This is a genomic window from Halanaerobium saccharolyticum (assembly GCF_004362045.1).
GTDB classification, from domain to species: Bacteria; Bacillota; Halanaerobiia; order Halanaerobiales; family Halanaerobiaceae; genus Halanaerobium; species Halanaerobium saccharolyticum_C.
This window is the reverse complement of record NZ_SNWX01000010.1, coordinates 1-57,671: the sequence shown is the minus strand read 5'-3', so window position 1 is coordinate 57,671 and position 57,671 is coordinate 1. Positions and strand designations below refer to the sequence as shown.

The window sequence follows — 57,671 nt, the reverse complement described above, 5'->3', positions numbered from 1 at the left end:
AAAAGAAGGCTAAATTTTTTATTCAATTTCTTCTACGGCAGCTGCATCCGTACCGGCAAAGATCAGGGCCCATTTTTTTAGATCTTTTCTATCTTTAAACTCTACTGCTCTGCTGTAACGCGCCAGCTGTTCCGAAGCCTCGTTTAATTTTTGCTCAACTAAAGCTTCTCCTTTTTCTTTATAATCCGCAGCTTTAATATATTTAAGCTCGATTAGAGCATCATAATTACCTTTTCCCTTATTTCTTCTCAGCAAAGCTAAATCCAGATATCCTTCTGCTACCTCATACTCACTTTTGACTATCGAAAGTTGGGTTAGATTTAGATAGGAAAAAATTAAAATCTTAATATATTTTTCATCAAATTTAATATAATCTCGATTGGAGAGAGCAGCCAGAGTGGCTTCGACTTTCTCAATAAACGGATTGATATCTCCATTTTTTAGAATTTCTACAACTGACGCCTCAATTTCGAGGGAATCAAATGAAGTTTCTTCGCTAATTATGGAATTAAAATAATCAAAATAGATTTCCTTAACCGCATAATTGGGAACTCTAAAATAGATAAAGCCATCCTCTTCCCGGTCAATGGTTAAAAATCCCAGGTAAAACAATAAAGATAAAAAATCCTTTTTGGTAAATCTCCGCTGCAGATTAAATTCTACTGTTACCTTACCCCTCTGATCATTCCCGGCCAGAATATCTTCTAAGATTTCATAATTTTGTTTTCTATCTTTGAGACTGAAAAGATTCTGCAGTTTTGAGTAATCACTGGATATATTGCTGTCAATCAGCTCTGAAGGCTCAGTATTGTCAATTAAATATTCACTGACATAATATAATAGCATATCTGTATTAAAAACTCGTTCATTAGCTCGAGGTGTAAATAAATAGCCATCATAATATTCTTTTAACCTCTGCAGCATTGAATCAAGATCATAATCAGGTAGAGATTTTTCGATTAAATAGCGAGCTTCTTTTTCAGTAAAGCCCATCATTGTATTTAAATTACTGTCCATAGTCTTATTTTTAGCTATGTTAAAACCACTGGTCATACTGTCTAAGGTAATCGGGCTGACACCCGTAACGAAAAGGCGATCAATTATTGAACCTGTTTTCTTTTTTATAACTTCAAAAAATTTACGCAAAAATCCCTGTTTGCTAACTGTATCTTCAAATTTATCTATTGAGGTAAAACTTAAAATTTCATTGGCAAAGTGATCGTACTCATCTATTAAAAGATATATTTTATTATCAATTTCATATTGTACTGCTTCTAAAAAACTTGATAGAGTAGCTATTGCACTCCCCGGTGCTTCTCGATAATCAACTTCAATTTGATATTTATTAATAAAAGTATTGATAGCTTCCAAAATTAAATGGTTAAAATTATCATATATCTTTTCTGGCTCTGAAGTTTCAACACCAGAAAAATCAAATTTAAGTATATAATAGTTGTTGGCAAGCTCGGTCTTATTCTGGCCAATATATAAATCTCCAAAAAGCTGATCAAAGTTTTCTTTTTCCTGAATATCATAATAGTTCTCTAAGGTTGATAGGAAAAGTGTCTTACCAAATCTCCTCGGTCTTAAAAAGAATATATATGGTTCACCATAACTTTCCAGGGTTTCAATATGTTTTGTTTTATCAATATAGATATAGTTTTCTTTTTGTAGACGCGAAAAACTACTGACGCCATATGGAATTCTGGCCATTGTAAGCAGCCTCCTTTTTCTTTAATGCTTAACTATATTATATATTATCAATAACTTAAATGAAAGTTTAAAAAATAATCATTAATCATCATTTTAAAATAAAGAAGGCTGCTTAACTTCCAGAACCAGCGTCTCAATCTGATAAAAATAAAATAACGAATCAGGTCAGCCAGCTCATCTTTAACCTTTATTTCTCGATTTTTATAACATCTCTTTCAAGATAGCTTTTAATACTTATTTCAACGGTTTCCCGGGTGGAATACTGAGGCTGATAGTTGATCAGTTTTTTAGCATTTTCAATTGAGAAAAACCCACTTCTGGCAAGATGATAATAACTCTGTTCAGTCTGTTCTTGATCATCTATATAATCACACCATTTTTTCCAGTCTAAAAATTCAATATCTGGATCCTGATCAAAGAATTCATACATTGCCTTTGCATAACCATATAAAGTAAAGGAATCCTCAGCAACTGCATGGAAACTTTCACCTAATGCCTGATTTCGGTGCTCAATAGCTTTAAAAAACATCTGGGCAACATCAGCAGCATGGACATGATGCAGGGTTTCCATGCCAAAGTTGGGCAGGTATATCTTTTCTCCCTGTCCGATCTTTTCAAATACTTCAGGATCTATATTGCCAAAAGGACTGATAATTAACCAGCCTGGCCCTGAAATTTGTCCGGGCATAATAATTGTTGCTGGGAAATCATTTCTACGATACTCTTCTTTTAAATACTGTTCACTCTGAAATTTATTTAATCCATAATCATCCAGGGCTTCTTTTTTGATTGTATTTGGATCAGCTGCTAATAACTCAGTTCTGCCATGGGCCCAGATAGAAGAACAAAATAAATAATGTGATAACTTTGTATCCTTTAAAACATCTACCATTTTTTTAGTATCTTTGAGCTTAAAATTAATTAAGTCAACAACAATATCGGCATTCATCGCTGCAATCTTTTCTGCAAAGTCAGCTTTTTGATCCCGATCCATCTTTACCTGTTCAACCTTATTCCAGGCTTTATCATTAACATAAGGCTGACTCTGACCACGAGAAACATTTACAACTTGGTGTCCGGCTTTAACTAACTCTGGCACCAAATAGGAACCAATATGACCACTTCCACCAATAATTACAGTTTTCATAAGTTTTACCCCTTCCTCTATTTTTAAGCTGTTAATTCATAATTAAAGATAAAAATTAATTCCCCTGCTTTTTGAGAAGTTTCTGCAGAATTGCTGAGGAATGGACTCATTTTATCTAGTTAAATCGATCATTTTTTTGACAAAATCAGTTTAAATATGATATCTTTACTTTAATCTCTATCGATTTATTCGGTTTTGCCTAAAAGATGACTGAAAAAATTAAAAGAAAGTATTTTGCGGGAGGTTATTAAATTTGGAGAATTTAGAAGATAAATTTTTGAAACTAAAAAAAATACTAAGAGAACTGGAATCAGCTGCTGTTGCCTTCTCTGGAGGAGTAGATAGCACTTTTTTATTAAAGACAGCTGTAGAAGTCCTGGGAAAGGAAAATGTACTTGCTGTAACATCCTGTGCAGAAACCTATCCGTCGGAAGAGGAAAAAGAAGCAAAAAAACTTGCTCTTAAGATCGGAGCTGAACATCATTTAATTCACACCACAGAATTGGATAATGAAAACTTTGTAAAAAATGATCAAAAAAGGTGTTATTACTGCAAAAAAGAGCTTTTTTCAGAAGTTATAAAAGTGGCTGAACAAAAAGGATATAATTATGTTTTGGACGGCTCAAATTATGATGATCATCTTCATGATTATCGACCGGGTATGCAGGCGGCCAGAGAAATGGAAGTAAAAAGTCCTCTCAAAGAAGCAGAAATGACAAAAGATGACATCAGGGCTTTATCTAAAGAATACAATTTACCAACCTGGAATAAGCCGGCTTTTGCCTGTCTTTCCTCTCGTTTTCCCTATGGTGATCAAATTACTGTGGAAAAACTCGAAATGGTAGATCAGGCAGAAAGATTTATGCGTAATCAGGAAATTAGTCAATTTAGAGTCAGGCATCATGATCAAAACACTGCAAGAATTGAGGTACTGCCCGAGGACCTTCCCTTAATGTTAAAAAAGAAAGATAAAATAGTTAATAAATTAAAAGATATTGGTTATACATATATAACTCTTGATTTAGAGGGCTATCGCAGTGGAAGCATGAATGAAGTTTTAGATAAATAATTTTCACCATTTGCAAAGTGTTTCTTCACAAAAAAATTCCCCTCTTAATAATTTTTTAATAAGACTAAAATTATTTTGAGGGGCATAATGACTTTTAATTACATTAATTAACTTTTAGGACCAGGTGTTAACTAACAGTGAGCCATAGGCTACAGCAGTTCCCACTACTGCACCAGCTCCGGCTGCTTTTTTAACTACTTTCTTCATAAATATCATCCTTTCTTATTGTCTTATAAAGTTATTAGATGTATTTGTAGCTACATTATATAGGATTAAATTAATAAAGAAAGTAAACAAACTACAATCCTAAGCTAAATCTTTGAACTAATTTTATAAACAGCACTTTTTATATTTCTTACCACTTCCACAGGGACAGCTATCATTCCTGCAGACATCCCATTTTTCTCTGTAAAGCTTCTGCATTTCTTTTCGCATTAAAATTGGAGACTTCCTCTGCTGGACCATCTGAGCTAACTTTCTCATAAAGGGCTCAATATAATCAAAAAACAGCTTATATCCCTCACAGAGATAATTCAGTTTGTACTCATCTCCTGTATTTATAATTCTGTTTTTAGGGCAGCCGCCATGACAGAAAAATAAATATCTACATTCTAAACATTTTGGGTTTAACTGCTCTCGCTTTGCTCTACCAAATTTCTGCTGCTGTTTAGAGTCCATCATCTCTAAAATATCAATTTCATTAACATTACCCAGTCTGTGCTCCGATTCAACATAATGATCACAGGAATACAAATCTCCATTATACTCCATTACTGAAGCCTTACCACATTCCTTACTGAACACACAGAGATTTGCTCCAAACCCTGCCCAGGCTGATAAAGCTTCTTCAAAAATCTGGACATAAATATCTCCCAGATCATTGAGCCACTGGTTAAATACCCCAATTAAAAATTTGCCGTACTCTTTTGAATCCACCGATCGAGATATTATATCTCCTTCATTATCCTGCTCAACAATAGGGATAAACTGCATAAAATCAGCTTCAATTCTTTTGAAAAATTGATAAACCTCTTCCGGTTTTTTAGCATTAGCTTCATTTACTACTGCCAGAATATTATATTCCACCTTATATTTTTTTAGTTTTTCCAGCCCAGCCATAACTTTTTGATGAGTTGTTTCTCCATTTTTATCTTTTCTATATTTATTATGCAGCTCTGCTGGCCCATCTAGACTTACTCCTACCAAAAAATTATTCTTTTTTAAAAATTTTGCCCACTGATCATCAATTAAAACTGCATTGGTCTGGATTGAATTTTCTATCTTCCAGCCCTCAGGCGCATGCTTTTTCTGTAGTTTTACTGCTTTTTTGAAGAAATCGAGTCCTCTCAAGGTAGGCTCTCCTCCCTGCCAGCCAAAATTCACCATTGGACCCGGCTGAGATTCTATATATTGTTTAATATATTTCTCTAATATTTCTTCGGTCATCTGAAAGTTATTCTCTTCTGGATATAGTTCTGTTTTATTTAGATAATAGCAGTAATCACAGTCTAAATTGCAGATTGGTCCAGCTGGAAATGCCATGACATTAAAATATTTATTCATATCTTTTAAACTCCTAACAAAATATAATCATTTAATTTTTGCTCCATCTACTTCTTCCTTACTCTAAGCTACAGAAATATCTGGATAAAATCAAATTTTAGTTATCAGCAAATCTGCCATCATCTTTAACAGAAGAAAGTTTATTGATATTTGCTTCCATCCAGCCGATTTTAACCTCATCTCTTCTATCAAATTCCGGTACATAGGGCTTAATATCCAGCAGAGGGGTTTTATCCAGTATATCAACATCTTTAATATATAAAATATTAGCTTCGATTTTTTCCAGTTGAACAATCGAAAGACCAATTGAATTGGGGCGGCTGGGAGCTCTAATTGAAAAAATCCCATGCTCTTTATTCTCCATAAATGGTTTGACTGTCAAAGAAGCTTTTCCAGCCTGATGACAGTGATATAATAATATTAAATGAGAAAAACCTGCCAGATCCTTTAGTCCTTCCTGATATTCAGGTAGTAATTCGATTCTTCCTGCAGCAGCTCCTGCAGCCGTTGGTTGGATAGGAGTTCCCTCAGGAGCCATAAATGGTGACCTTATTTCTCCTATTGATTCGTATGTTATCTTCATTTCCTTTCCTCCCATTTTTGCTTGATTAATTTTTGATTTAGAGCTTACTTATTTAAATTTTAACATACTTAAATTAAAAGGCAAAAAAATATGGGCAGAGAGTATAGAATATTTTATACTCCCTGCACCATATAATTTCAATAATTAATTTTAATTACTTTCTATATCACTATCTTTTCTTTTTGCCTTATACATTGCTGCATCCGCGTTTTTAATAAGTTTTTCTAACTCCTGACTGTCATCAGGATAAAAACTGACACCTGCACTTACACTAATCGCAATCTCTTTCTCATCAATAATAAGTGGGTTTTTAAGTTCTTTAATTAATCTTTTTGCTACTTTGATGATTTTGGTTTTAGAATCTAAATCGGAGAGGGCAACCACAAATTCATCTCCACCCATTCTGGCCGTAATATCTGTTTCTTTCAAATTATTTTCCATGCGGGAGGCAATATTTTCTAAAACCCTGTCTCCTATGTCATGTCCATAATTATCATTAATTTCCTTAAATCTATCAATATCTATAAAAACAAGGCCAATATTCTTACCGGAAAAATCAGCTTTTTCTTTTAATTTCTGAAACTTTTCTACAAAATACTTTCTATTTGCCAGACCGGTTAATTTATCATGATAGGCCTGGTGTTCAAACTTTCTTAATAAATAAACCACTACTGCAATAAAGCTGGCAAACAGAGCTGCCAGTAAAACAATATTAACGGCAAATAAGCGGCGGTGACTGCTAATCTCATTCTGCATTATCTGCTTATTATAAACAATTCCAACTACATAGGAGTTCCATCCCTGTTCCCCTTCTCCTTCACTTACTAAAGCAGGAAAAAATCGATAGTGATACTTCACACCATCTATCTTGGCTGCAGCCTCCTGTCTGGAATTACTGATAACCGTCTGCCGGGCAAGTTCTTCTTCGAATTCTGGTACATCCGGATTTATATACGGCTTTTTGCTATTTCTAATCTTGGCAACCTCATAATTTAAAGGCTCCACACTGTAAAAAGAAATATCTTCTACCATCTCATATTCCGAAGTTAAAGCAGTTGCATCTTTAAACAGATTTAAACTCTGAAAAGATGGATATTGATCTTCAATACTGACACTTAATTCAAATAAATATTGGTGATCAGGGCTGGGCATATAACTGTATTTTTTTATTTCTCCGGCCTGAGTTGACAGATCAATTCGATCAACTTCAAATTCATTTCCCTGCATTCGATTTCTTAAAACAGAAGCAAAACTGCTAAATTTAGAAAAATCAAGTCCCAGATCTTCTTTGTATGTAGTTTTGATTATTTTTAAACTCTGATCTATTATATAAATGTCATAACTAGGAAACTGCTGCTTAAGTTCTAATAAATCCCATTCCATCACATCTGGATTTTCTCTGTACTTTGCAACCATCTGCTCTGAATATTCTCTCATCTCCTGATTTAACTGCTGCTCTACAATTTTGTAGGCATTATCAATATAATTTACAGTCTGCAGAATATTTTTCTCTACTAACTGCTGGCGACTGTTATATTTGTCTTCCACCACTTCTTTGACATTTGTATATTGTCCTGAAAAAATATAAATCATTATCAAAGCCAATAAAATAATTATTATGTATTTAAATTTATTAAATAGTTTTTCCATCCGACTGCCCCTTCCTAAAAACCATACTGATCCGGACTTTCTCCCCTAATATCAATAATTTCAGGCTCTTTAATTTCTTCCTCATCTATATATGCTTCAGTTTTAATTTTAAATCTCCATTCGGTTCCATAATCAAAAATATAAAGAAACTCCTGACCTACTTCCATTCCCAGTTCAAAAAGTCTTTTCTCTGCAGCATTAAAGCCCATTCCTTCTTCTGGTCGACCATAACCGGATCCATCCCAGGGCTTATTTGACAGGAAAAAGGAATAAAGATGATCATCATCAAAATCAAAAGCATCCTGAATCATTAAATGTAGATCGGCAAGTGTGGCTGAAGCTGCAATTTTTACTTTACGCCAGATTTTACCCAGTTTAATTTTGAAAATATAATTACCAGTTAATTTTTTAACTACAACTCTTGGGATTGTACCATTAATCTCTGGAAAAATATCAACAAAGTCAAACCAGAAAGGATCTTGAAAAGCCATTCTGGCTCCATAAATACCAAAATCATGGCCAAGTTTTCTTAATAACGGTAGATTACAATCATTAAAAGGCCATTTGTTAAGCAGAACCGGGGCAATTAACTCTCCAATCTCTGTTAATTTTAATTTTAAAAAATCTACCTTCCACAGTCCCAAATAATTTAGATATTTTAAAAATGCACCCAGATGATATTTAAGCTGATCATTGAATATAAGCTGTTTCCGATCCATTAGTTTATCTAAATAATTTTCTAAGTTAAACTCAATATTTGTATTTGTTTTAGGTGATTGCATCTTTTCCAAGTCACAGTCCAGCCAGAATGTTTCTAGTAAAAATAAATATTTTTCTGACTCAGACAATTTTTTATAAGACTCAAAGTTTTTATCTTTTATTAAATATTTTGTGCTTCGGCTGTAATCGATTTTTAAAATTTTACCTGCAATCGCTATATTATAAAATAAATGTAAAAGTAGATATTTATACTGCGGTGTTCTATTATGACAACTATCAAGTCGATCTGTCTTCATAAACTCATTTAATTCAACCAGCTTACCACCATTAATAAACTCCTGAGTTTTGCTAATCCGTACTTTATCCTCTAGAATCCTGTCCAAAAATATATCAAAATCTCTTAAAATGTTTGTGGTCAATTTAATTTTATTTATGATGATTTTACCCACTTTCTGTAAAAAATGCTTATTAAAATAATAATGACTATTTACTATATTATACCATAATAATAGAAAAAAGACAGCTCTAGAATACAGAACTGCCTTTGATATTTAGTTACATTTAGGTACCTATATATTCTACTTATGTCGTTTCTTTAGTTCTTCTCTTATCTGGTCGGGATTAATTCCTCTTTCGGCCAGTAAAACCAGCATATGATAAACCAGATCTGCTGTTTCGTAAACTAATTCTTCGTCTGGCTCATTTTTGGAGGCAATTATTACTTCCGCTGATTCTTCGCCAACCTTTTTTAAAATTTTATCTATACCCTCTTCAAACAGATAGGTGGTATAGGAGCCTTCGGGCATTTCTTCTTTCCGACTCAAAATTAAATCATAAAGAAAATCCACAACTTTTTCTGTTTCAAATTCAGCTTCTATATTCTGGGCCTGCTGCTCCATTTTCATCATCTTTTTGGCTTTTAAATCTGTATCCTCTGCAATTTTACGAAAAAAGCAGGAGTTTTCACCTGTATGACAGGCTGGTCCTGCGGGGTCAACCGTAAATAATATTGTATCCTGATCACAGTCATAATAAATTTCTTTAATCTCCTGGGTATTACCAGAAGTTTCTCCCTTATGCCATAATTCCTGGCGGGAGCGGCTGTAAAAGACTGTTTCTCCCTTTTCTAAACTCAATTTGAGTGATTCCTCATTAACATAGGCCACCATTAGTACATCTTTAGTCTGATAATCCTGAACAATAGCAGGCATTAATCCCTGCTTATTATATTTAAAATTAATCTCATCTAATTTATCTATTACTTCTAACACTCAACCACCTGTCCTCTCTGGTCTACAATTCTTAAAACCTATTAAAATTTATTTTATTAATATAAGCTTTTGAAAAATCCAAAACTCTATTTTCTTTCTTCGATTCGGACTGGAATCTTCTCTGCTTCCAGTTCAGTTTTTACATCTCTAATTGCAATTTCTCCAAAGTGAAAAATTGAGGCCGCCAGTGCAGCATCGGCTCCGGTTTCTTTAAAAACATCCACAAAGTGCTGGATACTGCCGGCACCACCGGAGGCAATAACCGGTATATTAACTGCGGCTGTCACAGCTTTTAGCATCTCCAGATCAAAGCCATCTTTGGTACCATCAGAATTGATGCTGGTCAAAAGAATCTCTCCTGCTCCCAGTTCTTCCAGTTCTTTGACCCATTCAATCAGGTCAATTCCAGTCTCTTTACTGCCTCCATGAATGAAAATCTCCCAGCCTGCTCCTGATTCTCTTTTTGCTGCATCAACAGCTCCGACAATACACTGGGAACCAAACTTAAGCGCTCCTTTACGTACCAGCTCCGGATTTTTGACCGCAGCAGAGTTTACAGAAACCTTATCTGCTCCTGCTCTTAAAATAAACTGCATATCCTCTACTGTCCTGATTCCACCACCAACTGTCAGTGGTATAAAAACCTGAGCAGCCACTTTTTCTACAAGCTCAGCTAAAGTTTTACGTTTTTCTTTGGTGGCAGTTATATCTAAAAAGACAAGTTCATCTGCTCCCAGATCATTATATTCTTTAGCTGATTCCACCGGGTCACCAGCATCTCTTAATTCAACAAAATTTACACCTTTAACTACTCTGCCATCTTTGATATCCAGGCAGGGAATAATTCTTTTTTTAAGCATTATTTTCACCCAGCTTTATTAGTGCTTTTTCTAAATCTACTTTACCCTGATAAATTGCCTGACCGGTAATTGCTCCGTAAAAATCTTCTGCTGCCAGATCATATAAATCCTGATTGGAGCTGATTCCACCAGAAGCAATAATATTTAGATTGGTCTCTTCTTTTAATTTTTTTAATCCTGAAAAATCAGGCCCACTGAGCATTCCATCCCGTCCAATATCTGTATATAAAATATATTTAACCCCCAGAGCTTCCATTTCTTTAGCAAAATCAAACATATTTCTTTCGCTTGCTTCCAGCCAGCCCGAAGTCGCAACTTTACCATCGCGAGCATCAATACTGACTAAAATGCTTTCGGCTCCGAATTCTGCGAGTATTTCGGATAGAGTTTCCGGATCTTTAACTGCCAGAGTTCCGATAATTGCCCGTTTAACTCCCAGATCCAGCAGACGTTTTACATCCTCTTTTTTGCGGATTCCGCCTCCGGTCTGGATTTTAAGCTCAGTCTCGGCTGCAATTTTTTTGATTACATTAAAATTTTTGTTTTCACCTGCAGAAGCACCATCTAAATCAACTAAGTGCAGCCATTCTGCTCCTTTAGCAGCAAAACTTTCTGCAATCTCTAAAGGATTCTGGCTGTAAACAGTCTTGCGCTCAAAATCTCCCTGCTTCAGCCGGACCACCTCACCTGCTTTTAAATCAATTGCCGGTAATACTATCATCTATAACAGCTCCCTAAAATTCTCTAAAAGTTTAATCCCATTATCTCCACTTTTTTCGGGGTGAAACTGAAATCCAATTACATTATCCTGCCTGACAACTGCTGGTACTGTAGACCCATAGCCAACTGTGGCCAGAACCTGGTCTGTAACCTCTGTCAGCTGATAGGAATGGACAAAGTAAAAATGAGGATTTTCCGGCAGCCCTTTAAATAAAGGGTCATTTTTAATTATCTGCAGCTGGTTCCAGCCCATATGAGGAATCTTGTATTCGGTTTCCATTTTAGTAATATTTCCCTTGAGCAGTCCAAGTCCTGCAGTTTTTTGATCCTCAAATCCCCATTCAAATAAAAGCTGCATTCCCAGACAGACTCCTAAAAAAGGTTTGCCTGCAGCTACAAATTTTTCAATAAACTCTATAAAATTATCTTCCTGCAGTCTTTTCATTGCTCCCGGAAAAGCACCTACTCCCGGTAAGACCAGACCTGAGTATTTATCTATATCTTCTTGCTCACCCTCTTCTAAAATAACTGTCTCTTCCCCTACAAACTCCAGTGCCTTTTGAATACTGTTTAAATTTCCGGCTCCATAATCTATTATTGCAATCACTTACAGCACACCCTTTGTGGAAGGAATTTCATCTGACTCAATTTTTACTGCTTCTTTCAGCGCCCGGGCCAGAGCTTTAAAGACTGCCTCAATCTGGTGGTGACAATTATCACCATGTAGTATTTCTAAATGAAGGGTAATCCCGGCATTAAAGGCAAAAGCTCGCATAAATTCAACTACCATTTCCGCAGGAAAATCTCCAACCATTTCTCTTGTAAATGGTAAGTCAGTATAGAGATAGGAACGACCACTGATGTCAACAACTGCTCTGACTAAAGTTTCATCCAGAGGAACTAAGGCACTGCTAAAGCGGCTGATTCCCTTTTTGTCTCCTAGCGCTCTGGCAAAAGCTTTACCCAGTGCAATTCCGGTATCTTCTACTGTATGGTGCTGATCAATGTGGAGATCCCCCTTAACAGAAAGCTCAAGATCAATGCTCCCGTGGCGTGCAATTTGATCCAGCATATGATTAAAAAACCCAATCCCTGTTGTAATCTCGCTTCTGCCTTTTCCATCCAGATTTACACTGGCAATAATTTCAGTCTCCTTGGTTTTTCGCTGCTCTACTGCTACCCGATCTTTACTCATTATAAATCACTCCTAATTTTGCTCTTTAAATTCTGCAAAAGCCCTTAACACAGCCTCATTTTCTTCTCTACTGCCGATAGTAATTCTAATCGCCGGCGGCTGACCACTAAAAGATCTGATCTTAATTCCCTGCTGATTTAAAATATTTTTAAACTCCACAGTTTTTTTGCCTTCTATGTAAAGAAAATTGGCCATCGAAGGATAAAGCTGCCACTTCTGATACTGATTCAGTTTCTGATAAAGCTTCTGACGTTCTTTTTTAATAAATTCGATTCTTTCTTTTATAATATCATCATTATCCAGAATTAAACAAGCCAGGATGTCTGTCAGAGAGTTTAAATTATATGGTTTTAAGACTTTTTTCAGTTCTTCTACTAAAACTTTATTTCCATACAGATAACCAAAACGAATTCCTGCCAGGCCGAAAGCCTTGGAGAAAGTCCGGGTGACTGCAAGATTAGGATAGTCACTGACATCTGGCATTAGATCAATCTCATTAAAATCTGCATAAGCCTCATCAACCAGTACCGGGCCAGTAAAATATTCAGCCACTTTTAAGATCATTTCTCTCTCCAGCACCTCACCGGTTGGGTTGTTGGGGGAACAGAAAAAGATAAGCTTGGGATTTAATTCGTCAATTTTATTCTTGATATTCTGATAATCAAAGTCTTCAGCCAGCGGCAGCTCTTCGTAACGACCACCGCTTAGCTCAGTAAAATATTTATACATCGAAAAAGTAGGCGCCTGGGAGAGTACAATCTCTCCCGGTTCGACAAAACATCTAATTAAAATATCCAGTATTTCATCTGAGCCGTTGCCGACCAATACTTCTTCAGTACTAACCTCTTTATCCAGCTCTCTGGTTAAATAATCAGCCAGAGTTTGATGTAGGCGTTCCGAATAAATTTCCGGATAGCGATTGATATCATGCTGATCAAATTCCTTTTTAAACTTATCCTTAATCTCCTGCGGCAGATCAAAAGGTGATTCATTTCCGGAAAGGTTAATTTTCACCTCAAAGTCATCTTCTTCGCCGTGATAGGGAGAAATCGCTCTAACTTCAGGCCGCAGCTGTTCTTTTAAGATTTGCTCTTTGTTATTTAAATTATTACTGCTCATTTTTTCCTCCTTCAGCTTAAAATGCTAAATCTAAATTTAGATTTAAACTAATTTATTTTTCTTTTCTAATTCTAACTGAGTTAGCATGGGCGTCAAGCCCCTCACCTTCTGCCAGACAGATCACATCATCACTTGCTTCTTTAAGTGCCTCTTTACTGTAGTGGATAAAACCGGAATACTTAACAAAATCTCGTACAGATAAGGGAGAAAAGAATCTAGAAGTTGAATTTGTAGGCAGCACATGGTTTGGGCCTGCATAATAATCTCCAATTGGCTCCGGAGTATATTCTCCTAAAAAGATGGAACCTGCATTTTCTACTGCCGGCAGCAGTTCAAATGGGTTTTTGACTGCCAGCTCCAGGTGTTCGGGGGCAACCAGATTGATCATTTCCACTGCTGCTTCCTGGTCTTCAACTTCAATCATCAAGCCAAAATTCTCCAGTGATTCTTTAATAATTTCTTTTTTACTCATCTTTTGGATCTGTTTTTCTAATTCTTTTTCCACTTTTTCAATCAGCTCCGGTGCATCTGTAACCAGAATCGAAGAGGCCAGAGGATCATGTTCAGCCTGGCTCATCAGATCAGCTGCTATATAAGCTGGATTGGATTCTTTTTCTGCCATAATCATAATTTCGCTGGGACCGGCAATCATATCAATTTTTACCTGTCCAAAGACCAGCTCTTTAGCCATTGAAACATAAATATTCCCCGGGCCAACAATAATATCAACTCCAGGTACAGTTTCAGTTCCATAAGCTGCTGCAGCTACTGCCTGAGCTCCACCAATCTTAAAGATGCGATCAACACCCGCAATTTCAGCTGCTGCCAGGATAACGGGGCTTACCTTGCCCTCATTATCAGGTGGAGTCAGCATTATGATTTCTTCAACCCCCGCCACTTTTGCCGGGATAACTGTCATTAAAACTGAAGAAGGGTAGGCTGCTCTACCTCCAGGTACATAAACTCCAGCTCTTTTTAGCGGCCTGCAGACCTGACCGGTAATAATTCCCGGTTTTTTCTGCTTCTGCCAGGATCTATCCTTTTGCTCGGCATGAAAATCTTCTATATTGGCAGCTGCATTTTTTAGAGCCTGAATAAAATTAGCATCTACTTCTTTAAGTGCAGCTTCAATTTCTTCTTCTCTTACTTCCAGCTCTGAAGCTTCAAATTCAACCCCATCAAAACGGGCAGTGTATTCTAAAACTGCGGGGTCACCATTTTTTTGAACATTTTTTAAAATCCCGGCCGCTATTTCTCGATACTGAGCCAGATTATCACCGGAACGGCTGTCCAGCAGCTCCTTAACCTGATCCACATTTTTTCGCCCGTCTTTAATCCTTTTTATATTAAGCATTACTATCATCTCCATTTACTACTTGATCTAAAGCTTCAATAATAGAAGCAATCTCCTTCTGTCTGGTTTTCATACTTACCTTGTTGACCACCAGGCGAGCAGATAAGTCTCTAATACTCTCATAGACTACCAGACCATTTTCCTTTAAAGTTCTGCCGGTTTCTACAATATCCAGGATTGTATCAGCCAGTCCAGTCAGCGGTGCCAGCTCAATTGAACCATTAAGTTTAATAATCTCAACCGGTTCCCCTTTACTGCGGAAATAGCGGCGGGTAAAATCAGGATATTTAGTTGCTACCTTACGCTCCAGTAAAGTATCTTTACGATCTGGCAGCCCGGCCAGAGCGAACTCACAGACGCCATAATCTAAATCCAGAACCTCATAGAGATCACGATTTTCTTCTAATAAGGTATCTTTGCCCACAATACCCAGATCAGCTGTACCATATTCCACATAAATCGGTACATCTGCCGGTTTAACTAAAATAATTTCAAATTTTTCGCTTTCTATTTCGAAAATCAATTTGCGTGATTTGAGCATATTTTCAGGTAAATCATATCCAGCCTCCCGGAAGAGCTTGACTGCTTCTTTGGCCAGCCTTCCTTTAGCCATGGCAATACAGAGATTATCCATTATTCCCACTCCTCTATTTTGTTTAAAATCAGGTATTCTAATGCTTCTTTCTGGTTTCTTTCAATTTTTGCACTGGCTCCACCATACTGTTTTAACTCCAGATTATCAGCTTCCAGATTAATCACAAAATCCACCTGCTGAAAATCTAAATATTTACTGTCAGCTCCATTATATACTTCGGTAACAAAACCAGCATTCCTCAAATCTTCTGCCAGCTCAGAGGCAAGTTTAAAGTCTTTATCCTGCTGATAGGAAATTAAAAATCTTTTTTCCAGATCTTCACTGAAATTTTCTGTTCGATTTAAATAATCAAGCAGATTTTCTATTTCCAGAGCAAAGCCTACGGCAGGCTCTTCGACACCAAATTTTTCTGTCAGGTTATCATAGCGGCCCCCACTTGCCAGCAGGTTGCTGTAGCCTTTAGCATAGCCTTTAAATATCAGGCCCGTATAATAGCCGTGGCGGGAAATCAGCATTGGATCAAAGGTAATATATTTAAGAGCCTCAAATTCTTCCAGTTTATTAAATAATTTTTCTAAAGTTTTTAAGGCATCTTTAGTCTCCGTTGATAAAGGCATTTTTTCTAATTCTTTAACTACCTTTTTGGGAGCACCAAAAAGAGAAGGCAGTCTCAGCAGAACTTCTGCTGCATCTTCGGTCACTTCAATATCTTTTATATAATTTTTGATTCCAACCTTATTTTTAGCTGCCAGCAGCTGGCGCAGTTCTTTTTTTTCAGTTTCAGCAATTTTCAAGTCTGCAAAGATTTCGTTGATTAAATCAGCATGACCGATATCCACCAGCGGTTCTTCCACTCCAACTTTCTGCATTGTTTTGATTAAAAGCAGAATCATTTCCAGATCAGATTCTAAACTGTCTGAGCCGATCAGCTCAACCCCAGCTTGAGTTTTTTCTTTAAGACTTAAACTCTGAGAATTCTTTGATTGAAAAGCTGAACTTAAATAGGAAAATTTAAGTGGTCGCGGACTATCCTGAAAACGGCTGGCTGCCAGCCTTGCAATCGGCATTGTCAGATCCGGTCTTAAAACTAAAATTTGTCCCCTGTCATCAACTACTTTAAACATCTCACTTTTATCAACCAGTCCTTCTATACCTGCATACAATTCTAAAGACTCAAGAGTTGGTGTGATAACTTCCCGATAGGCATTGGCCTCAAAAACCTCTCTTATTGTCTGATAGATAGCTCTTCTTTTCCTCAGTTCAGCCGGTAAAATATCTCTAACACCTTCTACAAATGCATTCATCTATTTTGCCTCCCCCTTATTATTTTAGTCCTTTATCATGTTAAAGTATTAAAGTGTTGTATCTATTATAGTTATATAATCCAAGGCTGTCAAGTTATTTTGGAAATTTCTTATACTATCTTAATTTTAACACTATTTGCAGTGAAATTAAAATTAGAAAAGGCCTATCAGAAAAAAGCTTCTGACAGACCTCTAAATGTAAATTCTATTTACTTCTATTTTTAATAATCTCCACTAAATTCTGAGCCTTCGAGTATCTGAACTCCAGAACTGGCGCCAATTCTAGTTGCTCCTGCCTCAATCATCGCCTGAGCCTCTTCTAAACTGTGAATACCTCCGGAAGCCTTTACTCCCATTTTATCTCCAACCGTTTTTCGCATTAAAACAATATCTTCTACAGCTGCTCCCCCACTGCCAAAACCGGTCGAGGTTTTTACAAAATCAGCACCTGCTTCTTTAGCAATTTCACAGGCTTTAACTTTCTGCTCATCTGTTAAATAACAGGTTTCAATTATAACTTTAACCAGCTTACCCTGAGCAGCTTCTACAACTGCTTCAATGTCTTTTTTTACAGTTTTGTAATCGCCTTCTTTTAGAGCACCTACCTTCATAACCATATCCAGTTCGTCAGCACCATCTCTGACAGCTGCTTTAGCTTCTGCAGCCTTTGTCTCGCTTAAATTAACTCCCAGAGGAAAGCCAATTACCGTACAGACCTTAACCTCTGAGCCAGCTAATTCCTCTTTAACCAGGGCAACCTGATCCGGATTCGTGCAGACTGAGGCAAAATTATAATCTCTGGCTTCAGCACACTTTTTCTTGACCCCAGCCTTAGTCACATCTGCTCCTAAAAGAGTATGATCAATAGTTTTTGCAATATCTTTTTTATTCATTAATTAAAACCTCCTGCTTTTTATATTTAAATTTTTTCAAGGCTAAACTAAAAATAATTTATGTTTTTTTGTTCTTCCAATCTATCTGTTGCCGGCGGCGGAGTAATTGAGAGTTCAGTTATTTCTTTTCTCCATTCCTCAGTCATCTCGATATCCAGTGCTCCCAGAGAACCCTTAAGTTGTTCTATATTGCGAGCTCCGATAATTGGAGCGGTAATCGCAGGATTGGACTCTACCCAGGCAACTGCTAATGATGCCGGATCAACTCCTCTTTCTCGAGCATGATTGCTAAAATCCTCTGCTATTTGATAATACTGTTTTAAACCATAACGGGCTGCATAATCTTCTCTTTCTACCAGTCTGCCTTTATCCGGGCGTTTATTTTTTCCATACTTACCGGTTAAAAGGCCACCACCAAGGGGACTGTAAGAAATAACACCCATGTTTTCTGCTTCAGCCATCGGTAAAATTTCTACTTCTGCCTGTCTTTTAACCAGATTATACATCGGCTGGATCATCTCAAAGCGAGCCAGACTCTCCTGACGAGAAATACCGAGCGCCTTTTCTATCTGCCAGGCTGCCCAGTTGCTGACTGCCGGATACAGAATCTTACCTTCTTTGACCAGATCATCCATCGCTCTTAAGGTCTGCAGCATATCTGTTTTCGAATCAAAACTGTGAACAAAATAGAAATCAATCCAGTCAGTCTTTAACCTTCTTAAACTCTGCTCTACTCCCAGTTTAATATGGCGGCGAGAAAGCCCTTTTGCATTAACATCTTTAGCTGTTTTACCATAAACCTTGGAAGTAATAACCAGCTGGTCCCGACATTTATGTTCCTGCATAAACTTACCCAGCAGTTCCTCAGAGCGGCCTTCATTATATACATCAGCAGAATCAAAAAAGTTAATACCCCGATCCCGTGCTGCCTTAAACATCTGACGCGACATATTTTCGTCAGCAATTCCACCAAAGGACATCGTTCCAAAACAGAGTGGAGAAACCTGGACCCCAGTTTTACCAATAGTTCTATATTCCATTATTTATCCCTCCCGAATTGTGTGCTTTCTATTATTATTATATTTAATCTGAAAGATGATTACAAATAATTCTTAAAACTTAATTTTAATAATCAAAAAAGCAGCTGCATTAAGCAACCGCCTTTAATAATAGAAGTTATTATTGTTTTGAATAATTTTCCAACTATGTTGTTTTTTATTTTATAAAAGCAAATTCTAAATTTATCAAATTAAAGATTCAAACTAGCAGTAAATTCTTCTAAAGAATCATAATTTCTTATGGCTTGCTTAATCTCTTCTAATTTATTATAATCATTTATCTCCTTTATATCCTCTATAATATCCTTGCTTCTCAGCCCAAATTTCAACTCAAGTGCAAACTCAATCATCTCATGCATAATTTCTACTTTGCCTTCTTCTCTACCTTCTTCTTTTCCATCATGATAAATTTTTTCTGCTATAGTCATAATTACAGCACTCCCTTCAGCTGAAATGTTTTTTGATTTTTGCTCCAACTCATTTAAAGAAATTTCCTCTCCTATATTTAAAATATACTTCACAACAGTTTCAATATATTCAGGTCCAGTTGTTTTTTCTCTTAGTTCAATTAATAACGGCAGAACTTCGCGCAGCCCATTATCAAAATTATCATCAAAAATATGCGATATTAATTTCAAAAATAATCTTAACTTAATCTGACCCCTTATCTCTGCATCAGAGTATTTGGAAAAATCGTAAAGTAAGTACTTATGATCAGGTATATAAAAAGAGAATCATGTGGCTTTTTTATAACCTCCAACATATTTCCTCCATCTCTCTATTTATATTTTACCATAACTTAACGCTCAAATTCAATGATAATATAAATATTATACCATTAATGGTAAAATATTTATATTATTAATTTTTTTATTTTTTAAAATCTAAAAGCTCCAACTACTTTTACTGAGTAATTGGAGCTTTTAGATGTTTCATTTTTTTATTAATCTTTATTTAATAGTATTTTCCAGCCTTTCAACCGCCCTATCAAGATCAATCTGTTCTAATTCAGCTGCATTTTGATAAACTGCTTTAGCATTTCTTAAAGCTTCATTTAATTCGTTCCATTCCTGCTCTGTATAATTCTTTTCATTTTCTGCCTGAGCGAGATTAATTAAGATAGAAAGCTGATTTGGATCAGCCAGATTAACAGGGCCTGTTTCGTTAACTACCAGAGTTATTTTAAATACTCTGTCCAATTTACCAGCTGCTGCAGCTCTTAGCTTGAGCTGCTCACCATACTTATCAGTTTTCTCAACAGGAGTTCCTGCAAACACTCCCTTCTCAAATGTAAGTCCAGCCGGGAGATTACCACTAATCAATTCTAAATCAGCAGGCTCTTTAGTTTTTATTTTAGCAGAATACTTCCTACCAACCTGTCCCAGTGGTAAAGTCTTAGTTTCTACTGTAACATAGTCTGCTGTTGTATTGCTGTTTTCTACTGATTGAGGTTTTTCCAGTGCATCGACACGATATTTTTCTACCCGGTGATCATCAATCACTCCATCCCAGTTCAGTCCAAAGGCAAAGTCATAATAGTTGCCTTCCGAATCCTGATAAACTTCCATGTCTCGCGGCACATCTTCAGCCTGGTTTTCAACTGCTGCCATATCTTCTGGCATCTGCAGTGGTAATAAACCGGATGGTTCCTCTCTACCGCTGAGAATATCTAATATAGCATTATCACTGGCAGCAAAGCGGAGTAAAATAGCATCAGCCAGTGGATCTATTTCTTTAAATACCATTGGATTATCCAGATTAATTACAGTAATTACAGGTTTATCTCCCATAGCTTTTTTGGTATCTAAAAGCTGTTGGTACTGGCCAAAGTTAGTAGCTGTCATTTTTCTATTTTTATAACTTCTATTTAAATATTTACTGCTTGCTGTTCCCTCAATTTCTGTTATATTCCTATAATCTCCGGCTATTGAAACATCTCTGGCTTCTACAGCTGTATATTCACTGTACTGTAAAGTTAAAGGATAATATCCAGATTGATAAGGATATTCTTCAAAATCATAAGGAGCTTTCTCACCAGGTGACCAGCCGCCGCCAAACATTGCCCAGCCAATTGGTGGTTCAATTGGACTCTGGGGACTATTCATTGTTACTACAGCAAGATCAGCTTCCTCAGAAGAGTCAACTACAGTAAAATCATTTTCTGCTCCTTTAAAAATATATTCCCCTTCATGTTGCGGAATATATATTGCTGTGTCTTCTGCTAAAGGTAGTAAATCATTTTTATTTTTGAGCATTATAATTGATTTAAGTTGAGCTTCATAGCCTTTTTCTACAAATTCCTCATTACCCACTAAATCTGAAGATTCTTTTTCATCAAGATATGGATTTTCAAACAAACCTGTTCTAAAGATATTTTTTAAGAGTCTAACTGCTGCAAATTCCATATGATCTCTAAATTCCTCTTCGGTTCCTTCTTCTTCAGCTAATTCTACTGCTTCTAAAATATAGCGGGAAGTGTTTCGACCACCAAACTGATTGACTCCTGCTTCTATCAACAATTTTGATCTGGCGGCAGTGTCCAGTGGTTCTATCGCAGGTCCCCAACCCCGGCCACCATCAACACCCCAGTCAGTACAGATTACTCCATCAAAATTATACTTATCCCTTAATAAATCACTAATTATATATTCAGAATAAGCGTTGGATAAGTCCTTACCGGATGGATCGACATTATAAGAAATGGTGTAATAAGGCATTACTGCAGTGGCCATTGTAGTATCACCATTTTCTCCGACTAATCCTCCATCAACAAAAGGAATGGTATGGGCATCAAAATTATTGCCCGGGAAAACAGAATACTTACCAAAATCACTGTGAGCATCACGTCCACCTTCACCAGCTCCTCCACCAGGCCAGTGTTTCATCATTGCATTTACACTGTCATATCCCCAGCCTGTTAATTCGCCATCAGCAAATGTACCCTGAAAACCACTTACATAAGCTTCAGTCATATCTGCAGCGAGTTTTGGATCTTCACCAAAGGTTCCATTTGTACGATTCCAGCGGGGTTCTGTTGCTATATCAATCTGAGGTGATAAAGCAGTTGAAATACCGAGTGCCCTATACTCTTTTGATGCTATCTGAGCAAATTCTTTGACTAATTCTGGATCAAAGGTTGCTGCCAGACCTAAAGAGTTGGGCCAGAGAGAAATTGTTCCTGTATTATCAGAATAATATTCAACTCCAACAGCAGCACTGTGACGAGGATCAGAACTATTATTTGCCGGAATTCCAAGTCCCAATTTTTCGGAGATAGCCTGAATATTATTATTCCAGGGAGCTGCAATTTCTGCTGGCACTTCCCCTGCCATCAAAACATGTCGTAAATCATCATTGGCCAGAAAAGCCACTTGAGCCTGGCTAGGAGCAGAGTTTTCCCAGCTAGTTTGATGGCTGCTGTATAACATCAATCCTGCAATTTCCTGATAACTCATTTGCGAAGCTAAATCAGCTGTCCTTTCATCAACATCCAACCGCCAGTCCTCATACGGATCAAGTTTTCCATTTTTATTTAGGTCCTTATAAACCGGATAGTCTAAAACACCATCTTCTAATTCTTCTACTTCTACAATAGAATTATCATCCATGCTTCTAATCTCTATTCCAGAGGAATCAGAATACCCTAATTCAACAGTCTTGTCTGCTGAAGTACTTTCTATTATATTTACATGGTCTTCTGCAATCCACTGGGCATAAAGATTTAAATCACTATTGATTTCTTGAGTCGGATCAAAAGCATTATACTGTGCTTCTGATTCGGAAGTATACCAGCCGGCAAAAATATAGCCCTCTCTTTCTGGAGGATCTGGTAATTCTATTGTTTGATTTCGCTGAACAGTTTTACTATCTATTTCCAGACCAGATGTGTAAAAGGTTATTTTGTATTCAGAGTCTTGAGCCAGTGAGTTATTCATCCAGACAAAAACCAGGACAGCTAAAATAAGGAATATCAAAATAAATTTACTATTTGTTCTCATAACGACACTCTCCTCTGTTTAAGATTCAGGATTTTACTCTTCTAATTCCTGGTTAGACAGCCAGTTTTGAAGATAGGTATTTTTTCCATTGATTTCATTACTCAGATCATTATTATAAACATAAATCCAGGACCAATGACCATTATATTCATATGGTTTACCATTCTCAGTTACATATTTTCCTGAAGTATCTATTACTCTCTTGGGATAAGATAAATGAACATTTTGAGCCCCTTCTTTTATTAATCTGTCATAGAGTGGAATAGTGAAACTGGGAGCAGGAAGGACACTATCAGTTGCAGCTGAAACAAACCAAATATTTTGATCTACTAATTTATTAATATCTTCATCAGTTAAGTATTCATAAGTCATTCCATGACATACGGGATATAGAGCTGCAAAATAATCTGGATAATCAATACCAAGTCTTACTGTCATAAAACCACCATTGGAACAACCACCAACATAGATTCTATCTCTGTCAATCCCCATATTTGATTTTACATAGTTATCAATTAGGTTCATCAGCGCTTTAGTATACTTAGAGGTATATGGCCTACCATTTTCACCTGAGTCTGGAGGCAGATGTTCAAAATCTCCTTCATTAGCTCCTGGATGCATCCATCTGGTTGGTGTTTGTGGAACAAGTACATAAGCACCATCATAAATATCCTGTATTTCTTCGGAAGCAAAATTAACAGATTTATTTGCTGCTAGAGGAATCGTTGGGTCAGTTCCTCCTTCACCTCCACCATGAAGCCAGACTATCAAGGACTTTTTAGTAATATCTTTAACTTCAGGTTCATAAGCTGCATAGGTTAAATCAATCTCACCATTAATTGAATCATTATAAAATGAAGAGCCTGTAACAAATTTTTCTATCTGAGGTCTGAAAATCTTATTTAACTCTGTAATCTCAATTCCACTTAAAGTTCCGGTTTCAGTTTCAATATCTTTTAGCTGAGAAATTGTGTATTTAACATCAATCCAATTATTCCCACCCTGATCAGAAACATAATTAAGAGCGGAATCCAGACTTAATCCTGGTCCAACTTCTAATTCTAAAGTTAGGAATTCTCCTGAATCCAACTTTTCTCCTTTTGAGTCTGAAACATAAGCCGCTTCAATTTTTCGCTGTCCCTCTTCTAAAAATGAATCTTCCAATCTGGGATCAGATCTCCTCACATAAACCTCAAAAGTATTCCAATCAACCATTTCATTATTTATTGTTTCTCCAAGATTAATTATTACTTTAGTTGTACTTGTTCCCCAGTCAAATACCTTATCGACTCGATTGTAATAATTGTGACTTTCCGCCTGAACAGCTGCCATCCCCCAAAAAATTAGAACAAGTACAATAAAAAAACTAATTAATTTTTTCATTTAATATTCCTCCTTTGAGTTTTAATTATAATCCACGACAACAGCAGACATAACCCCCCTTTTTAAAATTTAATGTTTTTAAAAACGTTAAATAAAATTCTAAATATCCAAAATATATTATTAATATTAATTATTATTATCCATATTAGGAATATTTTCCTTTTCTTAACTAACATTATATAGCAAATATTTTGAATAATCAAAATAAAATATATCCTAAGCGAATTAAATTCACCAATCCGCTTAGATATATTATGCTTTCAATAGATATTTTTTTCATTTACATAAAGCAAGCTTCTGAGATCATCTTACTGTAATAATTACTCTTTGATAATCTTTTAACTTGATTTCTCCATCGTCAATTACTTCTCCAATAATATGAATAGTGTCACCAGATTCTGCACCTTTTGGAACAGTAAAACTAACTGTCTTTGTTTCTTCATTTTGTAATTCTATATTATCAATAATTTCATCTTCTTTTACCTCTCTTGTTATACTGAATAATAGTCCGGAATTGCGATTATATACCTTTTTGTTTTTTTCTGTTTTAGCTTCCCGATAGCTATCAGCTTCCGCATAATGCCACCAATTAAAACTAAGGTGATCATCATCAGGGTCTTCGGCAACAGCGTGTAAGGTGATTGTTTCGCCAGGGTCAGCTTTCAAATCAATTCCTTCTTTGACACTGATTTCTGGATGATGATTGGCTTTCTCATAACTATCAGTCACAGACCAGTCAGCTCTGGCTGCAAAGTCACGCTGTAGATCATCAAACCAACGCATTAAAGTATATTCTGCTTCATACCTTTTACTGTGTGGATTATAATCTAAAACATCATTTTTCCACAAGTTTTCATTTACCACAGAAAATCTACCTCCCCAGCCACCATAGGTGGGATCTTCCATACTTCTCAAACCATTTTTAACTAAATATAAAAATGAAGGTGAGTCTCCTTCGGAAATAAAATCATAGCGATTATACTGAGGATTTTTTTCAAGATATTTGTCAGTACCACGCTGTTCTTCAAATAATTCTCCTTCAATATAATTACCATCTCCCATTAAAGCATATTCTTCCATAAGTGGACCATGATTATTTTTAATATTTTTATATAACCAGTCTCCCTGCAAAAATCTATTCACCTCGGGACTGTGGAGTTTCCAGGCATAAGCAAAATGCCAAAAATTGCTTCTATCATTAATTATCTGAATTTCAGGCCATTTTTTAGCTATGTAATTCTTATAACTATCATCCTGATCAAGAATAATATATATTACAAGTTTCTGATTAATTGTCTTTTGTATTTCTTTCCAACGCTCCGTATTTTTATATTCTTCTTCAATTGACTTTAAAGCTCTTGCAGTAGTGTTAGTTCCTCCCCAGGTCTGTACGTATAATTTTCTGGGGTCATTATCCAGGAATAATTTTTTTAGAAATCTAGATCCTTCAGTCTTTTTTTCCATTGCTCCAACATTAGTTATATTACCAATCTTTGTTTTGTTTCGTAAATAATCTGGAGCTGGATAACCATCAGCATGAATCTTTAAATTACTGTATACTTGCTCGTATTTATCAATAAAGTCATAAATCCACTCTGTTCCAGTCCATCTATAGGGCTCAATTCCCTTTTTTTCATTTCCTGCAAAATGATAAGTGGAGCTTGTAAGAACTATTCCTTCTAAATCAACCTCATTAGAATATAACATAAACCTAATCATTGAATTCATATCATCTACTTCACCATCAGTTGTAATTACTGTTCTGGCTTTATCTAATTCGTTCTCTTTTGCAAATACAGAAGATTGCAAGATAAATAATACTATTATCAAAATTAAAAATAATCTTAAAATACTTTTCCTCATTATTTGTCTCCTTTATAAATTTTATAAAAAGGCTTCTTCTTTCCTGTTAAAAACAGTATTTAAAGAAGCCTCAATTTCTACACTTTTCCTTAATGTTCTTTATTTATATTTTCTTCTACAAAAGAAACCAGACCTTTTAAGGCTTCTTCTTCATCTTCGCCCTTAGTCTTGATAGTAATTTTACTATCCTGGGAAATCCCCAGACTCATTAAACCCATAATACTTTTAGCGTTTACAGTTTTCTCACCAAAAATAATTTCTACATCAGATTCATATTTCCCAGCCGCATTGACAAAGGTTGATGCAGGTCTGGCATGCAGACCTGTTTCATTTGTGATTAGAAGATCCTTTTTCATTATTTACTTTCCACCTCTAATTCTTCTCCATTTGATTTAATAACATTCTGATACCAGTAAAAACTCTGCTTTGGTTTTCTCTCTAGGGTACCTGAACCATCATCATGCTTATCTACATAAATAAAACCGTAACGTTTTCTCATCTCACCTGTTGATGCACTGACCAGGTCAATACAACCCCAGGGAGTGTAAGCCTGTAAGTCGACACCATCTTTAACTGCTTCTTTCATCTGTTCAATATGGCGGCGCAGATAATCAATTCTGTAATCATCATTGATACTGCCGTCTTCTTCTACCTCATCTTTGGCTCCCAGACCATTTTCGACTACCATAAGTGGTATTTGATAACGGTCATATAAGTAGTTTAAGGTATATCTTAAACCTTTGGGGTCAATCTGCCAGCCCCATTCACTGGATTCAAGATAGGGGTTTTCCACTCCTCCAATAATATTTCCGTCACTCTGATCAATATCTGGATCAGCAGAAACACAGTTGGACATATAATAACTGAAAGTATAATAATCTACAGTTCCTTCTTTTAAAATTTCAAGATCTCCAGCTTCCATCTCAATTTCTATATCATTCTCATTAAAATAACGATCTATATAGAAGGGATATTCTCCCTTAACCTGCACATCTCCACAGAAATAATTAACTATCTGATCCTGCTTTTGAGTTGCAATAATATCATCCGGGTTACAGGTTCTGGGATAAAAAGTGGCCTGGATGTTCATGCTGCCCACTTGATAGTCAGGGTCAATCTCATGGGCTGCTTTAACTGCTAAAGCACTGGCCACAAACTGATGGTGTAGTCCCTGAAATCTCAGCTGAGGATCATCTACCTGATCAGTAAAATCAGTTGTTTCTTCATTTAAAATTCCCAGTGATAAAAATCCTCCCATGGGCAGAGTTCCTGAATTAATTTCATTAAAAGTCAACCAGTATTTAACCTTACCCTTATATCTTTTAAACAGTGTTTTTGCATATTTTACAAATAAATCAATTACCTCTCTGGAGGCCCAGCCATTATATTTTTCAGTTAGAGCAAAAGGCATCTCATAGTGAGAAATTGTAATTAAAGGTTCAATATCATGTTTTAAACATTCATCAATTACCTGATCATAAAACTCTAATCCAGCTTCATTTGGTTCTGCTTCCATACCTGTAGGGAAAATTCTGGTCCAGGCAATGGAAAATCGGAAGACTTCAAATCCCATCTCTGCCATTAAAGCAATATCCTCTTTATAATGATGATAAAAATCTATCGCTTCATGGGAGGGATAAAATGTATCTTCTTCGATTTCTCTGGTAATCCTTTTTGATTGAGTGTGAGAGCCACCGGTGCAGACATCAGAAATGGAGATTCCTTTACCATCTTCATTCCAGGCTCCCTCACACTGATTGGCTGCAACCGCTCCTCCCCACATAAAATCATCTGGTAATATTGTCATCTTAATCACCCTTCTTATTATATTATTTTCTTATACAGATTGAGCTAATTTTTCTTCCTGCTTTTTAACCTGTTCACTTTTCTGCTCCGGTTTAAATAGTATATAGCTTAGAGAAAAGGAGACAGAAAGTGAAATCGCAAGTGCAATAACTCCATTTATCATATTGACAAATCCTTCTCCTCCAATCATCTGAATCAAAGATAAAGCAGAAGGTGAGCCTCCCATTGTATAGGCTACAAGACCTGTAATCCCGGCGTATAACCCAGCTGCTCCAGCACCTGCAACAGCAGCAATCATCGGTGTTTTATATTTTAAAGTAATACCATACATTGCCGGTTCTGTAACTCCAGCTACAATTGCTGAAATGCCAGCGGCCATCGCCTGTGACTTAACCTTTATTTTTTTAGCTTTATAGGCTACTGCCATTGTGGCGCCACCCTGAGCCAGATTGGAACAGAACATAGTAATAATTAATATAGCGTCAAAACCAAAACTGGACAGTCCTGATAAAGCAATAGGAATCAAAGCATAATGCATACCTGTCATTACAATAAAGGGCATTAAAGCTGATAAAAGCATAATTGTTAGCCAGCCCATTTCATTGTATAAAAAGTTAATACCTGCTGCCAGATACTGCCCCATGATTGCCCCAATTGGACCAACAATAACCAGAGCAATCGGTGCTGTAACAAAAACAACAATTAAGGGTTTCAAAAATGCCTTAACAACATCTGGAGAAACTCTATCTGCAAAATCTTCAATATATTTCATAATTGGTACAATTAACAAAATTGGTAAAACTGAGGAACTATAAGTAGCTGAGGTAACTGGTAAGCCAAAATAAGAAGCATTACCCTCACCCAGCAGTGCGGTTAAATTTGGATGTAATAAAACTGCAGCAATTACCATTGCTAATGGAGCACTGGCATCCAATTTTTTAGCAGTTGTATAAGCCAGCATCACTGGTAAGAAATAAAAGAAAGCGTCTCCAATAACATTTAAAATCTGATAAGTCGTACCTGAGGTATCGATCAGCGAAAAAGTTGTTAATAAGGTTAAAACAACTTTTATCATTCCACTACCCAGCATAGCCGGCAGCAGTGGTGTCATACAGCCTGCAATAAATCCAAACAATCTTGATAAAACATTTTCCTGGTCCTCTGAACTGCTGTTTTTCTCTTTTGGCGCAGATTCCGAAAAGTTACCGAGTTTAGAGAGTTCACGGTAAACCTTAGTAACCTCATTTCCGATAACTACCTGATACTGTCCGCCTTTTTTAATTACTCTCAGTACACCTTCTAAACTTTCCACTTCTTCGATATCAGCTATACTGTCATTTTTAAGCACAAAGCGCAATCTGGTCATACAGTTTGTAACACTTGAAACATTTTCTGCCCCGCCAACTTTTTCCAACAATTCTTTAGCTAGTTTAGCATGATCTAATGCCATACTGATTCCTCCTTATTCATTTCCTTAACTTTTAACATTTATGTGAAGGTACCGGTACCTAATCACCATTATAATGAATTTACATCATTTAAACGCTGTAAATGGATTGTCATATATCCCTTTTCTGCTTCGCTGATTTCTAGATTCAATTCTGATTTGATTTTTTTAGATAATTTATCTGAAACTGAATATGCCTCATTAAACTCACTTTTTATACTTTCTATCAGTGGGTTCTGCACATTAATATTATTATTTACTCTCTCAATACTAAAATGAAGGTGATTAACTAACCTTATATAATTTGAATCACCTGGATCAAGTCTTACGCCTAATTCAGTTTGAATAATATCAACCAGTTCATTAATCAAACTCACATTTCGATAAGTATTACGGACATTTGTATTTTCCCGGGCAGCATAAAAATGCATAGTAATAAAACCTATCTCATCTTCCGGCAGTTTTGTATCTAATCTATTATTTAAAATTTCCAGTGCTTTAACAGCAATTTTGTATTCGTCTTTATATAATATCTTTATTTCTTCTAAAAAAGGAAATTCTATTATCATATCTGATTCCATTCTTTCTCTGGCAAAACTTACATGGTCTGTAAGTGCAATATGAATATGTTGATTTAACTGGCCTAGATTTTCTTCTGCTATTGAAATAATCTCCTCACAAACTCTAATTATTTCTCCATCCATCTCGTCAATCAAACTAAAATATTCTTTTTTAAATTTTTCACCATAGGTTACAAAAGATTTTTCAATCTTTTCAGCATCTATTTTTATTTCAGCTCCCTCTTTCTTACCGAAGGCAATTCCCTTACCAACTAAAACTTCTTCCTTGTTATTATCTTTTCGTTTAACTAAAATCACATTATTATTAAATGCTTTAACTACAGTGCACTTAATCTTTTTAGCCATAAATTTACCTCCTAAAGATCTTGCGAAAAATAAAAATATATAAAAAAAACCAGAAAAGAGGGTATAGAAAACCCTACTTTTCTGGTTTATGCCTGCCGAACAGTAACACGCCATCACTATATTAGATTTATTTTTGCTTTAATTTTAAATTTACTGGTTATAATTTTATAGTATTTTCATAATATTGTCAAGGATTCAACTGCAAATAATTTGCCCATAGTTAACACAAATTTAATCTTTTAGAAACATTAACCTGTTAAAATTACATTGGTCCAGCAAAATATAAAAATGGGAGGATTTAAGGTGATTAAATTTAAAAGTATTCAGCATAAACTATTGTTTACCGTTTCCGTAGTAGTACTAATTATAATTTCCGCCAGCTCGTTTCTTTATTACAACAGCTCCAAAACCATCTTAAAAAAAATAATAATTGAAGAAGCAGAAAAATCTGCTCAAGATAATGCAGACAATATTGATCAGTGGTTAAAAGAAAAACAGCTCTTATTAGAAACACTGACCAATATCAACAGTGTTCAGGGATTAAACTGGAATTCTGCCCAGCTGATCCTGCGAAGAACTCAGGAAAAAACAAATTTTATGGATATCATGTTGGTTGAAGAGAATGGTAGATTCAAAGCCACTTCCGGTAGTTTTGGCGATATTTCTGAAAAAGAATATTTTAAACAGGCTCTGGAACACCAAAAAAGTGTTTTCTCAAATATTTATGTTGATTTTTTTACTGAAGAAAGTGTTTTTGCAGTTGCAGCTCCAATTACAGATGACTATGATAAGTTACAGGGATTCTTAGTAGGAGTGCTTAAATTAAGTGATATTCAAAATCTAATAACCGATTTAAATTTAAACGGTAATGGCTACAGCATGATTTTAAATCAGAAAGCAAAACTTTTAGCTCATCCAGAAGAAAAACTAATTGGAAACCAGGACTATTATCAAAATTCCAGCTCAGAATTTAAGGAAGTTTTAGATTTAATCAGAGAAAATGATACATATACAGGTAATTTCAAGATTAATAATCAAAATAACATAATTACTGCTGCCAGAATTAATACAACTAACTGGTCCCTGGCACTAACTGCAGCAGAATCAGCTATACTATCTGAGCTTCAAATCTTTAAACGATACACTATTTACATTGGCCTGGCAGCCTTTATTTTTGCTTTAATAGTAATTTACATAATCAGCAGAGAAATTACAGCTCCAATTGTTAATCTAGTTGAGATTATCAAAAAAACATCAGAGGGAAAATTAAATTTAAACTTAAAAGAAAAATATCTAAATAAAACTGACGAAATTGGTATCCTCTCTCGTTCAATCGAAAACTTAATTTGCAATCTTGATAAAATTGTCCGCAGTATTTCGCATGTCTCAAAACAATTGTCAGCAGCCAGCCATGAGCTCCATGATAATAGTGAAGAAATATCAACTGCAGCCAGAGGAGTTGGTATTTCCACTCATGAGATGGCAGCAGCTATGGAAGAACAGTCAGCCCAGGTAGATGAAACTAAAGCTAATATAATAGAACTCAGTCAGGAAATAAAAAATATAGATAATAAAAGTGTTAATATGGAAAAACAGTCCGGAATCGTGATCAATAATATTGAAAACGGAAATAAATCAATTAAGAATTCAATTAAAGAAATAAAAAATGTTAGAGAAAAATCCCATCGGGTTGAAAACACTGTCAGTGAACTGGGAAAATCTTCAGATAAAATCGGAGATATAATCCAGTTAATCAGCAGAATTTCTTCTCAGACTAATCTGCTTGCTTTAAATGCAGCTATCGAAGCTGCCAGAGCTGGAGAGGCCGGAAGAGGTTTTTCAGTAGTTGCTGATGAAATAAGAGATTTAGCTGAGGAAAGCTCACAGGCTACAGAAGAAATTTCTAAACTAATTACTGATATTCAGGGTGGTGTTAAACATACAGTCGAAAATATGAATGATACCAGAGAAGCTGTAGAAAATAGCGTCCAGGCTATCCAGAGCAGTGAAAATTCATTTGCAGAAATTGAGAGAGCAGCCGGTGAATTGAAAAAATTAATCAATGAAATTTCTGAGGCCACCCTTAATATGAGTCAGAACAGTGAGGAAGTACAGCTTTCTATTAAAGATATTGCTGAAGTTAGTGAGAAAACTGCCAGTTCTGCTGAAGAAATTGCAGCCAGCAGTCAGGAACAAAGCTCTGCCACCAGTGAAATAACAGAATCCACCCGCAGCTTAGCTGCCATGTCCAGAGAGCTGCTGCAGAGCATTAAACACTTTGAAATTTGATTTAATTTTCCTGATAATTGTGCTATGATAAGAACAAATATATTTATTTCAAGCTTAAAATAAACTTTTTAAATTATATACAATACTGAGGAGGAAAAATATGTTGTTTGATTATCATCTGCACTCTCATTTTTCTGCTGACTCTGAAATGACAATGGATGAGCTCTGTCAGGCATCAATTGATCTGGGGCTTAACGAAATAGCAATTACCGACCACCATGACATTGATTATCAGGATGACACAATTGAATTTTTAATAGATAAAGAAAAATATTTAATGGAAATAGAAAAATTTCAGCAGAAATACAAAGATCAGATTAAAATAAAAAAAGGGGTAGAAATAGGTCTGCAGCCCCATATTCTGCAGGAATGCAGGGAATATATTGCTGATGATTTTGACTTTGTAATTGGCTCTTTCCATACCGCTGAACAGGCTGACTTGTATAACGGTGATTTTTTCGAAGGCTACAGTCAGTGGGAAGCCTATATTCAGTATCTTAAATCTGTGCTTGAGGTAGTCCAAAATTATGATGATTACAGTGTAATCGGACATCTGGACATTATCCGCCGCTATGGAGATTTTGAAACCCAACCGGAGCTGCTGGAAAATAAAGAGGCTTTCGATTTGATAAAACAAATATTGAAAGTAATAATAAACAGAAATCGGGGTTTAGAGGTTAATACTTCCGGCTATCGCATTGACGGAAAAAACCCACTCCCCAGTTTTGAAATTTTAAAATTATATTATCAGCTCGGCGGGGAAATCTTAACTATCGGATCTGACAGCCATAACACAGAAGATATAACTCAAAAATTTAATTATACAATTTTCAGGCTTAAAGAAATTGGGTTTAATAAGCTCACAACTTTTGCTAATCTGGAGCCCAAATTCCATCAAATATAATGACAGTTAGAAAAATATTCAAAACCAAAATCGCAGGATATTTATGACTCTCCTGCGATTACTTTTAATAATTCAGCTGTATCTTCTGGATTTCTAAGATAATACTCTGCTTTTGTATTTAAGTCATCTTCATTCTGAACATAGATAGTAATCCCATCTTTTATGACTTCAAAAGCATCTTCATCTGTCCGATCATCACCAATATAAATCCTTAAAATATTATCTATATCTAAATTTTTTTTAATCTGATCACTAATATAATTAACTGCCTTTCCTTTATCCCAGCCTTCCGGTCTGATTTCAACCAATTTTCTGCCGGAAAGAACCTGATAGGCAGTATTTTCGAATAAGGCCTGGAGCTTTTTTTCTTCTGCTGACTGCTCATTTTCGGATTCAAAATGAAGAGCCAGTCCAAAACCCTTATCTTCCACGCGGACACCATCTAACTTTGAATATTTTTCTCTGCTCTTTTGATAGTTTTTTCTGCTTAAAACATCAAACTCTTTACTCTGATGAGGATAAATTACTCCCTCTGTAAAGGACATCTCTATTTCTAGGCCATGACTGCCCGCATAATGACAGCGATTTAAAGCAATCATCTTTTTCAATTCACTTAACTGTCTCCCGGAAACAAGAGTTACATGATATTTCTGGTTTTTTTCTAGTTTCTTTAAATCAATTTCAATCTCCGGTAAAGCAAAAGCCGAAAGAGGATCAACTTTAAAAGGAGCCAGGGTTCCATCATAATCGAGAAAAAGCAGTATATTTTCTACTCTGGCTAAACTACTTTTTATTTTATTTAAGTTCGGCTCGTCCAGTACATATTTTTTATTCATAACAGTTAAGCCACTTTTCTAAAAAAGTATCCCGCCACCAGTTAATGTCATATTCTTTAAGATCAGCCTGAGCTTTTTTTAGTCGTTCTTTTTTCTCTGATTCGGACATTTCAAGCCCCTGATAAATATTATCTGCTACTGCTTCCACATTATAGGGATTAACCTTAATTGCACTGTCTATATATTCCGCTGCCCCTGCAAATTCAGACAGCAGCAGCACTCCAGAATCCTGGACTGCCAGATATTCTTTAGCTACCAGATTCATTCCATCAATTGAAGCAGTAATTAATGCTAAATCAGCTATCTGATAATAGGGCAGCAGTTCTTCCTGTGGGACCGAACCGTAAAAATATTTAACCGGCTGCCAGCGGTCTTTTTGATATTTTCCGTTAATCTCTGCAACTTTTTTCTCTATTCTTTCTTTCATCTGCTGATATTCTTCGATTCCAGTTCGGCTGGGCGCCACCCGCTGGACAAAAGTTACCCTGCACTGATATTCGGGATATTTGTCGAAAAATCTATCAATACCTTCCAGCCTTTCTTCTATTCCTTTAGTATAATCGAGTCTATCAACTGCAAAAATAAGCTTTTCTGCAGAATATTCTTCTTTAATATTCCTGGCCTTTTTAAGATATTCTTGATCCTCTGCAAGCTGATGAAAACGCTGGTAATCAATACCCAGAGGAATACTTTCTACTCTAGTTTTTGATCCCTGATAATAAATTTCTCTGGTAGAAAAGTTAACATCTGCCCCCAACTTTTTAGCACAGTCGATAAAGTTGTAAACAAAAGAATCGGTATGAAAAGCCAGAAAGTCAGCTGCCAGCATTCCTTCTAAAATTTCCTCCCGCCAGGGAATAGTTCTAAAAGCCTCCCAGGCAGGCCAGGGTATATGCCAGAAGAGTGCTGTTTTAGCATTACTGTCTGCCAGTAATCCAGGTAATAGCGCCAGATGATAATCATGAATCCAGACTAAGTCATCTTCCTGAAGCTCTTCCTTAATACTAGCAGCAAATTTTTTGTTGACTTCTTTATAACTTTCCCAGTATTCTTTTTTATAATTAGCTTTTGAAATAAAGGTATGACAAATCGGCCACATCACCTCATTTGAGAATCCGTAATAAAACCCATTCTTTTCTTCTTCACTCAAATTAATTCTCTTTAATGTATAACCATCCTCATCAGGCACCTTAACTTTATTCTCCTGATCAACAACCTCAAAGTCTGCTTCTCCTCGACCCCAGGCAATCCAGAGTCCTTTGTCTTCCTGCATCATTGGATCCAGGCCAGTTGTCAGTCCTCCGGCAAGTTTTTCTTGTTTTATTTCTTGATCCTGAAATACATGTTTATATGGCTCACCATTGGAAACAAGAACAAGTCTCTTCTGCTTCAATTCTGCTTCCATAATTATTACCTCCTGTTTTGTAAACTTATCCATTCTCCTATTTATAACATAACAAATTCCGGAGGTAATTAAAGTAATTATTTAACAAACTCGAGTTCAATTTGGTTTCTGTTTTTAACTAAATCAATAAATTCCGCAGCCAGCAGAGGGTCGAATTGAGTCCCTGCACATCTTTTAATTTCTTTTAATGCTGCTGCAGCTGAACTCGCTTTTTTATATGGTCTCTCATGAGTTATAACATCATATGTATCCACAATAGAGATAATTCTAGCCAGATAGGGTATTTCTCCCTTTTCTAATCCTCCGGGATAGCCTCTGCCATCCCACCTTTCGTGATGTGCTAAAATTAAATTAGCTACATTTTCCAGAGCTGGCATTGATCTAATTATTCTGTACCCTGTGTTAGTGTGTTCTTTAACTTTTTTGAATTCGGCCTCAGTCAAAGCACCTGGTTTATTTAGAATATAGTCAGCAATAATTATCTTGCCTATATCATGTAAACGAGCAGCGATTTTCAATTCATCAATCTGATAAACAGGAATTTTTAACTTCTCTGCCAGCTTAACAGAGAGCAGCTCCATTCTGCGAGCATGAGCTACAGTTTCTCCTGTTTTTTCTCCCAGCATTCTCTCAAAAGCAGAAAAAATTTCAAACTTAAAACTACCAGCTCCAGAAATCTTATTTCTGTACATTCTATCATTTGCAAGCTGATAAACATCAGTAAGTTTCTGTTCTTTAGTTGATCGGGAGGCTATCCCAAGTGCCAGTGTCATTTCTTGATATTTTCCACTAAGATAATTGTAATTTTTTGTGATTTCTTCTGAAATTTTCTCTGCTTTTTTAATATCACTTTTCGGAAGTAAAATGACGAATTCATCTCCACCACTTCTTGCTGCTATGTCATTTTTTTCACAAAAAGAACTGAGTATTTCTGCCGTCTTTTTAATAAATAAATTACCACGTTCATAACCCTGCTTCTTATTTATTTCCTTTAGATTATTTAAATTTACCAGAACAATACTAAACGGATATAGCTGCTTTTGATCAAATTCTTTAATTTTCTTTTCGAAATAATGGCGATTATAAATTTCTGTCAGTTGGTCATGATACTGATTTGTTTTTATATTTTGCATATCCTTCACCTCATAAATTCAGTCATTTCAAAAGGTCATTTATGGAGACATCCAGAGCCTTAGATATTTTTTCTAAGCTTTTTAAGGAAGGACTCTGTAGTCCATTTTCAATATTACTTAAAAAAGATTGGGCAAGCCCAGCTCTCTCCGCCAGTTTTAGCTGAGTTAGCTCTCTTTCTTTTCGGAACCTTTTGATTTTTCTTGCTAATTTTGCTGACATAATCTCTCCTCCCTTAATAATATATTAACTATATATTATATTATCACTATAATGAACTATATTCAATAATTATAATGGTTAGAATGTCTATTAACAGATAATTTTTATTATTTTTAAAATTAAATTTAGAAAATTAAGTTTTTTACTATTTTTTGTCAGAAATAACTGGTATAATAGTATTAAATTATCATTATAGTGATATAATATATATTACAAATTCTGAAATTGTTAGAAGATAATATTTTGTAGGGAGGTATTTAATATTATGAATATCGGAAAGCGTTTAAAAAAATATCGAAATCAGAGAGGTTTAAGTCAAAAAAGATTATCTAACCACACCGGTATCAGCCAATCATTTATCAGTTCCATTGAGTCCAACAAACAGTCACCCACAATTACAACCTTAGAAAGGATCTGTAGAGCTCTTGGAATTACAATTGCAGAATTCTTTTCGGAAGCAGATAATGCTGTTCCTGACTCACTGCGACCTCTGCTTAATAACGCCAGACAGTTAAGCCCAACCCAGAGAGAGCATCTGAGCCTTTTTTTGGAAAGTTTAAATAAAAATGAATAAATCTTACATAAAAGCTCTCAGGATAATTAATCTCCCCGAGAGCTTTTCTCTATCCTAAAAATATAGCACAAAACTTATTAAATTTTGGCCTAGATTAAACTATTATTTTAAAATTCCAATTCTTCGCCAACTTCTATCACTTTAGATTGGCATCCAATCTGTTCAAATTTACTGGATAAACCTTTAGCCTGCAGTAATTCCTGTCTTTCCTCTGGATCATAATGATAGGGTACTGCCATCGCTGGACTAAGTTTAATAGCTTTTTCCAGATAATCAGAAAAATGATCATTAAAACAGGCTGTAAAAAGCAGCTCAATTTTTTCCCCGGGGTCAGGATAATCCGAAGCATCTGCAGTCTGATATAAACCTCTGTAAAAATAAGCTACAGATTCTTCGGCATTATAACAGTCAACATCTAAAACCTTAACCTGCTCCTCAATTATATCTCCTGCTTTTACAACTTCTCCTTCAATCTCAAATTTATCATAAACTGATTGAGGGGCATAAACTTTAGTCTGATCATTACTTACTGCTGCCAGACTCTCCAAGTTAATATGATCATCATGCTCATGAGTTATCAATACAATATCTGCCTCAAAATCAGTTTCCAGTTTGAAGCTGGGATCAATTACAATATTTTTTTGATCCTCAATTAACAGAGCCGAATTTCCTAACCACTTAACTTTGATAATAATCATCTCCTATTAAAATATTAATCTAACTACCTTAATTTTAGCATAAAATCTAGAATAAATAAAATAGCTCCCCTCAATTAACTGAAGGGAGCCTGGATATATGATTAATTATTTTTAGCTATTTAATTCTCGTACATGATCTTCGTCTCCAGCTGCAACCTTTTCTCCAATTTCGGAAGTAATCGTGCTTCCGCTTGGAATTTCTTTGCTCTCAAAATCTTCTACTCCTACATAAGAGAAGATCCTGCAGTTTCTACCAATAGTTGTACCTTCAGGAATTGTTGCTCTTTTTGCTATTACATTTAAACCATTTTCTAAAAGATCAGGCTTATCTTTATTAGGTGTTAAGTCATCTCCATCTCCAATCTTACAATTAGCCATAACTTCAACTTCTTTATCAATTATCGCCTTTTCTACCACAGAATTCTTTCTAATTATTGTGTCATTGAAAATAATAGAATCTCTAACTACTGCCCCTTCTTCAATATAAACTCCCGGACTAATAATTGAATTTTCTACCACTCCATTAACTATTGAACCATTGGAGATCAGACTCTTGGAAGCACAGGCCTCTTTTCCAAATTTAACAGGAGGTTTTTCTTCACTTCTGGTATGCAGCTTCCACTCTTCATTATATAAATTTAAACTCGGGATTGGATTGGTTAGTTCAAGACTGCTTTCCCAGTAAGCAGCAAGTGTACCTACATCCTTCCAGTAATCATCAAATTCGTAGAGATATACTCCTCCTTTTTCGATCATCGGTGGTATAATGTGATGACCAAAGTCCGAATCTTCTTCAGAACAGTACTTCTCCAGCACTTCTAATAATACTTCTTTTTTGAAAACATAAATACCCATTGAAGCAAGATTACTGGGCGGATCTGCTGGTTTCTCTACAAAATCGGTAATTTTCATCTCATCATCATAATCTAAAATACCAAAACGATCTGCATCTTCATAGGGAACAGGTTGAGCTGCGATTGTCAAGTCTGCTCCTTTTTCTTTATGGTATTCCACCATTTTGCTGTAATCCATCTCATATACATGGTCTCCAGAAAGAATAACTACCTCTTCTGGATCTTTATTTTTTATAAAACTCATGTTTTTATAAATTGCATGAGCTGTTCCTTCATACCAGTCTGTTGTTCCAGGCTTACCTCTATATGGCTGGAGAATTGTAACTCCACCCATTCTGCGATCTAAATCCCATGGTTTCCCAATACCAATGTGATTATTTAAAGACATTGGTAGATACTGAGTTAAAACTCCCACATTATAAATGCCGGAATTAACACAGTTACTTAAAGCAAAATCGATAAGTCTGAACTTTCCTGCAAATGGTACACTTGGTTTAGCACGGTGTGCCGATAAAATATCAAGTCTGGTACCTCTACCGCCTGCTAAAATTAAAGCTAAAGTTTTCATCGAATAATACCCCCTATTTATTAAACAAATTATAAAATTTTATTCTTCTTATTATTATATTGGGCAAAAATTGTTAAAATCCTTTATTTTTTTAAGAATTTTGAATTAAGTAATTATTCTGTTTTGCTCAACCCTTTTTTTCCTTAATTTGCTAATTGATATAGCCGCAGGCTGCTATTTATGCTATAATATAGTTAAAGAAAGAAGGTGGAATTTATGCAGATCATTACAATTTCAAGACAGACGGCAAGTGGTGGAGAAAAAATTGCAGAAAAACTCTCCCATCGTCTTGGATTAAAGTTAATTGACCGCAGCTATGTACTAAAAAATTGGCTGCCCGAAGTGGCTGACAAGCACCAGCTGCATATGCTGGAGCAGAGCACTAAATTCTACACTAAAATCGCCAATCCCGGTGCAGAAAAAGAAAAGCAGATTACTTTTGCTGAATATATTGCACAAAAGTTGAAAAAAGAAGCTGAAAATAATAATCTGCTTATTTTAGGACTGGGAGCCCAAATTATTTTTAACAATCATCCCTATGCTCTACATTTTAAAATTACTGCTTCCGAAGAATATCGAATTAAAAAGTTAGAAAAAGAATTTGGTCTACATAAAAAAGAGGCTGCCCGGGAACTTGAATTGGCTGATCGCAAACACCGCCGCTATCTCTGGCGAATCCACGAGCAGGACTGGGAGAAGGCTACCCTCTATCATTTAACTTTAAATAGAGATGGTCTGAGCCTGGAAGAAAGCATTTCGGTTTTAATGAATTTAATTGATCTAAAAAAAGAAAATCCCGGACCCCTAAATAATGATCTCAAAGTTAAAGCCGATGCAAAAGAAAATGAAAATAACAATCAGCGCAGCTTTGGCCATGAAAGTGAAAAAGAATTTGCTAAAATCCTGGATATGCATCATATTCAGTGGGAATATGAACCAAGTGAATTTCCGCTGGAATGGGATCCAGATGGTAATGTGATCATGGCTTTTAGACCGGACTTTTATTTAACTGAACACGATACCTATGTCGAACTGACAACTATGAAAAGAAAATATACCACCGAAAAAAATAAAAAGGTTCGTCTCCTGCAGGAACTATATCCCCACATTAATGTAAAAATCGTTTATAAAAAAGATTTTGAACAGCTGGCCGAAAAGTTCGAGTTAAACGGAGGTGAAGAATAAATGGAAACAGATAATTTAGGAAAAGTTATTATTTCCGAAAAAGAAATTGCTGCCAGGATTGATGAACTGGCAGCTCAGCTAAATCAAGATTTTAAGGACCAGGAAGTCATTTTGGTCAGTATTTTAAAAAGTTCTCTTTATTTTATGACCGATCTAAGCCGCAAACTTAAGTTTCCACTTAAACTTGATTTTTTAGAATTAAATCACTATGCAGATCAAGATAACTCAGGAGTTATTAGGGTAACCAGAGATCTCGAATTTAGTATAGCCGGCAGAGACGTTTTGATTATTGAAAATATTATCAGAACCGGCTTAACCCACAGCTATCTGCTGAAAAACCTGGGGGCCCGCAACCCAAAAAGCATCAGTATCTGCACTCTGCTGCATATCTCAGATAATAAACTGCTGGATTTACCTGTCCACTATACCGGTTTTGAAATTGAAGACAATTTTGTGGTTGGATATGGACTGGACTATCAGGAAAAATATAGAAATTTACCCTATATAGCTTTATACGAAGAAAATCCCCAGCAGTAAAGCTGAGGTAATATCAAAACTATTTACTTAATAATCTGTAAGCTAAATTTTGCAAACAACAATTTATTTATAAATTTCTGCTTCAATTTTTTCCATTGCTTCAGCTGCTTTTTCCTGAATAAAAAGATCTGTAATATCATCAGTAAAATTTGATTTTTTAATATTAATCTCCAGAATCCTGGCACCTTTACTATTTGCCACTACTGGAATTAAGGAAGCCGGCTGTACTTCACCGGTTGAGCCAATGATGATAAATAAATCTGCTTTTTCTGCTTCTTCAAAAGATAGCTTTTCTGCTCTTTCGGGTATTGCCTCACCAAAAAAAACAAAGTCTGGTTTTAAAATTTCGCCACATTCTCTGCATTTTGGCGGCAGTTCTGCTAAAAGTTCATCAGTTACAGAATATTTTTCACCGCATTCGGTGCAGACTAAATGACGGGAATTACCGTGGAATTCAAATACATTTTTGCTGCCAGCCTGCTGATGCAGATCATCAATATTCTGAGTAATTACAGCCTGGACATACCCGTCTTTTTCCAGGCGGGCTATAACCTGGTGGGCCTTATTTGGCTCTGCTTTGCCAAAATAATCATAAAAGATCTCTTTAATAATAACCCAGCTTGCTTTCGGGTTTTTATAAAAGTTTTTTAGTTCTAAAATTACTGGATCATATTCATTCCAGAGTCCTTTTTCACCTCTAAAAGGTGGTACACCACTTTCTACTGAAACACCGGCACCGGTAAATACTGTTGTATGATTTGAGTTTTTTATTAGTTCAGCAGCTTGCTGGTATTTATTCATATCTCTCACCTCAAAACTATTATATCATAATTTTCTAATGAATAGTCAAAAGCTTTTCTAATTTTTCTAATCTAAAAAATCATCTTTATCATCTTCAAAAGTTCTCATAAAATCTACTGCCTTTTTGCTGATCTTAAAAAACTCTCCCCGCTGTCTTTCTCGAAAATAGCTGCTCTGTTTGTAGCTGACAAAATTCTCCTGATCAAGCTGATAAATCTCCATCAGACTCCAGCCCCAGTCAAACTCATCTCCAATCTCCTGTCTAAAGATCTTTTTAGAATTTAATATAGAAGCAACCTCGTAATTAGTATGATTAAAGGGTTCAATTTTTTCATCAGCATTATATGTTATTAATTTTTCAATTTCAGCACGATTTTGGTCCATTAAGTTTTCAAATCTAATGTGAGCTGGATCTTTTTTTACTGCCTCAATTTCTTTTTTACCAAGATAGTGGAGGTTGAAATCATATAAAACTTTCATTTTCAGATAGATATATTCTTTAACATCAGAAAAACGGCCTTTGATTTTTTGAACGGGATAAGATATAACTCTTCTTCCTTCCAAATTATCCGCTCTACTATTTTTGACCAGTAAAACAATATCTCCCGCAACTGCAGAATCATCAATTTCATGTTGCTCCAACATTATTTTTTCGTTTTTTTCGCCTAGTAGACTTTTTATTTTAATTTCTGGTTCAATATTATTAATTTTATATAGATTAACTTCATTTAATAGATTCATTAACTTCACCTCGAACTTTATTATATCAATTCTAATAGCCCAGTCAATTTAGTATCAGATTTTTGATATTTCAATACTTTTCCCTTTTTCCTGTATTATAAACATAAAACCCCCTTGCTAACAGTGCAGATTTTATTGCTTCATCTGACTGTCATAAGGGGATTTTATCAAAACTGCTAAAAATAAATTTTAGTCTTTTATTAAATTATTTGTTGAAATTATTAATAAACTTCTTTCCACTGATCGATATTATCGGCATCAAATCTAAATGGAGCTCCTAACATAATTTCAGTTCCATCTCCTGCTTTAATTACTTCTTTTTCGCCTAAGTCACCAGCTGTAAAACTCTCTCCTACTTCACCGGTAATCTCTTCTGTAACTAATGCTTCAGCTGCATATCCTGCAAGATATCCTAAATCGATCGGATTCCAGAGATACATCCAGGGAGAAACACCATTTTTAATATATTCTGCCATTTCACTGGGAAGTCCTAAACCTGTAAGATATACTTCTCCAACTAAACCTTTATCAGTTAATACTTTCCCGGCAGCTGCAATTCCTACAGTTGTAGGCGCAATGATACCTTCTAAATCTGGATATGATTTCAGTAGGGCCTCTGTTTCGGAAACACTCTTATCTCTTAAATCATCACCATAAGCAACCTTTACTAATTCAATCTCATCATATTTTGGCTTTTCTAATTCTTTTTTCATCCAGTCAATCCATAAGTTCTGGTTTGTAGCCTGAGATGTAGCACTTAAAACTGCTATCTGACCATCTCCACCAATCATTTTTGCTATTCCCTGAATTTGAACTCTACCAATTTGCTCAGGGTCTGCCTGATTGACATGAACCATTCTGCTGTTTGGATTTACTGATGAATCCAGGGAAAGAACTTTGATCCCTCTGTTCATTGCTTTCTGTAAAGCTGGTCTCAGAGCTTCAGGATCATTAGCAGATATCGCAATTGCATCTACCCTCTGAGTAATCAACTGCTGAATCATAATTATTTGTGCTGATACAGTTGGCTCTGCCGGTGCTTTGTAAATAACCTCTCCCCCAACTTCATTAATCGCTTTAGTAAATCCATCTTTAACTTTCTCCATAAATGGATTACCCGCACTCTTGACAACCAGAGCATATTTACCACTCTGGGCTGCTGCTGCACCTACTACAGTAAAAAGCATTAACAAAACCAACATTCCAATAATAATTTTTTTCATACACTTACTCCTCCTTTGAATTTTTATTAATTAAAATAAATTAGGAATTTAAATAGCCTAATTTAAAGTTAATTACACTAATTAGTTTAATAATTATTCAGACTTATTACCATAAAGCAAATTGGATACTAAAACTGAAAGTATTAATAAAGCACCAATTATAATTAGAATCACCTGGGAAGGGATATTTACCAGGCCAAGTCCATAGCGCAAATAGCCAATGATAAAAATAGATAGTAAAACACCAATCATTTTCCCTTTACCTCCGGAGGTGCTAACACCACCAAGAACCACCATTGCTATTACATCAAGCTCATAGCCTGAAGCAATATTAGGTCTGGTACTTCCCATTTTGGATGTTAAAAACAGGGCTGCAAGTGCTGCCATAAATCCATTTAAAGTAAAAACAATTAATTTTATTTTATCTACTTTAATTCCCGAAAAAAGACTGGCTACATCATTATTTCCGATTGCATATATCTTTCTTCCAAAAGTTGTTTTATGTAACAGAAGATAAAAAATAACTGCTGCAATAGCAAAAACTATCAAAATAACAGGTATTATATTTTTAATATAACCCCAGCCGAGAAAATTAAACCACATTGGAAAACCGCCTGCAGCCTGATCTTCGAGAATTATATAAGCTATCCCTCTATATAAAATCATAGTTGATAAAGTTACTATAACTGCCGAAAGCTCTTTGAATTTTACTATTAAAATTCCGTTAATAAAGCCAGCAGTAATCCCTACTAAAAGACAGGCCGTGATAGCCAGCGGCATTGATAAACCAGCATTATATAAAACAGCCATGATTACCGAGGATAAAGCAACAGTTGAACCAACAGAAATATCTATATCACCAAAAATAATAACAAAAGTCATAGAAAGAGCTATAAAAGCCTTATCTAAAAAAGTCATAGTTGCATCAAGGAGAGTATAGGTATTTAAATAATATGGTGACAGCTGGGAATTCATAATATGAATTGCAATAAATATTAACAGCAGCAGCCATTCCCACTGCAGGAAAAAATCTTTTAGATTAAATTCCTGTTCTGCCTTAATTTCTCTATTAAATGTTAAATCGTTTTCAAGATTCTTTCCCATATTTAATCCTCCCTCCTTATTTTATTAGAACTACCTGTTTTTCTTTTTATTAAGGCACCAACAACTACCGCAATCAGAATTACTGCACCCTGAATTGCGTTCTGCCAGAATGGAGAAATATTAATCATTGGTAAAGCATTTTCTAAAATACCATAAAGAAGAACCCCGGATAAAAGACCGGCAACTTTACCTTCTCCTCCTGCAATACTAATCCCACCAATAACACAGGCAGCAATAACATTTAGTTCATATCCAGCAGCAGTATTACTCTGTGCTGAAGCAAATTTAGAAACCCAGAGCACACCGGAAAGTCCAGCCAGAGAACCCATTATCGAATAAACCAGCCAGGTTATCTTGGTAACATTTATCCCACTAACTTTTGCTGATTGAGGGCTGCTTCCTACTGCATAAATCTTGCGTCCCGTGCGGGTATAATTTATAAAATAATAAAATACAATATAAATTAAAACTGCTATCACAATCAGATTATTGATTCCAAAAATACTGCCTGTAGAAATAGCTTTAAAACTATCTGACATTTGATAAGCGCTGACCCATTTACCTCCACTAATTAGAAAAGTAATACCCCTGAAGACATTCATCATACCCAGGGTAGCAATTATCGGTAGAATTTTGAATCTTGCTACTAAAAGCCCAATTATTGAGCCACTTATAAACCCAATTAAAGTTCCAATAAATAATGCAGCCAGAGGATGCAGGGCTGGATAGACTGAGACAAGCATCGAGGTCAGCATACCCGATAAAGCCAAAGTAGCTCCAATCGACAAATCAATACCTCTGGTAATTATAACCATCATCATTCCCACAGCTAAAATTGATAGAATAGCCGTGTTTGTTAAAAGATCGTCTAGGTTAGTCATTGTTAAAAAATTGCTGTTGCGGAATTGAACAAATATTGAAAGAACAACTATAAACCCAATTAAGCTAAATTCTCTAATTTGTTGAATGCGTTCTAAACTCATTCCGTTTCCAGAATTTTTTTCAGCCATATGTATTCACCTCAAATATTCAAATTTATTATTTCTCTGCTTTCATTGCAGCTTCTAATATTTTCTCCTGGTCTGCCTCTTCAACATCCATTTCAGCAGTTATTTCACCATTTCTCATCACTAAAATTCTGTCCCCCATCCCCAAAACTTCGGGCATCTCGGAAGAAACCATTATAATAGCATAGCCCTGGGCTGCCAGATCACTCATTATTTCAAAAATTGCTGATTTTGCTCCAACATCTACTCCCTTAGTTGGTTCATCCAGGATAATCACCTTTAAATCTGAAGTTAGCAGCTTAGCTACTACAATTTTTTGCTGATTTCCGCCAGAAAGCTGACTGGCCAGATTAAAAATCGATCTTGCTTTGACATTTACCTTTTCTGCCAATCTTTTAGCCATATTTTTTTCTTTTTTCCTGTCAATCCAACCCCGCTTTGATATTTTATCTAATGAAGATAAACTAATATTCTTATCCAATTCCCAGTCAAGAATTAAACCCTGTTCCTGCCGATCCTCAGGTAAGTATCCTATTCCAAGATTCATTGCATCTTCAACTTCTTTAATCTTAACTTCTTTATCTTCAAAGTAAATTATTCCACTATCATATTCTTTGATTCCAAATAATGATTCACATAATTCTGTCCTTCCTGCTCCCACAAGCCCGGTTACAGCAAGAATTTCTCCTTCATTTAAAGCAAAGGAGATATCTTTAAAATATCCTTTGCGGCTCAAATTTTCGACTCGCATTATCTCTTTACCAATTTCTTTTTCTGTTTTTGGGAACAGCTGATTTATTTCTCTTCCTACCATTGCCTTAATTAGATCTTTATTTGATACTTCGTTTACTCCCCAGGTCCCAATATATTTCGAATCTCTCAATACTGTAACCCTGTCAGCCAGCCGATACATATCTTCAAAACGATGAGAAATAAAGATTATTGATGTACCAATTTTCTGTAATTTTTCAGTGATTCTGTATAGATCTTCACTTTCCGTTTTGGTTAGTGATGCTGTTGGCTCGTCCATGATGATTATTTCGGCTTTTGTGGAAATAGCTTTCGCAATCTCTACTATCTGCTGTTGGGCAACACTTAAAGTGCTCATTCTTCTCCGGGGTTCAAAATCTGCTCCCAACTCTTCTAAATGTTTAGCAGCTGCTTGATGCATATCTCCCCACATAATTCTTTTGCTTCTGGAGTCAATTTTTTCATGTCCCATAAAAATATTCTCGGTAACACTTAGATGAGGGTAACTGGTAGCATGCTGATAAATTGCAGCTATACCAAGGTCTTTAGAATCATTGGGATCATTGATTTCAATCTTTTCTCCATTAAGATAAATCTCACCTTCATTGGGCTGATGAACACCAGTAATAACTTTAATAAAAGTTGATTTTCCAGCTCCATTCTCTCCCATTAAGGCATGTATTTCTCCAGCTTTTAACTGGAAATTTACATTATCTAATGCTTTTACACCGGGAAATTTTTTAGTAATATTTTTTAATTCAAGTATGTATTTATCGGACATTATTAGCTCACTCCTTTTCCGGCAGGGTCTTGCCAGATAAAAATAAATCCCAGAAAATCATTTCAATTAAACTCATTAATAAGTTAATGAGGATAAATTTATAGGCTCACTATTTCTTATAAAACATTAATTCCATGGGCTCAATAACCGGAACCAGCTTACCTTCCTCATTTTCCTCACTGACCAGCAGATCTTCCATATAATGATTCCATTTAGCGACTATTTCACTTTCTGCCTGGATTCTATCTGCATATTCACCATCCTGACATTCATAATAGCCAAATAGTTCTCTGCCAGAATTCCAGATGGAATAATTTTTAATACCAGCCTTATCTAAAACTTCCAGCATTTCAGGCCAGATTTCATCATGTCTTTTTTTGTATTCTTCAGTTGTACTTTCATCTTTAAGAAATAATTTAAAACCAAATCTCTGCATCTTAGCACCCCATTTTAAAATTGATATTTTTCAAAAAATTAAGATCATAAATGCATAGTTTCATAATTTTTAGTCCTGCTTTGCTTTGTTTTATTTTATTTAATCTGTATTTATTATAACTTATATTTTGTTAAAATTCAATCTTTTCTTTATTTATTTTTGTTTTTCTTGTTTAACTGGCTCACTAAAGTAAAAATTGTGAGCCAGTTATCAATTTAAATTTACATGGCTTTCTTATAAATCTCGATTGTTGCTTCCAGATCTACTTCGCGAGGATTAGTTCCCTTACAGACATCATTTAGTGCATTTTTGGCCATTTCTGCTAAGTCTTCTTCTTTAACTCCCAGTTCTTTTAGACCGGCAGGAATCCCAATCTCACTGGACAATTCTTTAATTGCTTCAACCGCCGCCTGATTTGCCTCTGCTGTAGAAAGACCTTCTACATCTTTACCCAGTGCCTGAGCAACATTTCTCAGTTTATCACCGGTATTTTTAGAATTATATTCCTCTACATGGGGCAGTAAAACTGCATTACAAACTCCATGTGGCAAATCATACATTCCTCCCAGCTGGTGAGCCATAGAATGTACATAACCTAAACCTGCATTATTAAATGACATTCCAGCTATGTAGGATGCATATGCCATTTTAGATCTTGCTTCTAAATCATCACCGTTTTCTACCGCATCTCTCAGGGCTTCACCAACCAGTTCAATTGATTCTAAAGCCAATTTATCACTTAAACGGAAGGCTCCTTCTGATACATAGGCTTCTACAGCATGAGTCAAAACATCCATTCCGGTTGCTGCAGTTAAATCTGCTGGCTTGGCAGTCATTAATTTTGGGTCACTGACTGCAATTTCTGCCAGAGAGTTTTTGTCCACCATCACCATTTTGATGTGAGTGTCTTCATTTGTAATTACATAATTAATTGTTACCTCACTTGCTGTTCCGGCAGTTGTATTGACTGCTACAATTGGTAATGATTTATTATCTGACTGATCTATTCCCTCATAATCTTTAATGTCTCCACCATTTGTCGCCAAGATACCAATTCCTTTAGCTGCATCCTGTGGTGATCCCCCACCCAGGGAAAGAATAAAATCACAATCATTTTCCTTTAAAACCGCTAAACCATCATTGACATTCTTAGTAGTTGGATTTGGCTGCACCTGATCAAAGACAACATAGTCAATTGAATTTTCAGCTAAAACAGCTGTTATTTTATCAACTATCCCAATCTCGTTTAATACCTGATCAGTTACAATTAAAGCCTTCTTAAAATCTCGTGACTGAAGCGCCTGTCCCATATCCTTAATCGCACCAGGTCCAATAAAAGTTGTTGACGGCCAATACAAAGTTCTGCTTTCTAACATTAAAATTCCTCCTTTAAAATATTAGTTAATTAATTCACTTTTTAAGTTATTTAAAAACTGGCCTACATAATTTAATCTGCAGGCCAGTTATCTGCTATTCTAAAACTCCTGCCATTGGTTCAACACCAAATCTTGCTGCCAGATCCTTAAACTCCTGATCTGTAATTCCTTTTTGAGGACCTCCCATAGAATTGACTTTAACTAAAATATCAGCTGCTTTTTCTGCTGTATCAATTAAACCAAAAGCTTCATCCAGGCTTTTACCTGTACCAAAAACACCGTGGAAAGGCCAGATAACAATTGGGTGCTTTTTCATTAACTCAGCTGTTTTTTCGCCAATTTTTTCTGTACCAGGTACCAGCCAGGGAAGAATTCCAACCCCTTCTGGAAAAACTACCAGACATTCAGTACTCATTTCCCATAATTTGCGGGTAAAGGTTTTTGAATCAAGTTCTAAAACATATGTTAGAGCAATTAAGTTAGTTGCATGAGTATGCATAACTACCCGATTCTCATTATCAGTAACCTGCATTCTGGCCTGATGTGATAACAGATGAGCCGCTAATTCACTGGTTGGATGACCTCCATTTTCATAACCCCAGTGCAGGGAATAGCCACTCCCATCCTGATCAATCTGAATTATCCCCAGGTTATTTCCGGGCTCTTTACTTACATTCATAAAATATTTGCCGGAACCTGTAACCAGAAAAAATTCTCCGGCCAGCTCAGGTATCGCTTCTTCCAGTTCAAATTTTGATTTAATGTTTTCAGTATCTACATATTCCTCTACTTCTTTTTCGGTTAATCTGTAACTTACATTACCACCATTACGTTCATCCCAGCCTTTTTCCCACATATAATTGACAATTTCGCGCATTTTATTCAAAAAATCCGCCTGCAAAATATCCTTTGACATTTAATCACCTATTTCTAAATTATTTGATTTAGTCTCTTTTTAACAGTACATTTTTCTCATATTCTTTAATTTCAGCCAGCCAGTCACTACCAACAGGTGTCTCATTTTTAAGACAATAATAATCCCAGACTGCATTAAAGGGATAAGTCTTATATTCTTCCATTAAAGCCAGCCGCGAAGTGAAATCACCTCTGCTTTCAAATTCTTTTAGTTGTGCTACTGGTTCCAGCATTGCTTTTAAAAATGCCTTCTGTGTATTGCGCATTCCAATTACCCAGGCTGCAGTTCTATTAATGCTGGCATCAAAGAAATCAAGTCCAACATGAACTCTATCTAAAAAGTCACTGCGGATAATTTCTTCTACCACTTTATTTAACTTATCATCAAAAGCAACAACATGATCACTATCCCATCTTACTGATCTGGTTATGTGCAGCAAAATCTCATCCAGATATAATAGGGAAGTAGAAATCTTATCGTAAACATCCTCTGTTGGGTGGAAATGACCTGTATCCAGGCAGAGTAATTTTTCATTCTGCAGGGCATAACTTAAATAAAAATCATAGGAGCCTGTAACATAAGACTCTGAACCAATTCCAAAAAGCTTACTTTCGACTGCATCAAGGTTATATTTGCTGTCAATCTGCTGAGTGAAAATTTTATCCAGTGAATCTTTTAAACGCTGACGTGGTGCTAGTCTATCAACCGGCATATCTTTGTAACCATCAGGAATCCAGATGTTTGTCACAGCTGTGTCACCAAGTTCTTTCCCAAAATATTCTCCAATTTTGCGGGAAGCCTGACAGTGTTCAATCCAGAAATCTCTAATTTCCTGATCAGGATGACTTAAAGTAAAGCCATCATCACTTTTCGGATGGGAAAAACAGGTTGGGTTAAAATCCAGCCCCAGTCCATTTTCTTTAGCCCAATCAACCCAGCCGGCAAAATGTTCAGGCTTGATCTCATCTCTATCTACAGCCTGATCGGTGTCTAAATAAATTGCATGCAGATTAACTCTATGCTGGCCCGGGATTAGTGATAAAGCCTCTTCCATATCATTTCTTAATTCCAAAATATTTCTGGCTTTACCGGGATAATTACCAGTTACATCAATCCCTCCTGAGAGTGCATGCTCACTTTTTTCAAAACCGCTAATATCATCACCCTGCCAGCAGGGCATAGAAATTGCCAGATTGTCCATTTTTTCAATAATTTGATCTGTGTCAACACCCAGTTCTGCATACCGCTCCTTTGCAAGCTGATATGCCTTTTCGACTGAACTTTTTTTAACCATAATTAATTACCTCCATTTTTACTTTTAAGTTTTTTAAACCTATCCCAGGCCAGATTGTCTTCAACAGCCTGATCTTGAGCCCTATATTTTTTTATTTCAAATGAATCTTTAACAATTTTCCTGCCTGCCTGCAGATCAGAAATCCAGTTATTAGCCTTAAACTGCATTAACAGATTACCAATTGCAGTTGCTTCTACCGGGCCAGCATAAACTTCGAGGCCTGTTAGATCAGCAATCATCTGATTTAAAAATTCATTCTGTACCCCACCACCAATAATATGTAGTTTATTGATTTCTTTTTCCGATACTTCTTTTAACTGTTCAATTACCAGCTTGTATTCAAAGGCCAGGCTCTCAAAAATCGTCCGGGCTATTTCCCCAACGGTCTCCGGTCTGTTCTGGCCTGTCTCCTGACAGAATGACTTAATCTCTTCTACCATACTCTCAGGATTTAAAAATCGATTATCATTGGGATCAATTAAAAATTTAAAAACTTCAGCTTCTTTAGCCAGCTCAACTAACTCACTGTGACTGTATTTGTCATCAAGCTCTCGTTTAACCTCCTGAATCAACCATAATCCCATAATATTTTTTAGAAATCTAAAGGTATTATTAACTCCACCTTCATTAGTGAAATTATAGGCTAAAGCTTTTTTATTTACTATAGCCTGATCTGACTCAATCCCCATCAAAGACCAGGTACCGGAACTTAGATAGGCAAAATTATCATCAACTGCCGGAACTGCTGCCACAGCAGATGCGGTATCATGAGCAGCAGGCACAATCACTTCTAAATCACTAAAAGAAGTTTTTTTAGCCAGTGAATCTTTCAATTTCCCAAGTTTAGTTCCTGGTTTTACAGTTTTATGAAAAATATTTTTCGGTATTTTTAACTTTTCCAGCAGTTTATAATCCCAGTCCTTATTCTCAATATTAAAGAGCTGAGTACTGGTAGCATTAGTATATTCATTTGCCTTGATCCCACTTAAAAGAAAATTTAGATAATCCGGAATCATCAAAAAATATTCTGCCTGCTCAAGCAGTTCTTTTTCGTTTTGAACTAAATAATATAACTGATAAATAGTATTAAACTGCAAAAATTGAATTCCTGTCCGCTGATAGATTTCTTCTTTTGTGACCTCTGCAAATACCTGATCCATTAATCCATCAGTCCGGTGAGAACGATAGGAAACAGCATTTCCCAGCCGCTTTTCTTCCTTATCTAAAAGTACAAAATCTACTGCCCAGGTGTCAATCCCGATACTGGCTGCCTCTATATTTTCTGCTGCAGCTTTTTTTAAACCTTTAATAATCTGATTAAATAAATGTTCAAGATCCCAGCAGTCTTCCTGCTGATTTTTAGAATTTTCTTTCTTAATTATCTTATTTTCAAATCGATGAATTTCTTTGAGCTCTATTTTTTTGTTTTTAAGTTCACCCAGTAAAACTCTGCCGCTTGAAGCACCTATATCGACAGCTAAAGCAGATCTTTCCAAATAACTCACCCCTTTGGTTTATCTGTTTTTACTTTGTTATATTTTTATTTTATTATAAAAGCAGAAATATGTCAATCTTTTCTCAAAATATTGCCTAATTATCTTCAAACTGAATCATAATTATTTTATTTTTTTTGTTTTTATGTTATAATTAAAAAAAGTAAATAAAGGGGTTATTAATATGCTAGCCGAAGAAAGAAGACAAAAAATTGTAGAATTAATAAATCAGGATAATATAGTCAAGGTAAATGAATTGAGCGAAACACTTGAGGTAACAACGGAAACAATTAGATCTGATTTAGATAAGCTTGAGCAGCAGGGAGTCTTAAAGAGAACTCATGGAGGAGCTGTAGCAGTAGATAATCATCAGGAGTTATCTTTTAATATTCGAAAAGATAAAAATAAAAAAGAAAAAAAAGAAATAGCGAAAAAAGCTGCTTCTTTAATTAAAGATGGAGATACTGTTTTCCTTGATGCAAGTACGAGTGCTTTTTATCTGGCAGAGGAAATACTTGAGCTGCAGAATGTCACTGTGATTACTAATTCTAATACAATAGTAACCGAGCTTTCTAAAAATGAAGATATTACTGTAATTTCAACCGGGGGTATGTTACGCAGAAATTCTCTTTCTTTTGTTGGTCCTTTAACTAACACAAATATTAGAAACTATAATGCTAATAAAGCATTTTTGTCCTGTAAAGGAGTTTCGGTTAAACATGGAGCTACCGAAGTAAATGAACTGGAAAGTGAAACTAAACAAAACATGGTAAAAAAATCCGAAGAAATATATATCCTCGGTAAGGTCACAGCGATAAATGAAGTTGGGCTTTCGCAGTTTGCAGCGATCGAAGAAATAAATAAAGTTATAACCACTGATGATATTCCTGAAGATCTGGTTGCATCATTAAAAGAACTGGGTAAGTTATATTAATTTTTTAAAAATTGTTTAAACAAATACACATCTAGAAAGCCGCCTCTAATTAGAGGCGGCTTATCTGTTTTCTAATGTTTTAATAATTCAACCTCAATGAATTCTACTAAACTTTCTACTGCTGCTTCAGCGTCATCACCCTCAGCTCTTAAGATAATCTCATCACCTTTACCGAGACCTAAACTCATTATTCCCATAATACTTTTCGCATTTACTTCTTTATCCTCTGTCATAATCTCAATCTTTGAGACGAACTTGCCGGCTTTATTTACAAGCTGAGAAGCCGGCCTTGCATGTAAACCCGTCTCATTATTAATTTTAACTTTTTGCTCTGCTGTCATTTTAAAACCTCTCCTTAGATCCCTATCTTAATTATTTAAAAGTTTATTGTTTTAATTCTTTCTTGATTCTTTCTGCGATCAGTTCTGCCTTTGTTCCTACAACCACCTGAGCATTATTCTTATTAGCTTTTAAAATACCAGAGGCTCCCAGCTGTTTTAATTTGTTTTCATCCAACTGAGAAGAATCCTTAACTTCCAGCCTTAGTCTTGTAATACAGGCATCAATACTATTAATATTTTCAGCTCCACCTAAAGCATCAATATACTGACTGGCTTTTGTATTCCCTGTCTGAGTAGTTTCAGAATTGTTATCTGATTTCTGCTGTGATTCTGGCATTACACTTACACTATTTGTACTGGTTTCAGCTTCAGCTCTACCAGGTGTGGGAATATCAAACTTTTCAATTGCAAAACGGAATAATAAATAATAAACTATAAAAAATACTATTCCAATTGGAATAATCCAGAGCGGCCTGGTTGCCAGTCCATAATTTAAAAAATAATCAATTGCACCAGCTGAAAAACCAAAACCGTGCTGAATCCCTAAAACATAAGTTACAACCATCGATAAACCAGTTAAACCAGCATGGATAAGATATAATACCGGCGCCAGGAACATAAATGAAAATTCAATTGGTTCTGTAATTCCTGTCAAAAATGCAGTTAAACCAACACTTAAAAAGATACCGCTGACTGCTTTTTTGTTTTCTGGTTTAGCGGAATGGTACATTGCTAAAGCTGCAGCCGCCAGACCAAACATCATCATCGGGAAAAACCCTGACATAAAAAATCCTGCAGATGGATCACCGGCAAAGAAACGGGAAAGATCACCTGTCACAACTTCTCCGGCTGCAGTTGTAAATTCACCAAAAACAAACCAGATAAAACTATTTAAGACATGATGCAAACCAACCGGAATCAGCAGTCTATTTAAAAATCCATAGACAAAAACACCAATTGGTCCGGCATTAATAATCCACTCGCCTGTCATTTGAATAACATTCTGGATTGGAGGCCAGATATAACCGAAAACACCAGCTAATAATACACTTGCCGCCCCAGTAATAATTGGCACAAAGCGCTTACCACCAAAAAAACCTAAAAAGTCAGGCAGCTCAATATCATGATAGCGGTTATACAAATAACCTGCAAGTAAACCACCAATAATACCGGCTAAAACTCCCATATTAATCTCAGAGTTAATAGACTTAGTTGCATTTGTAATCACAAAATAACTGACTGCTCCTGCAAGTCCGGCTGCTCCAGAACTATCATGGGCAATCCCAACTGCAACCCCAATCCCAAATAATAAAGCCAGATTATCAAAGATTGCAGAACCGGCAGCCATTACAAACGGAATATCAAAAACATCAGCGGCACCAAGTCTAAGCAGCAGTGCTGCAGCAGGTAAAACTGCTATGGGCAGCATCAACGATTTACCTATTTTCTGTAAGTTCGAAAAAATCTTTTTCATTATAAAACTCCTCCTATTTTTTGATTGAATAATTTCCAAAAATCACCAGCAGTTTTTTAATTCTTATCCTGCTTTCCCATCTAATCGAGTAGGAGGGAAATAATTAGTTTATTCCCCGTCCTCTCACACCACCACAGCGTACCGTTCGGTACTGGGCGGTTCATTAAGAATTAATTACTTGTGCATATCTTTCCGTAAAACTAAAGTATCCCAGTTTCTTTAATAACTGGTTGGTAAAGGTTCTTGCAAGTATTGGGCTATTGGATATTCTCCAGTAGCCTTTTCTTGTATTAGCATATTCCCACGCTTTAGATTCTTTAATGCCCAGTTTCCTGAGCATCCTAAAGCGGGTTCTAACTTTCTTCCACCGCTTCCAGTAGCACATCCTTATTCTTCGTCTTGTCCACTGATCAAGCTCCCTCATCTTGCTTTTCATATCAGCTATCTTATAATAGCTAACCCAGCCTGTGATTGTCTGTTTTATTTTCTTAAAACGATATTTCATTGTCCAGGCTTTACTTCTTGATGTGATTGCTTTAATCTTTGCTTTGATTTTCTTAATTGATTTCGGGTGGACTCTAATCCTTACTTCACCTTTAATTCGATAAAATGAAAACCCTAGAAACTTTCTTCTCCAGGGTCTGTCAACTGCACTTTTCCTTGCATTAACTTTCAGTTTAAGTTTCTTTTCAATAAATACAGTTACACTTTCCATAACTCTTTCAGCCGCTTTCCTGCTTTTTACATAGATCTGATTGTCGTCAGCATAGCGACAGAATTTGTGATTGCGTTTTTTCAGTTCTTTGTCCAGTTCATCCAGCATAATGTTACTAAGCAATGGACTTAGTGGGCCGCCCTGAGGACAGCCCTTATCATCTTTACTGATTAAACCGTCAATCATTACTCCTGAGTTAAGATAAGCTCTTATTAATTTCAGCACCCTTTTATCCTGCACTTTTCTGGCTACTAAAGACATCAGTTTATCATGCTGGACAGTATCAAAATACTTTTCAAGGTCAATATCGACCACCCATGTATAACCATCATTAATATATTCTCTAGCTTTATTTACTGCCTGGTGTGCATTCCTTCCAGGTCTGAATCCATAACTGTATTCTGAAAATCCTGGGTCAAATATTGGTGTCAGCTGTTGTGTTATTGCCTGCTGTATCATTCTATCTGTTACTGTTGGGATACCAAGTAGTCTTACTCCACCACCAGGTTTAGGTATTTCTACTCTTCTTACTGCCTGTGGTTTGTAGTTACCTTCCAGTACATCTTTCAGGAGCTGACTGCCATTTCTTTCAAGGTGAGGCAGAAGTTCATCCACACTCATCCCATCAATTCCATGACTGCCTTTGTTCTTAACGACTCTTTTATATGCCCTATTCAGGTTAGGAGCCGCTAGAATTTTCTCCATCAGATTACTGGAGTCTGCATTTTCACCGTTTCTTACATTCGGCAACGCCGCAGAAACACTCTGCACTCTCTCATTACTTCCAGCTTCCAGCCTTCTCTCCTGAGAGCAGCCTTCATATGAAGTTGTCTGCTTTCTATGTG

At 35.8% G+C, this 57,671-nt stretch carries 52 protein-coding genes; 7 read left to right on the top strand and 45 right to left on the bottom strand.

Features of this window, described 5'->3' with window-relative positions; translation table 11 throughout:
* Window positions 1-18: 18 nt before the first annotated feature.
* Together DFR79_RS07835 and DFR79_RS07830 are read right to left on the bottom strand one after the other, a co-directional pair.
* Complete coding sequence (locus DFR79_RS07835; RefSeq protein ID WP_133514956.1) at window positions 19-1,713, bottom strand: AAA family ATPase; 1,695 nt, start codon at window positions 1,711-1,713, stop codon at window positions 19-21.
* A gap of 187 nt (window positions 1,714-1,900) precedes the next feature.
* A complete protein-coding gene (locus tag DFR79_RS07830) occupies window positions 1,901-2,860 on the bottom strand; it encodes an NAD-dependent epimerase/dehydratase family protein (protein ID WP_133514955.1) in 960 nt (319 codons plus the stop codon).
* A gap of 253 nt (window positions 2,861-3,113) precedes the next feature.
* Here DFR79_RS07830 and larE point away from each other — a divergent pair, with 253 nt between their 5' ends.
* On the top strand, window positions 3,114-3,929 hold the full coding sequence (gene larE, locus DFR79_RS07825) for an ATP-dependent sacrificial sulfur transferase LarE (RefSeq protein ID WP_133514954.1): 816 nt from the start codon (window positions 3,114-3,116) through the stop codon (window positions 3,927-3,929).
* A 330-nt stretch (window positions 3,930-4,259) separates the two neighbouring features.
* Here the strand turns inward: larE and DFR79_RS07820 are convergent, their stop codons facing one another.
* The 23 genes from DFR79_RS07820 to DFR79_RS07710 all read right to left on the bottom strand — a co-directional run bounded on the left by DFR79_RS07820 (window position 4,260) and on the right by DFR79_RS07710 (window position 30,237).
* Entirely contained in the window at window positions 4,260-5,492 is a 1,233-nt protein-coding gene (locus DFR79_RS07820; RefSeq protein WP_133514953.1) for an anaerobic sulfatase maturase, read from the bottom strand.
* A gap of 97 nt (window positions 5,493-5,589) precedes the next feature.
* A complete protein-coding gene (tsaA, locus tag DFR79_RS07815; protein WP_133514952.1) occupies window positions 5,590-6,075 on the bottom strand; it encodes a tRNA (N6-threonylcarbamoyladenosine(37)-N6)-methyltransferase TrmO in 486 nt (161 codons plus the stop codon).
* Between the two features lie 150 nt (window positions 6,076-6,225).
* Window positions 6,226-7,725, bottom strand: a complete 1,500-nt coding sequence (locus DFR79_RS07810; protein ID WP_133514951.1) for a GGDEF domain-containing protein — start codon at window positions 7,723-7,725, stop codon at window positions 6,226-6,228.
* Window positions 7,726-7,739: 14 nt separating this feature from the next.
* On the bottom strand, window positions 7,740-8,828 hold the full coding sequence (locus DFR79_RS07805; protein WP_166638012.1) for a plasmid pRiA4b ORF-3 family protein: 1,089 nt from the start codon (window positions 8,826-8,828) through the stop codon (window positions 7,740-7,742).
* 195 nt (window positions 8,829-9,023) lie between these two features.
* Window positions 9,024-9,656, bottom strand: coding sequence for a bifunctional phosphoribosyl-AMP cyclohydrolase/phosphoribosyl-ATP diphosphatase HisIE (gene hisIE / locus DFR79_RS07800; protein WP_243727741.1), 633 nt, complete (start codon window positions 9,654-9,656; stop codon window positions 9,024-9,026).
* Between the two features lie 146 nt (window positions 9,657-9,802).
* A complete protein-coding gene (hisF, locus tag DFR79_RS07795) occupies window positions 9,803-10,576 on the bottom strand; it encodes an imidazole glycerol phosphate synthase subunit HisF (RefSeq protein WP_133514948.1) in 774 nt (257 codons plus the stop codon).
* A complete protein-coding gene (hisA, locus tag DFR79_RS07790; protein WP_133514947.1) occupies window positions 10,569-11,297 on the bottom strand; it encodes a 1-(5-phosphoribosyl)-5-[(5-phosphoribosylamino)methylideneamino]imidazole-4-carboxamide isomerase in 729 nt (242 codons plus the stop codon). The genes hisF and hisA overlap by 8 nt, the downstream gene beginning before the upstream one ends.
* Window positions 11,298-11,903: an imidazole glycerol phosphate synthase subunit HisH gene (gene hisH / locus DFR79_RS07785; protein WP_133514946.1), complete on the bottom strand. Its 606-nt coding sequence runs from the start codon at window positions 11,901-11,903 to the stop codon at window positions 11,298-11,300. It lies immediately after the preceding gene.
* Window positions 11,904-12,491 (bottom strand): imidazoleglycerol-phosphate dehydratase HisB, encoded by a 588-nt coding sequence (gene hisB, locus DFR79_RS07780; protein WP_133514945.1) that lies wholly within the window; start codon window positions 12,489-12,491, stop codon window positions 11,904-11,906.
* Window positions 12,492-12,503: 12 nt separating this feature from the next.
* Entirely contained in the window at window positions 12,504-13,610 is a 1,107-nt protein-coding gene (gene hisC, locus DFR79_RS07775) for a histidinol-phosphate transaminase (RefSeq protein WP_133514944.1), read from the bottom strand.
* A 52-nt stretch (window positions 13,611-13,662) separates the two neighbouring features.
* Window positions 13,663-14,964: a histidinol dehydrogenase gene (hisD, locus tag DFR79_RS07770; protein ID WP_133514943.1), complete on the bottom strand. Its 1,302-nt coding sequence runs from the start codon at window positions 14,962-14,964 to the stop codon at window positions 13,663-13,665.
* Entirely contained in the window at window positions 14,957-15,598 is a 642-nt protein-coding gene (gene hisG / locus DFR79_RS07765) for an ATP phosphoribosyltransferase (protein ID WP_133514942.1), read from the bottom strand. The genes hisD and hisG overlap by 8 nt, the downstream gene beginning before the upstream one ends.
* Window positions 15,598-16,863 carry an ATP phosphoribosyltransferase regulatory subunit gene (gene hisZ, locus DFR79_RS07760; protein WP_133514941.1) on the bottom strand — a complete coding sequence of 422 codons (1,266 nt, stop codon included), beginning with the start codon at window positions 16,861-16,863 and terminating at the stop codon, window positions 15,598-15,600. The genes hisG and hisZ overlap by 1 nt, the downstream gene beginning before the upstream one ends.
* Before the next feature lie 221 nt (window positions 16,864-17,084).
* Window positions 17,085-17,756 (bottom strand): deoxyribose-phosphate aldolase, encoded by a 672-nt coding sequence (gene deoC / locus DFR79_RS07755; protein ID WP_133514940.1) that lies wholly within the window; start codon window positions 17,754-17,756, stop codon window positions 17,085-17,087.
* Window positions 17,757-17,803: 47 nt separating this feature from the next.
* Window positions 17,804-18,796, bottom strand: a complete 993-nt coding sequence (locus DFR79_RS07750) for an aldo/keto reductase (protein WP_133514939.1) — start codon at window positions 18,794-18,796, stop codon at window positions 17,804-17,806.
* A gap of 209 nt (window positions 18,797-19,005) precedes the next feature.
* Window positions 19,006-19,536, bottom strand: coding sequence for a hypothetical protein (locus DFR79_RS07745; RefSeq protein WP_279512874.1), 531 nt, complete (start codon window positions 19,534-19,536; stop codon window positions 19,006-19,008).
* A 228-nt stretch (window positions 19,537-19,764) separates the two neighbouring features.
* Window positions 19,765-22,812: a glycoside hydrolase family 3 N-terminal domain-containing protein gene (locus DFR79_RS07740; RefSeq protein WP_133514938.1), complete on the bottom strand. Its 3,048-nt coding sequence runs from the start codon at window positions 22,810-22,812 to the stop codon at window positions 19,765-19,767.
* A 33-nt stretch (window positions 22,813-22,845) separates the two neighbouring features.
* Entirely contained in the window at window positions 22,846-24,195 is a 1,350-nt protein-coding gene (locus DFR79_RS07735; protein WP_133514937.1) for a peptidase, read from the bottom strand.
* Window positions 24,196-24,498: 303 nt separating this feature from the next.
* Window positions 24,499-25,923, bottom strand: coding sequence for a nucleoside hydrolase-like domain-containing protein (locus DFR79_RS07730; protein ID WP_432207095.1), 1,425 nt, complete (start codon window positions 25,921-25,923; stop codon window positions 24,499-24,501).
* A gap of 224 nt (window positions 25,924-26,147) precedes the next feature.
* Window positions 26,148-26,414 (bottom strand): HPr family phosphocarrier protein, encoded by a 267-nt coding sequence (locus DFR79_RS07725; RefSeq protein ID WP_133514935.1) that lies wholly within the window; start codon window positions 26,412-26,414, stop codon window positions 26,148-26,150.
* Window positions 26,414-27,865 (bottom strand): glycoside hydrolase family 1 protein, encoded by a 1,452-nt coding sequence (locus DFR79_RS07720; protein WP_133514934.1) that lies wholly within the window; start codon window positions 27,863-27,865, stop codon window positions 26,414-26,416. Before DFR79_RS07720 ends, DFR79_RS07725 begins: the two co-directional genes overlap by 1 nt.
* 30 nt (window positions 27,866-27,895) lie before the next feature.
* A complete protein-coding gene (locus tag DFR79_RS07715; protein WP_133514933.1) occupies window positions 27,896-29,314 on the bottom strand; it encodes a PTS transporter subunit EIIC in 1,419 nt (472 codons plus the stop codon).
* Window positions 29,315-29,382: 68 nt separating this feature from the next.
* Window positions 29,383-30,237 carry a PRD domain-containing protein gene (locus DFR79_RS07710; protein ID WP_166638011.1) on the bottom strand — a complete coding sequence of 285 codons (855 nt, stop codon included), beginning with the start codon at window positions 30,235-30,237 and terminating at the stop codon, window positions 29,383-29,385.
* A gap of 303 nt (window positions 30,238-30,540) precedes the next feature.
* Between DFR79_RS07710 and DFR79_RS07705 the strand changes: the two genes are divergently transcribed.
* Together DFR79_RS07705 and DFR79_RS07700 are read left to right on the top strand one after the other, a co-directional pair.
* On the top strand, window positions 30,541-32,526 hold the full coding sequence (locus DFR79_RS07705) for a methyl-accepting chemotaxis protein (RefSeq protein ID WP_166638010.1): 1,986 nt from the start codon (window positions 30,541-30,543) through the stop codon (window positions 32,524-32,526).
* A 100-nt stretch (window positions 32,527-32,626) separates the two neighbouring features.
* Window positions 32,627-33,430 (top strand): histidinol-phosphatase HisJ family protein, encoded by an 804-nt coding sequence (locus tag DFR79_RS07700; protein WP_133514930.1) that lies wholly within the window; start codon window positions 32,627-32,629, stop codon window positions 33,428-33,430.
* A gap of 41 nt (window positions 33,431-33,471) precedes the next feature.
* On the opposite strand, the gene otsB is transcribed toward DFR79_RS07700, so the two are convergent.
* The 4 genes from otsB to DFR79_RS07680 form a co-directional block, all read right to left on the bottom strand.
* On the bottom strand, window positions 33,472-34,266 hold the full coding sequence (otsB, locus tag DFR79_RS07695; RefSeq protein WP_133514929.1) for a trehalose-phosphatase: 795 nt from the start codon (window positions 34,264-34,266) through the stop codon (window positions 33,472-33,474).
* Entirely contained in the window at window positions 34,259-35,671 is a 1,413-nt protein-coding gene (locus DFR79_RS07690; RefSeq protein ID WP_133514928.1) for an alpha,alpha-trehalose-phosphate synthase (UDP-forming), read from the bottom strand. Before DFR79_RS07690 ends, otsB begins: the two co-directional genes overlap by 8 nt.
* 77 nt (window positions 35,672-35,748) lie before the next feature.
* Window positions 35,749-36,804 (bottom strand): diguanylate cyclase, encoded by a 1,056-nt coding sequence (locus tag DFR79_RS07685; protein WP_133514927.1) that lies wholly within the window; start codon window positions 36,802-36,804, stop codon window positions 35,749-35,751.
* Window positions 36,805-36,826: 22 nt separating this feature from the next.
* The gene (locus tag DFR79_RS07680) at window positions 36,827-37,024 is read right to left on the bottom strand and encodes a helix-turn-helix domain-containing protein (RefSeq protein WP_133514926.1); all 198 of its coding nucleotides are present in this window, start codon (window positions 37,022-37,024) and stop codon (window positions 36,827-36,829) included.
* A gap of 265 nt (window positions 37,025-37,289) precedes the next feature.
* On the opposite strand from DFR79_RS07680, the gene DFR79_RS07675 reads away from it, so the two are divergent.
* A complete protein-coding gene (locus DFR79_RS07675; protein WP_133514925.1) occupies window positions 37,290-37,598 on the top strand; it encodes a helix-turn-helix domain-containing protein in 309 nt (102 codons plus the stop codon).
* Window positions 37,599-37,705: 107 nt separating this feature from the next.
* Here DFR79_RS07675 and DFR79_RS07670 read toward each other — a convergent pair whose 3' ends face one another.
* Together DFR79_RS07670 and DFR79_RS07665 are read right to left on the bottom strand one after the other, a co-directional pair.
* Entirely contained in the window at window positions 37,706-38,296 is a 591-nt protein-coding gene (locus DFR79_RS07670; RefSeq protein WP_133514924.1) for an MBL fold metallo-hydrolase, read from the bottom strand.
* 111 nt (window positions 38,297-38,407) lie between these two features.
* Window positions 38,408-39,718 (bottom strand): glucose-1-phosphate adenylyltransferase, encoded by a 1,311-nt coding sequence (locus DFR79_RS07665; protein WP_133514923.1) that lies wholly within the window; start codon window positions 39,716-39,718, stop codon window positions 38,408-38,410.
* Between the two features lie 216 nt (window positions 39,719-39,934).
* Between DFR79_RS07665 and DFR79_RS07660 the strand changes: the two genes are divergently transcribed.
* Together DFR79_RS07660 and hpt are read left to right on the top strand one after the other, a co-directional pair.
* Entirely contained in the window at window positions 39,935-40,903 is a 969-nt protein-coding gene (locus tag DFR79_RS07660; RefSeq protein WP_133514922.1) for a cytidylate kinase family protein, read from the top strand.
* Window positions 40,904-41,440 carry a hypoxanthine phosphoribosyltransferase gene (gene hpt / locus DFR79_RS07655; protein WP_133514921.1) on the top strand — a complete coding sequence of 179 codons (537 nt, stop codon included), beginning with the start codon at window positions 40,904-40,906 and terminating at the stop codon, window positions 41,438-41,440.
* Between the two features lie 63 nt (window positions 41,441-41,503).
* On the opposite strand, the gene DFR79_RS07650 is transcribed toward hpt, so the two are convergent.
* The 11 genes from DFR79_RS07650 to rhaB form a co-directional block, all read right to left on the bottom strand.
* Complete coding sequence (locus tag DFR79_RS07650; RefSeq protein ID WP_133514920.1) at window positions 41,504-42,241, bottom strand: SIR2 family NAD-dependent protein deacylase; 738 nt, start codon at window positions 42,239-42,241, stop codon at window positions 41,504-41,506.
* A gap of 66 nt (window positions 42,242-42,307) precedes the next feature.
* Window positions 42,308-42,982: a hypothetical protein gene (locus tag DFR79_RS07645; protein WP_133514919.1), complete on the bottom strand. Its 675-nt coding sequence runs from the start codon at window positions 42,980-42,982 to the stop codon at window positions 42,308-42,310.
* 221 nt (window positions 42,983-43,203) lie between these two features.
* Window positions 43,204-44,205, bottom strand: coding sequence for a rhamnose ABC transporter substrate-binding protein (gene rhaS, locus DFR79_RS07640; RefSeq protein WP_133514918.1), 1,002 nt, complete (start codon window positions 44,203-44,205; stop codon window positions 43,204-43,206).
* 93 nt (window positions 44,206-44,298) lie between these two features.
* The gene (locus DFR79_RS07635) at window positions 44,299-45,309 is read right to left on the bottom strand and encodes an ABC transporter permease (protein WP_133514917.1); all 1,011 of its coding nucleotides are present in this window, start codon (window positions 45,307-45,309) and stop codon (window positions 44,299-44,301) included.
* Window positions 45,310-45,311: 2 nt separating this feature from the next.
* Window positions 45,312-46,319: an ABC transporter permease gene (locus DFR79_RS07630; RefSeq protein WP_133514916.1), complete on the bottom strand. Its 1,008-nt coding sequence runs from the start codon at window positions 46,317-46,319 to the stop codon at window positions 45,312-45,314.
* Window positions 46,320-46,347: 28 nt separating this feature from the next.
* Window positions 46,348-47,847: a sugar ABC transporter ATP-binding protein gene (locus DFR79_RS07625; RefSeq protein WP_133514915.1), complete on the bottom strand. Its 1,500-nt coding sequence runs from the start codon at window positions 47,845-47,847 to the stop codon at window positions 46,348-46,350.
* A 109-nt stretch (window positions 47,848-47,956) separates the two neighbouring features.
* On the bottom strand, window positions 47,957-48,283 hold the full coding sequence (locus DFR79_RS07620) for an L-rhamnose mutarotase (RefSeq protein ID WP_133514914.1): 327 nt from the start codon (window positions 48,281-48,283) through the stop codon (window positions 47,957-47,959).
* A 221-nt stretch (window positions 48,284-48,504) separates the two neighbouring features.
* Window positions 48,505-49,659: an iron-containing alcohol dehydrogenase gene (locus tag DFR79_RS07615; RefSeq protein ID WP_133514913.1), complete on the bottom strand. Its 1,155-nt coding sequence runs from the start codon at window positions 49,657-49,659 to the stop codon at window positions 48,505-48,507.
* Window positions 49,660-49,753: 94 nt separating this feature from the next.
* Complete coding sequence (rhaD, locus tag DFR79_RS07610) at window positions 49,754-50,575, bottom strand: rhamnulose-1-phosphate aldolase (protein WP_133514912.1); 822 nt, start codon at window positions 50,573-50,575, stop codon at window positions 49,754-49,756.
* Between the two features lie 28 nt (window positions 50,576-50,603).
* The gene (locus DFR79_RS07605; RefSeq protein ID WP_133514911.1) at window positions 50,604-51,869 is read right to left on the bottom strand and encodes an L-rhamnose isomerase; all 1,266 of its coding nucleotides are present in this window, start codon (window positions 51,867-51,869) and stop codon (window positions 50,604-50,606) included.
* Window positions 51,870-51,871: 2 nt separating this feature from the next.
* Window positions 51,872-53,365, bottom strand: a complete 1,494-nt coding sequence (gene rhaB / locus DFR79_RS07600) for a rhamnulokinase (RefSeq protein ID WP_133514910.1) — start codon at window positions 53,363-53,365, stop codon at window positions 51,872-51,874.
* 181 nt (window positions 53,366-53,546) lie between these two features.
* Here rhaB and DFR79_RS07595 point away from each other — a divergent pair, with 181 nt between their 5' ends.
* The gene (locus DFR79_RS07595) at window positions 53,547-54,296 is read left to right on the top strand and encodes a DeoR/GlpR family DNA-binding transcription regulator (protein ID WP_133514909.1); all 750 of its coding nucleotides are present in this window, start codon (window positions 53,547-53,549) and stop codon (window positions 54,294-54,296) included.
* A 71-nt stretch (window positions 54,297-54,367) separates the two neighbouring features.
* Here DFR79_RS07595 and DFR79_RS07590 read toward each other — a convergent pair whose 3' ends face one another.
* The 3 genes from DFR79_RS07590 to ltrA all read right to left on the bottom strand — a co-directional run.
* Window positions 54,368-54,637, bottom strand: coding sequence for an HPr family phosphocarrier protein (locus DFR79_RS07590; RefSeq protein WP_133514908.1), 270 nt, complete (start codon window positions 54,635-54,637; stop codon window positions 54,368-54,370).
* A gap of 43 nt (window positions 54,638-54,680) precedes the next feature.
* Window positions 54,681-56,111 (bottom strand): N-acetylglucosamine-specific PTS transporter subunit IIBC, encoded by a 1,431-nt coding sequence (gene nagE / locus DFR79_RS07585; protein ID WP_133514907.1) that lies wholly within the window; start codon window positions 56,109-56,111, stop codon window positions 54,681-54,683.
* Between the two features lie 163 nt (window positions 56,112-56,274).
* Window positions 56,275-57,671: group II intron reverse transcriptase/maturase (ltrA, locus tag DFR79_RS07580; protein WP_133514906.1), on the bottom strand; the 1,397-nt coding region annotated here is incomplete at its 5' end.

Coding starts and splice junctions, on each gene's coding strand:
- DFR79_RS07835 (WP_133514956.1), bottom strand. CDS start 1,713: ATGGCCAGAATTCCATATGGCGTCAGTAGTTTTTCGCGTCTACAAAAA.
- DFR79_RS07830 (WP_133514955.1), bottom strand. CDS start 2,860: ATGAAAACTGTAATTATTGGTGGAAGTGGTCATATTGGTTCCTATTTG.
- DFR79_RS07820 (WP_133514953.1), bottom strand. CDS start 5,492: ATGAATAAATATTTTAATGTCATGGCATTTCCAGCTGGACCAATCTGC.
- tsaA (WP_133514952.1), bottom strand. CDS start 6,075: ATGAAGATAACATACGAATCAATAGGAGAAATAAGGTCACCATTTATG.
- DFR79_RS07810 (WP_133514951.1), bottom strand. CDS start 7,725: ATGGAAAAACTATTTAATAAATTTAAATACATAATAATTATTTTATTG.
- hisIE (WP_243727741.1), bottom strand. CDS start 9,656: ATGCCTGCTATTGTTCAGGATTATCAGACTAAAGATGTACTAATGGTG.
- hisF (WP_133514948.1), bottom strand. CDS start 10,576: ATGCTTAAAAAAAGAATTATTCCCTGCCTGGATATCAAAGATGGCAGA.
- hisA (WP_133514947.1), bottom strand. CDS start 11,297: ATGATAGTATTACCGGCAATTGATTTAAAAGCAGGTGAGGTGGTCCGG.
- hisB (WP_133514945.1), bottom strand. CDS start 12,491: ATGAGTAAAGATCGGGTAGCAGTAGAGCAGCGAAAAACCAAGGAGACT.
- hisC (WP_133514944.1), bottom strand. CDS start 13,610: ATGAGCAGTAATAATTTAAATAACAAAGAGCAAATCTTAAAAGAACAG.
- hisD (WP_133514943.1), bottom strand. CDS start 14,964: ATGCTTAATATAAAAAGGATTAAAGACGGGCGAAAAAATGTGGATCAG.
- hisG (WP_133514942.1), bottom strand. CDS start 15,598: ATGGATAATCTCTGTATTGCCATGGCTAAAGGAAGGCTGGCCAAAGAA.
- hisZ (WP_133514941.1), bottom strand. CDS start 16,863: ATGAATGCATTTGTAGAAGGTGTTAGAGATATTTTACCGGCTGAACTG.
- deoC (WP_133514940.1), bottom strand. CDS start 17,756: ATGAATAAAAAAGATATTGCAAAAACTATTGATCATACTCTTTTAGGA.
- DFR79_RS07750 (WP_133514939.1), bottom strand. CDS start 18,796: ATGGAATATAGAACTATTGGTAAAACTGGGGTCCAGGTTTCTCCACTC.
- DFR79_RS07740 (WP_133514938.1), bottom strand. CDS start 22,812: ATGAGAACAAATAGTAAATTTATTTTGATATTCCTTATTTTAGCTGTC.
- DFR79_RS07735 (WP_133514937.1), bottom strand. CDS start 24,195: ATGAAAAAATTAATTAGTTTTTTTATTGTACTTGTTCTAATTTTTTGG.
- DFR79_RS07730 (WP_432207095.1), bottom strand. CDS start 25,923: ATGAATTCAATGATTAGGTTTATGTTATATTCTAATGAGGTTGATTTA.
- DFR79_RS07725 (WP_133514935.1), bottom strand. CDS start 26,414: ATGAAAAAGGATCTTCTAATCACAAATGAAACAGGTCTGCATGCCAGA.
- DFR79_RS07720 (WP_133514934.1), bottom strand. CDS start 27,865: ATGACAATATTACCAGATGATTTTATGTGGGGAGGAGCGGTTGCAGCC.
- DFR79_RS07715 (WP_133514933.1), bottom strand. CDS start 29,314: ATGGCATTAGATCATGCTAAACTAGCTAAAGAATTGTTGGAAAAAGTT.
- DFR79_RS07710 (WP_166638011.1), bottom strand. CDS start 30,237: ATGGCTAAAAAGATTAAGTGCACTGTAGTTAAAGCATTTAATAATAAT.
- DFR79_RS07700 (WP_133514930.1), top strand. CDS start 32,627: ATGTTGTTTGATTATCATCTGCACTCTCATTTTTCTGCTGACTCTGAA.
- otsB (WP_133514929.1), bottom strand. CDS start 34,266: ATGAATAAAAAATATGTACTGGACGAGCCGAACTTAAATAAAATAAAA.
- DFR79_RS07690 (WP_133514928.1), bottom strand. CDS start 35,671: ATGGAAGCAGAATTGAAGCAGAAGAGACTTGTTCTTGTTTCCAATGGT.
- DFR79_RS07685 (WP_133514927.1), bottom strand. CDS start 36,804: ATGCAAAATATAAAAACAAATCAGTATCATGACCAACTGACAGAAATT.
- DFR79_RS07680 (WP_133514926.1), bottom strand. CDS start 37,024: ATGTCAGCAAAATTAGCAAGAAAAATCAAAAGGTTCCGAAAAGAAAGA.
- DFR79_RS07675 (WP_133514925.1), top strand. CDS start 37,290: ATGAATATCGGAAAGCGTTTAAAAAAATATCGAAATCAGAGAGGTTTA.
- DFR79_RS07670 (WP_133514924.1), bottom strand. CDS start 38,296: ATGATTATTATCAAAGTTAAGTGGTTAGGAAATTCGGCTCTGTTAATT.
- DFR79_RS07665 (WP_133514923.1), bottom strand. CDS start 39,718: ATGAAAACTTTAGCTTTAATTTTAGCAGGCGGTAGAGGTACCAGACTT.
- DFR79_RS07660 (WP_133514922.1), top strand. CDS start 39,935: ATGCAGATCATTACAATTTCAAGACAGACGGCAAGTGGTGGAGAAAAA.
- hpt (WP_133514921.1), top strand. CDS start 40,904: ATGGAAACAGATAATTTAGGAAAAGTTATTATTTCCGAAAAAGAAATT.
- DFR79_RS07650 (WP_133514920.1), bottom strand. CDS start 42,241: ATGAATAAATACCAGCAAGCTGCTGAACTAATAAAAAACTCAAATCAT.
- DFR79_RS07645 (WP_133514919.1), bottom strand. CDS start 42,982: ATGAATCTATTAAATGAAGTTAATCTATATAAAATTAATAATATTGAA.
- rhaS (WP_133514918.1), bottom strand. CDS start 44,205: ATGAAAAAAATTATTATTGGAATGTTGGTTTTGTTAATGCTTTTTACT.
- DFR79_RS07635 (WP_133514917.1), bottom strand. CDS start 45,309: ATGGGAAAGAATCTTGAAAACGATTTAACATTTAATAGAGAAATTAAG.
- DFR79_RS07630 (WP_133514916.1), bottom strand. CDS start 46,319: ATGGCTGAAAAAAATTCTGGAAACGGAATGAGTTTAGAACGCATTCAA.
- DFR79_RS07625 (WP_133514915.1), bottom strand. CDS start 47,847: ATGTCCGATAAATACATACTTGAATTAAAAAATATTACTAAAAAATTT.
- DFR79_RS07620 (WP_133514914.1), bottom strand. CDS start 48,283: ATGCAGAGATTTGGTTTTAAATTATTTCTTAAAGATGAAAGTACAACT.
- DFR79_RS07615 (WP_133514913.1), bottom strand. CDS start 49,659: ATGTTAGAAAGCAGAACTTTGTATTGGCCGTCAACAACTTTTATTGGA.
- rhaD (WP_133514912.1), bottom strand. CDS start 50,575: ATGTCAAAGGATATTTTGCAGGCGGATTTTTTGAATAAAATGCGCGAA.
- DFR79_RS07605 (WP_133514911.1), bottom strand. CDS start 51,869: ATGGTTAAAAAAAGTTCAGTCGAAAAGGCATATCAGCTTGCAAAGGAG.
- DFR79_RS07595 (WP_133514909.1), top strand. CDS start 53,547: ATGCTAGCCGAAGAAAGAAGACAAAAAATTGTAGAATTAATAAATCAG.
- DFR79_RS07590 (WP_133514908.1), bottom strand. CDS start 54,637: ATGACAGCAGAGCAAAAAGTTAAAATTAATAATGAGACGGGTTTACAT.
- nagE (WP_133514907.1), bottom strand. CDS start 56,111: ATGAAAAAGATTTTTTCGAACTTACAGAAAATAGGTAAATCGTTGATG.